Below are 57,671 nucleotides of genomic sequence, written 5' to 3'. Positions count from 1 at the left end.
TTGGCTCAAATCATTGGCTCCTATGTTTAACCTGGTCAACCCTGTCAATTGAACAACTTCTAAGGGCAATGTACTAAATTTGTTAGCGCTTAAGTTTAACCTGGTGAGCTTTTTCAATTGGACAAACGAGGAGGGCAACTGAGTCAATGAAGCACCCCTTACATCTAGCCATTGCAAGTTTTTGAGCTTACCTATAGCAGCAGGCAATTGATCCAGGTCAGTGTCTCTTAAGTGCAAGGCTTGTAGATTTACCAATTTTCCTATAGTAGGAGGCAATCGGTGAAGAGGATTACCACTTAGCTCAATGTCTTTAAATTAGTCAGCTTGCCCAAATTAGCAGTTTTTAACCAGGTTTCCGTCCAAATCAACGTAGTAGACTCGTAAGTTTACCCATTGAAGAAGGCAGTTTGTCTAATTGCGCCTGATTATCTTGTATCTCTAGTTTTTTCAAATTGATGAGCTTGCCAATAGAGGAGGGCAATTGCATCAAGTAATTATAGTTTAGATTTAAACTTTCCAGCTTTGTAAGTTTACCTATAGTCACAGGCAACCTAGTCAATTCATTGCTTTCTAAATCTAGTTTTTTCAAATGAGTAAACTTGCCTATAATCGCAGGCAGTTCAGTCAAATCATTGCCACGTAAGTTTAGACATTCCAAATTGGTGAGTTGAGCAATGGTTTGGGGCAATGCCTCTAAACCTGTAGAATGCAACAATAATACTTTTAATTGAGTTGCTTGCAAAACTTCTGCTGGCAAGCTAGTCAGTGATTGTTGGCTTAAATCCAGGGCTTGAGTGTCAGATTGAATGTCTTTTAACTGATAAGCTACCTTATAGGTTTTGCCAGTCTTGTCTAACAAAAACTTCACGCCATTTGAATCTTTTACCTGCATCCACCCAGTATATATGTCCATGCTTTTGGCATATTTCCAGCTACCTAATTTTTTGATTTGCTTGCCTTCCAAATCTACAAAATAGTATTTCCCAGTTGTCGATATTTTGGCAATTTGAGCCTGAGTAGTATACACGAGTATCAGTAGACATAAGGTAAGTAGATTTTTCATAGTCGTAAGTTATTAATAAGCACATTTTGATGAAGGAATGGTACCAAAATAAATTTACATTCTTAACCTCATCTTTTGAGGCTATACTTTGTTAAAAAATAGCCGAATAGCGATGCTATTAGCCGATTTTTTGCCTCGTCTAGCAACAAAATATTTTATTAAACTATAGAAATTTATTTTTACACCATTCCCAAGGTTATAATTGCAAACCAAGGCTGATTTCACGTTTAAAAACTACATCAACTCTTTGGCTTGTTTTTGCCAGTCGTTGGCTTGTTTGGGACTAATGTCTACTTTTTTGAGCAACGCCTGAAACTCCACTTTACTCATACTTGCCAATTGGGCAAAAGTAAAAACTCCTGCATCGTATAGCTTGGCTTCAGTGGCACGCCCTATGCCACCAATGGTAGTCAGGTTATCTCTATCGACATCCAACGAAACACTTTGCGTTTTTGCTTTAGCTTGTGTAATTCCTCTAAGCGGATGGTAGCCTCCTTTCAGTATCAACTTGGCAAACCAGTCAAAATCAGGCATCGTATAAAACAATGAATGGTGGTCTTGCCCCTGATTAATGATCACATCGGTATATATCACTGCATTGCGTTTATCTCCTGGTTTGCGCTTCATTTTGGCAATGGTTCTGTTCGATATTCGCGGTTTTTTTCTAAACCTGTGCATAAAAGCCTCTTTGCTTAAGGGGTACTGCCTTTGTGGAAAAGCCATTTTGACGGTAGTCACTGTCTTGGTTTTATGTTTCTTTTTGGTTTTGGAAATCGTAAAGTGCTTCAATTTAATTTTTTTCTTTACGCTGGTCGTCAACATTGTCACCTGGGCAACGCTTACCTGTAGCAAGGTGCCGTCAGCAAGTCGTGCCTTGAGGTCTATTTTTGGGGCTTGTCCCAACACAGTTTTTACCTTGGGGCTCTTGCCAAACAATGTCCCTGCTAAGGAAATCAGCAATGGAAACAACACGATCACCATAAGCACGACTCCTACAAGTATTCCATCGTGAAAAAGGGCAGGTATTATACCAAGTACTCTTGCCAACCCATAGACTAATAAAGCTAACGGAATCCACCTCAACATCAAACGATGAGGCATGATTAGATAGTTTTTTCGAGTTGTGTAACGAAATCTACGTTCACTGCTTTTGTGCAAATTTAGTTTTAAATGCAACTTTTCGCCTGGCTTGAGCTCTTCTTGAATTAATAACAATAAGGGCATCAAAAACTCAAAAGCGTCCAACTCTATACGTACTTTTCGCCTACGCTTATTTGGAATAAAAGTTAAAATTAACCATAGCACCCCAAACAAGCTAAATAGCCCTAGCGATACTAATAGCATCCACATAGGGTAAGGCTTCTTATACGTAAAGACCAACATCAACGAAGGAACCAATGTAAAGATCAAAAATGGCGTTAAGAGCATAAATGGGATAAACTCCCTGATCGCCCTTTTCTTTAATTCCTTTTTGCTTGGACGAAATTTGTCTATTTTTTTGGCATATTGATGTACTCCAGCCAGTTGTTCATACAAATCTATTGGGGTAGCAACTGCCTCAAATTTTTTAGCCCTTACCAATTGCTTATCATCGGTAGAAAGCGCTTCGAACAATGGTGTAATTTGTTTTAACATAGACTTAATCGGTGTTTAAGCGTACATAAGCTCGATCGTCAAACGATATATTGCCTTTCATTACTCCTTTGGTGTTTTGAAACTCTCTAAAACACAAAGGGTCTTTTTTAAGTGCTGCATACAGGTAGTTCTCGCTTTGCTCTAAAGTGCGGTACAACACCGGGTATCCATCGCTTGCCAATACTATAGACACGTCGTCACCATCTACTGGTATCACCGAAAGGTGCTTATCTACCACTGGAAAACCATCTATGGCACTATAGCCATAAGGATGATTGCTGTGAGAATTCTGAAAAGCCACCTGCCCCTTCAACAAAGGTAAAATGTACTCTCTGCCAACATCGCGGTGTTGCAACGATGCCAGCGAAGCCCCCCGCTGTAAGGCAATCTCCAGGTACAACGCCCTCATCCGGGCAATTACTTCCTCTGATCTTCGACGGTGGTTGTATACTTTTTTGTCTATCATACACCTACAGTCGCCAATGACCCAAACCTCGCGCTGATAATCTGAGTAAATAACTACCGAAGCAGTAGGACGTTCAAGGGGATGTGCTTTTAGATAGTCATACTCATTGTTTTGGTGGTAGTGTTTGGCTAATGCATAAGTAAGCAAATCTACTGCTTCGTCGAAAGTGGCTTGCACCGGAAACCTGGCAATGGCGTTTTTTAGTATTTCTGCCGCAAAACGCCCTGTAGTTTTTCCCTGATATGTTGTGGCTAGTTTACTAGTGGCACCATCTATCACAGCAGCGTGGTAATCAGTTGCTACAATTTGATCTTCACAGGTAAAGAAATTACCCGTTTTGCTTACCAATTTGTGTTCTACTACTTCAAAAGCCATATATTTTATCTAGTAAATAATGAATTAACCTTATGATCAGAACTCATTCTGAGGCATTTATCTTTAAGCAAACGTCAGCGTTTTTGTTTGTGAAGAAATAAGTAATTAGCTATAAGTCCTTAGATACCGATGTATATCGGCATCTAGTGCACTGGAAACTAAATTCCTACTACATTAGCTTCGCAGAGCTCGCCACAGCAGAGCTGCCCCGATGAAATGAATCGGGATTTAGAAATAGGCTCGGTTATTCGGAGTCTTTAGCCCGCTGACTTTACTTAAAAAAGTTTGCGTAGCTCCGGTTCCGATATACATCGGAATTGTAAACTAACTCTGCGCACTTTTTGAAGTGCGTCAGCAAACAAAATACCCTCGAATAAATAGCGCATTTATTTAATCCCCAGTGCACTAGGGACTTGCCCCTGTGGGTGCTATAGACTAAATGCTGCGGGCTATTGTAAAATAACATCACAAGTTATCAAAAATCGTGGGAAAGCCCTTCTTAGTAATACGTCAAAAATAAATTTACATTTTTAACGTCATCTTTCGCTGACAGAATTCGTTAAAAAAAACTTGCCGTAGCGCTGCTATACCGCCGTCCCGCAGGGCTGGCTCAACATCCACTGGATATTGCCTCTCCTGCCAACAAAATATTTTGTTAAACTATCAATACTCCGCAGTGATTTTAGTCAAAGTTGTTTGCTGTTTAACTTCGTTGAGCTCGCCAAAGGCTCGGTTATCAGTCATTTATGAATTTAAAAACTATTTAATAGGGTGTTTAGGCATAAAACCGAAACACTTTTAAAAATAAAGTGAGTACGCAATCTTAATATAAAATACTGGTTTACAGCATTTAACAAGGTGAACATTTACTCGAATCAGCTATGGACTATCGACTAAATACTATGGACTATTGACTATAGAACTTTATTTTTACACCATTCCTTAGTTTTTTTTATTCGGTTTTGAAACCGTACACTTTTTTATAGCAGATAAGCCTTGATTTTTTTGATAGTTTTACCGCATAAAAATAGCTACTAATCTGCTGAGTTGTAGAATAAAACCTGGTTTCGTTTCCCTCAGGCATCCGTTCATTTCCCCGAATCAAGTTCGGGATCATGGATTTTCTTTAGCTAAAAAAACGAACCAAAAAAAGCCACCGCTGTAGTTTGCTTGGCTAAAATTTGTTTCATTACGCCGAACCGCAGCCCGTAAGGGCAAGCTCTGCCTTTTCGGCTAAACAGCTCAAACGTTCCCTCGTTCCTCAGTCAGTGATCTGTTTAGCTTACGCAGAGCTCGGCGCAGCAAAGCTGCAGCCTCGGTTTTACGGCTTCATTGCTCAAACCTATAGCTACAGCTTCGCTGTGCTGAGCTCACCGAAGGTAATTTCTTAACGCCCACAAACTAAGGCGGAAATTAAAGACGCTGTTTTTCAAGCACTTTTGAGACTGATAAAATTAAACTCTACACAAGGATTAGTAGTGAAAAATTAGTGTACGGTTTTGAATTATTCGGTCAAAATAAGTACATAGATACAACAAAAGCCCAAATCATCTTTACAATGACTTGGGCTTCACGGGCAACGATTACTTAAACCATCCCTATTTGGTACTAGCCTCTATGATGTTGATTCTATAGCCTTTGATTTCTCTAGGGGTGAGGTTTTTGATGTACGCATGAAAACGATGTAGACGATTGTGATTGGGGTACCAGTCGGCTTGATGTGGGAACACCAACGTACGAGTAACCGAGTGAACAATTTCATCGTTGTGATTCAACCACTGAGCTTCTACCTTAAAACGTTGCAACGACTCAGCGCTCTTGTTAATAAAGTTTACTTCTACCTTATGAGATGTAGATTTGGCATAACCTCTTACTTGTTGTGCACGCTCCAATACATCTATTTTTATCCCTTCCGGGCGATCATAAGCCCACACAGTAGGTACAGGGCGGTGGGTAGGCTTTTTCCATGAGCCATACTTGACAGAATGCACCAACAAGCGTACTTCGCTTAAATCATTTGCAGCATAGCTTTTACTGTATTTCGACAGGTAAAACGGCACATAGTCACCTTTGATGGCATTGGGCTGGTATTTTTTTACTACCGACACATACTCAGCCAGTCCTACTTTACCCTCAGGGGTAACAAACTCTACTTTTAGTTTAAGTTCTTCTATAGGAAGGTTGCCAGTAATCAACAAAGCACCCGATAGCTTGTAAGAAAGCCTTTGGCGGGAAGGTCTTAATTTAGATTCTTCTATACGCGCAAGTTTAAAACCTTTGCTCCAGGATGATTGTACAAACTTTACTGGTACATTATTGCGATTTCTATTGGTAGGGGTCACATTCTCAGACCAAGACGCAGAGGTTTCTGCCTTTGGCAGGTGTTTTTCTGTCTTGTATACGTTATCTTCGTCTGAGGCTCGTTGAACTGAAAAAAAGACAAGGGCACCTGCTATAAACACACTAAGCACTATTGCCAGTAATATGATAGAAGCGCGTTTACTGCCAACATTGGCTGCGGGCGTTTGTGGGCGAGGCGAGGCGGTCACAGTTTTGGTCTGTGAGGGCTTTTGAAGCTCACTGATAATGCGAATAGAAGGCTCGTGCCCAGGCTCGTTTACTAACCTGATACGGGCATACTCGATGGCTTTTTCTTTGTATTTTTCATGGGGGTATTCGTGATGCATAGAATGATAGGCAATTGCCAGCCCATAAATAGCCGCCAGGTTGTTGGGGCTGAGATGAAGCGCTTGTTCAAACTGTTGGATGGCGTCTTTCCAGTTTTTGAAGCTTAAAAAACTCTGCCCATTTTTGAGGTATCCTTCTACTTTTTGCTCTACCAAATGCCATTCATCTTCTGAAAAGCCCAGGTCAAAGGCTATTTCTTTGAGTTCCTGCTGGCTCAACGATTTTTGTGCTTCTTTGTCTTTAATCTCTAGCAATTTCTGATAAAAAGCTCTTAGGTTTTCTTCATTGTTTTTACTCATAATATTTCAGTTTTTAGGTTTCCACATCTCTTCCCAGATTACCTGCCATTATACAATACTAAAACTCAAGCATCATACAGTCCTGATTAAAATCTCCATTGTGTATTGTTTTTTATACGTGAATTAAAAAGTTTTTTGCAAGGATATGTAATTATTTTTTTCAAAAGCTTGTAATTAAATAAAATTATATAGTACTTTGTGATACATATAACCATTCAATGTACACTACTATTAAATACATAATAATACAATTAAACCATATACCATAGAAAAACCATTTTTTGAAACCCAGAAAAGGTGCTGTAATTACATCACCACGGAGTTGTAGAAAGCAAGCTTAAACAAGCTATTTGAGGCAATTCCACTAATTTTTATACAAACCATATACCATAGAAAAACCATTAATTTTTAGATGTAGTGTAACGGGCATTGTTGACAAATCAAGTCAATAATGCCTTATTTATTTCCTCTTTTTTCATTTCGTTTCCCCTGGTTTTCTATTTCTGACACATTCTCTTATATTGTGGCTTTCTCAACTAATCAACCCACTCAATGAAAAAAACTACGAACTATTTGGTGGCAATAATTGCTGCAGTTACTTTGCTTGCTGCTTGTGGTGAGGGTACAAACAACACCAAAAACCAACAAGCCAAGGCGGATACCAACGCAAAAACCAACAGTGAAACATCTAACAAAAACACTGAAACTACTGGTAATACGAAACCTGCAAAAACAACCAGCGATGACAAGAAAGGGGAAGAGACTAAAGCCGAGGGCACTCAGGAGGCTTTTGTAGAAGGGATTTTTCAAGAAATAGAGCAAGGAGATTTGTTTCACTTTATCATCAAAGATGCTCAAGGCAAAACCCATGATTTTTGGGTATTTAAACCTGATGCTACCTACCAAACTATTGAGGCTGATCAGGCAAAATATAAGGGCAGAAAAATAAAAGTGTTTTACAAAAAAACTAAAAAATATATAGAAAACGCAGGGGGAGAGATCGCCTTTGAAGAGTATGTAAAAGCCGAGTTGTAGCAAACAGCATACAGAAAATATTCGTCCATACCCGATTAAAATTATTGGTGTGGGCGATGTCTATCTCCTAAGTGTAACACCACCTCCTCCCCCCAATTCATTATTTCAACGATCACTCATCCTACAGCTAAAGTTAGCCATTTGTGCAGTCAATTCTCTGGCTTGTTTTTATCTTGCTACTCAAATTGTAAACTACTTGACTATTATGACAAAGCTACTCAAAGACCGCTATTTTCAACCCGCTTTTTTTGATCAATTAAGTCAATCAATTCTGCAAGTATACCCTGAGTTCGACGCTCAAAGTTTTCACCAGTTATTGTATAACCACCAATGGGCAAACCTGGAGCTAAAAGCCCGCATGCGGCACGCATCGCAATGTTTACAACAAACTTTGCCTATAGATTATACACAAGCCATTGAAGTTTTGTCAAAGGTAGCTCCCCAATTCACTGACTTTGATGGCATGTTGTTTCCTGATTTTGTAGAAGTATACGGGCAAAATGACTGGCAAACGTCTATCACTGCCCTTGAGCTTTTTACCCAATACTCCAGTGCTGAGTTTGCCATTCGCCCTTTTATAGAAAAGTACTTTGACCAAACAATGACAAAAATGCGGGAATGGTCTACCCACCCCAACCACCACGTGCGCCGCCTTGCCAGCGAAGGTTGTCGCCCTCGTTTGCCTTGGGCAAGCCCTTTGCGCATGCTCAAAAAAGACCCTGCTCCAATTTTGCCTTTGTTAGAAAACCTAAACACTGACCCTACCGACTACGTACGCCGTAGTGTGGCAAATAACCTGAACGACATTGCTAAAGACCACCCTGAAATAGTGATAAAAACGGCTAAATCTTGGTTTGGCTCAAACAAAGAAACCAATTGGATTGTAAAACACGCTTGCCGAACTTTGCTCAAGCAGGGCAATGCTGACGTATTGGTTATTTTTGGTTTTGGCGATGCTACGGAGGTACAAATAGAACAGCTCAAGCTCAAAGAAACGTCGCTTGCTATTGGCGACAATCTTGAGTTTTCGTTTACGGTAAGGGCAAGTGCGGCCGCCAAACTCAGGGTAGAGTATGGCATAGACTACATGAAAGCCAATGGCAAAACTTCGCGCAAAATATTTCAGATTAACGAAAGTGAATATGCCCCAAACGAGGTAAAGACGTTTACACGCAAACAAAGCCTTAGAAATATGACTACCAGAAAACATCATGTGGGTAAACACCACCTGGCGATTATCGTAAATGGAGTAGAAAAGGCAAAGGTTGATTTTGACCTGGCATAACCATTATACTTGCAAGCTTCAATAGCAAACCCAACTGGTTGCTTACGGCTTGCCTCATGTTACTTGTAAAAAATGATCTACGATGAACACCCCACCTATTTTAGTATCTATATTAGACCTCAACCAACGAGTTGCCGACGAAATGGCGCAAAAAGGTTTGGGTATAGAGCTTTCGGGCTTTGCTTTTCCTGAGGTGCTTGCTGAAGGAGCACTGGAAAAAAATATCAAAGAAACTCAAGACATTCTCAAGGGGTTTCCCTATCCAGTGACTATGCATGGGGCTTTTTGGGATTTGCGCATTGCAGTACGCGAACCTATGATTAGGCAAGTAGCGGAGTTTAGAATGCGCCAAAGCTTAGAGATTGCCCACGAACTGGGCATAAACAAAGTAGTATTTCATCCCAATTATACTTCGCGTCGCAACGATGATGACATGAAACGCTATTGGGTAGGGCAGCAAATAGATTTTTGGAGGGCTTTGCAGCCCGATGCCCAAAAACATGGCATTACTATTTATCTTGAAAATACAGGCGAGCCTACAGCTGATTACATTCACCAAATACTCAATCAGCTCGATCCACAAGTGTTTGCTACCTGCCTCGACACGGGACATTTAAACGTATTTGGCGATAACAAAAATGTGTTGGATTGGGTAAATACTTATAGCCACCAATTGGGCTATGTGCATTTGCACGCCAATTTTGGCAAACGCGACGAGCACATTGCTTATACCGAAGGCAACATGGATTTTACGGGTTTCTTTGAAGCATTGACAAACATTGAGCAGGGTTCGGGCACTCGCCCTTGGATTATCATAGAGGTAAAAAGCCGTGAGGCTTACCTAAAATCTTATGAGGCGCTTAGGCGGCAATATGGGCAGTGATTAAACAAAAAAGATATAATGATGGCAAACCAACTAAAAAATAAAGCAGATAGATATACTTTGGATTGGTTACCTTTAAGGCAAGATAAGTTTTACAGAAGAATCCGGAAATACAACACCACATACTTTAGCTTACCCTACTAATAATCTTGGGCAGGCACAAGCCATGAAGGACTTATTGATGGTAGCAATGCATAAAGATCAAGCAATGGAAACACCCTCCTGATAAAAATTACTATAATACTATTTAAGCTACTGATATAAAACGGCTATAAAAAGACTTTCATCCGTCTACTAAGGCTTTTAACACCCCTTTAAAAGCTTCTGTTTATTGCTCGCCACATATCAATCTCTTACCGAAAAATATACAATAATTACTATTCAGAATATTATTTTGTTTTAATTGAGTAAAAAACTGTGCCCCTATTGTTTTTATAAAGCCAAGCTTTTACCTTGCCCCCATGGATTTACTTGATTTGCTGGACATCATAGGTACTTTTGTATTTGCCATTAGTGGGGCTTTGGCCGCCGCCGAAAAGCGCCTCGATTTTTTCGGAACAGCCTTTATTGCCTTTATCACGGCAGTGGGTGGCGGTACTGTTCGCGACCTCATCTTAGGGAGTTATCCGTTGGGTTGGGTCAAAAATATTGTCTATCTCAATGCTATAGGCATTGGTTTTTTGTGTGCCATATTGTTTCGTCGTTATATTATTTCCTGGAGACGCACTTTCTCTGTATTTGACACTATAGGCATTGGGGTATTTACCGTGTTGGGCTTGCAAAAAGCCCTCTTATTAAATGTACACCCCACCATTGCAGTGCTTATGGGAATGGTGTCAGCGGTGTTTGGTGGGGTCATTCGCGATACACTCTGCAACGAAGTTCCGTTGATTTTTCACAAAGAAATATATGCCATGGCTTGTTTGTCGGGCGGGGTACTATTTATGATCTTGCGTTTTTTCGACGTAAACGAACCTTATGTGACCATTAGTGCTGTTTCACTTATTATCATTATCCGGTTTGTTGCCATTCGCTACCAACTGCAAATGCGGGTATGGCGATATGAAGAGAAAAAATAGCTTGATGTATTTCTATGCAAATAGATAATATATCCACTTAGGGGTGAATAGGCAATGAACAGACATACTCTACTACTACAAAATTGCTGATGAGGCATAAGTTTAGCCCTTGGTGTACCTTCAAGATGTAAGAATCTCACCTTGCGCATAAGCAAAGCAAAAAGGTATGATTATGGCGGCTGTTTGAGCTTTATTTTTATATGTATTAACTTTCGGTATCAAGTACGCGTATTATGCTTGAACAATAAAAGTTGATAACCACTCCAAAAGCGTTTATATGAAAAAAATCATTACATCACTCCTGCTTGTTTTGTGTGTATCGGGGGTTGCCCTGGCGCAAAGAACCGAACAACAATTATTGCGTAACGTGATCCAGACCTTGCCCAACTCTTTAGAAATTTCTTACTTGATCAAAGATGTCGGCATTAAGTTTCGCAAAAACCTACTCAACCCCATCAGCCATGCCAGAAGCTACCACTCTGATGCCAAACAAGCCCTCAACCTGGGAGTGTATAGCACCGATTTGGGCTACATTAATATTTACCATGACACCCCTGAAGCCAAGTCTCAGGCATTTTTACACCTTACGGCGGTCAAACGCATGGCAGACAGTTTGCGCTGCACCGAACTGTTTAACTTTGAAGTGATTCAACGCCTGGTCACACACAGCGATGACCTGGACTCTCTTTTTAAAATTACCAATGATATTTTTGCTAAACTGGACAATCGTTTTAACGAACAAAAAAAGCCTGAACTCTCATTGTTAAGCCTTACCGGGGGCTGGATTGAGTCTATGTACCTGACAGTGAGTATGGACCTGGAAAAGCCCAACAAAATACTGACCCATGAGATTGTAGAACAAAAGCTTGTACTGGAGCAAATAGAAGCTTTACTTTCTTTTTATGAAAGTAAACCTTATGTACGCCAATTGATTAATTCATTGAAAAAACTACGCCAGGCGTTTGCCGAAATAAAGACAAGCCGTCAGGTAACCAAGAAAAGATCGGATGGGACTTTGATAGTAGAAGAAAAAAAAGCACAAATTCCAAAGAAAACACTACAACGTATTTTCAAAGAAATAACCATATTGAGAAATCAAATTATCCAGCCAGACAAATAACCTGGAAAATCATTGATATCTTTCAACCTTCTGTTAACATTTTTTGACTAACTTTCAGTACCTAATCACTCATTTGAGCCTGCTTAAATGGTGGTAGTGATCGGGAGGTTTTATGGCAAAAAGTATGCTGTAACTCTCTGAACACTAGTTTTTAACAAAGCTCTTATTACACATTTAATTATGCTAAAAAAAGAAGTAATTGCAAGAGTACTATGCCTGTTGTTGCTTAATACCAGTGCATGGGCACAAACTTTTACAGAAGTAACCAACCCGGTAAATGGTAGTACAAGTTTTTTGGGGGTGTACAACAGTGCCGTGGCTTGGGGAGATTATGACAACGACGGTGACCTCGACCTGGTAGTGTCTGGTTTCAATAGTGTAAACGCCAACAATGTAACCACTACGCAGATTATCACCAAGCTGTACCAAAACAACAATGGAGCATTTACCGACACTGGTACCGAACTAGTGGGTGTTCAAAAGGGGGCAGTGGCATGGGGAGACTATGATAGTGATGGTGATCTTGACCTAATAGTAACCGGAGAAGATGCCGAACGGGCTACTGTGGCACACCTTTACCGCAACGATGGTGGGGCATTTGTTGACAGTGGTGTTGCCCTTCAGGGAGTTTCGTCAAGTGCAGTGGCATGGGTAGATTACAACAACGATGGTTTTTTAGATCTAGCCATTACAGGTAGCAGTGACGGTTTGCCTACAGGCGCCTCTACCATTATTTATCGTAACAACGGACAAGGAGGTCTGGAGAACAGTGGTATTACCAATATTCCAGGGTTTTATAACGGCTCTATTGCTTTTGGCGATTATGACAATGACGGTGATGCTGATCTTGCGTTTATGGGGACTACTGATGGCTTTTCTACTGGGGTAACCACGCAGGTTTACCGCAATAAGGGCAACGGCTCGTTTGAAGATAGCAAATTAGCGGGTTTTAAGGCAGTGGCCTGGGGCTCTATTGCCTGGGGAGACTTTGACAATGACAGTGACCTTGACTTGTTGCTTACCGGCTGGGACAGCACACAAGCAGTGACCAAAATTTACCAAAACGACTTGGTAAACGATACAGTAGTATTCAATGATATTGGTGCCAACATTGCCCAGGCTGACCAAGGCAAGGCTTTATGGGGCGACTATAACAGTGATGGCAACCTGGATATACTGCTAACGGGGCGCAACGATTCCTTGAAAAAAGTGTATTCGCTGGTGTATCAGGGCAATGGTAGCGGTGGCTTTACAGTCTTGACGGCAGATACTACCGCCAAGACTGTAACAGATGCCCAAGTAAGCAGTGCTGGCTGGGCTGACTATGACAACGACGGTGACCTGGATATGGTCATTGCCGGATTGGACAGTGTAAACTTTGACGGCAGAACAATTCTTTACCGCAACCAAACCTCTACTTTTGCAAGCAATACGCCACCCGCTACCCCCACAAACCTCACAGTAGCAATCAATCCGGCACAATCCAATACTTTGGTACTCAACTGGAATGCTTCCTCTGACAGCTCTACCCCTGCCAGTGGTCTGAGCTATAACCTACGGATAGGGCTCAGACCAGGCGAGCTTCAAACCCAATCGCCTCATGCCAACCTGACTACCGGACTAAGACAGATAGCGCAGGCAGGTTATATTCAAGGCAATACTACCTGGACACTGCGCAACCTTAGCTGGGGCAAAACTTATTATATTAGCGTACAAGCCATCGACCAAAGTTTTAGTGCATCGGGTTGGTCAGAGGAGGTAGCCATTACCATAGACCCAGGGATCAATCGTAATGCTTTTTTGCCCAATACTTTTACTCCAAATAATGATGGAACCAACGATTTTTTTAGAATCGTAACCCACGAAGATGTAAGTGAAATTAACTTTAGGGTGTTCGACCGCCTGGGCAAGTTGATGTACCAAACCAGTGATGTAAACGAGGCGCTCAATTTTGGGTGGAACGGCAAACTCAACGGTAAAGACCAACCTGCTGGGGTATATATGTGGTATGTCAAAGGCAAGTTTACCGATGGCAAAACCCTTACATTCAATGGTAACAATAGCGGAAGTGTGGTTTTGGTACGTTAGTACCTGCTTCTTTCAAAACATAAAATATAGCATATAATGAGTTTTTTCAAAAAGACATTTGCTGGGTTTTGCTTACTCTTCAGCCTGATTGGTCATACAGCTTTTACCCAAAATATTCAGTACTCACAGTTTCATCATAGCCCACTGTTGCTCAATCCGGCAGCTGTGGCTGCCAAAAGCGAGTTATTGGCACTGCTTAACTATCGTACCCAACTTACCCAAACCGGGCAATCTTACGCTACCTCTATGTTGTCGGTGGTGGTTCCTTTTATCAAACAAAGGTCTAGGAACAATGCCGCCTTTGGTAAGATTGAGCATGTACACCGTTGGGGAGGCATTGGGGTTTCGGTATTGCAAGATGTAGAAAAAGGCAGCGACCAAACCAAGCTAAAAACTACCGGAGGGCACCTTACCTATGCCCATAACATTGACGTGGGGGGTACCAGTTATTTGAGTTTTGGCATGCAAATGGGGTATTTTCGTCGTAGTCTGGAAACCGACCTGGTCACCGAAAGTCAGTTTGTATATGGAGGGGCTGACCCATCTCTTCCGGCAAATGAAGACTTTGTAGGCAGTGCTGTTGGTTTTGCTACTTTTAGTGCTGGAATGATGCTTTATTCAGAGGATAAACATGGCCGGTTTAAAAACTACTTCAGCCTTTCGGCTTATAATTTTAACCAACCCAATGTTACTTTTTTTGAGCGTGCTGCTAACCAAAACACCGACTTGCTGCCTATGCGTATGGTGGCTGCTGCCGGGCTGAGGGTATACGACAACGATCGCTTTACGGTATTGCCCAAAATACGTTGGATACAGCAACGCAACAGCAGTCAGGTAAATGTGGGAGTGCTCACCAAGATTCACCCCAAACAAGAAGACCCTCACACCAGCATTGGAGTAGGTGCCTGGTATAGCATTGACAATGCCATGATATTTTCGTTTGAGTATTACACCCCTCATTTTATTTTGGGCTTAAGTTATGATCTCCGCTTTGGTTCTAACCTTGAACTGGGCGAGGGCAATGGTATACCAGAGGTAGCGCTTGCTTTTCGCAAATTGATTGGAGAACCTAAAAGGAAGAAAAGAAAGATTAAGAAATAGTGTGGGCAGGCTAAGTTTCAAGCTATGAGTAGCAAGTATACAACTTGGCACTTGTGGCTCGAAGCTTATCGCTCTTGAATAAATTCACCCAATCTCCTCCCCGTTTACACTTTATTTTTTAACTTCGTCCTCGTTTGAAATTCATATATTCCTATGCTCAAAAGGTTATTAATCATAGTTATGGCAAGCACACTATGGGCTTGCGACCGCTACGTGCGTGAAAACGACACGGTGTACGATGTACCAGATACTGACAACTATCTTTCGGGGGCAAGTTTCAGGGCGCTGAACGATGCCATTGAAAACTACCCCAAAAGTGCCGAGAATTATTATAAAAGGGCGTTGTTTCATTACCGTAAGGACAACTATGACAAAACTTTTGACGATGTGCAAAGTGCCATCAAAGCAGATAATCAACAAGCCAAGTATTACTTTTTACTGTCTCAGGTATACCGCCAAAACAAGGAGTTTAAAAAAGCGCTTTCGGCTATTTTGCACGCCCGCAAGTTAGCCCCCAAAAACCCTGAAACACTCATTCAATCGGGCGAACTTTTACTCATCAATCAAAAGTTTGATGCTTCGGGCAAAACACTGAACCTTGCCACGCAAATGCTGCCCAAAGACCCTCGCATCGACTTTATCAAGGGTAACCTTGCTCTAGAAAAACAAGATACCGCAAATGCCAAGCGTTTTTTGTTTCGTGCCATTCGCAAACGTCCCGATTATGCCAATGCTTATAACAGCCTGGCTACTTTGTTTAATCGGTATGACATGCCCAAAACAGCCATTAAGTATGCCAGCAAGGGATTGGAATATGAGCCAGAACACGATTATTTAAATTACAATAAAGCAGAGGCTTATCGCCAAAGACGCAAGGTGGATAGTGCCCGTGTTTTTTATAAAAAAACCTACCAGACAAATCCCGAAATATACCAGGCAAGTTATTACCTGGGGCGTTACACTTTCGACCTGGGCAAATACAAAGAGGCACAAGAGTATTTAGAAAACACCTTAAAGTATAACCGTAAGTTTGAACGTACCCACTACTACCTGGGGCTGTGCTACACTTATCAAAACCTTGACCAAAAGGCATTGAAAACCCTCAAAACAGCCATGGAGCAAGACCCTAATCATATTGCTTCGCGTGATGCTTATTGGGGTATTCGTAATAAAATAAAATTAGAAGAGCTCCGTCGCCGTGAAGATTCTATCAGGCAGGCATACTATGAGCAAGAACAAGAATATTTGCGTAAGCTGCGAGAAAAGGAGAAGAAGCGCCAGGAGGCTTACAAAAAAATGTTGCAGGAGCAACAGGAAAGAGTCAAAAAGCAACAAGAAGAATATCAGCGTAAGCTTAAGGAACAACAAGACCGAATAAAAAAACAGCAAGAGGAATATCGACGCAAACTGAAAGAACAACAAGAACAGATCAAAAAACGCCAACAAGAGTACTTACGAAAGCTAAAAGAGCAACAAGAAAAGAAGAAAAATGGGGGTGAGTAAGTATTTTTTATAGTTTGCAAAGTGAGCATCAGCAATTACTAATTGCTGGCTAAAATCACTATAACTTTAACCCAACCCACAAAATATCATCGCGCTGTTCGGTGTCTTGCATGTGTTGTTGCAATGCTTGGGCAAGATGCTGCTTTTGTACTGGAAGCGCCAAGTGGGAGTTTTGCAATAACACCTTTTTGAGCTGTGCACTGCTAAATTTACGGCGTTGCTCATTGTTTTGGTCAAGCAAACCATCAGACCCCAGATAAAGCAAGCTATGTGGAGGCAATTCAATACGATGTGTTTGGTAAGGTTTTTTGCCTTTAGGCTGAAAGCCCCCTACCGACCTTCGAGTGCCTGTAATTTCGTGTAAGGTATGTTGTGGCGGACTAATGTACCATAAGTTGCTTTTGGCTCCGGCAAATATGACCTCAGTAGCTTGTTTGGGCAATGAAGTAAACGTCACCACTGCGGCATCCATGCCTCCTTCGTAGCCCTTAGAGGCTTCTTGTTGCTGAAAAACCATTTGTACCTCACGATTAAGCGCATCGAGCACCTTGGTGGGTTGGGTAACGCCATTAATTTTAATGATTTTATCCAGTAAATTATTGCCTATAAAAGTCATAAAAGCCCCTGGTACTCCGTGCCCGGTACAATCGGCCACTACCAACACTTTGGTTTGCTGATAGGTATACAGCCAGTAAAAATCACCCGACACTACATCTTTAGGTCTATTAAACACAAAGTAATCGGCAAAAGCCACTGCCATACTTTCGCTGGGTGGTAACAAAGCTACCTGAATCATTTGTGCTGCTCTGAAGCTTTGCCCTATACGGGTACGATACAGAGACAATTCATCATTTTGCGCAGCAAGCAATTCGTTTCGATTTGCCACTACCTCTTGAGTCATTTTTAGGGCATCATTATTTGTTTGTACCTCTTCGTACGCCAACTGTAACTCTTTGGTTTTTTCTTCTACCTTTTGGGCAAGCAAGTCGTTTTGTTGTTCGACCAAACGCAGGTTTTCAGCCTGCACTACTTCTTTCTCTTTTTTGAGCAAATTCCATCGGTCGCCCAGTGCCAGGGCAAACAAGAGCGCCTCCAGGCTTACACCAATGTAAATGCTATGGTGAAACAGTTGATGAGAAGGCAAAACGCCCTCAAGCGCCAAGATATGGATAAATACACTAGAGATGGCAAAGAACCAACCCATTACATAAAAACGGGCATTTTTGAACCCCTGGTACCACATATATACACCTGCTCCCAACAAACTGCACATATATACCATAAGTATTAATTGATAAGGCATCACCGTATGCACAAAGTGTGGATAGCGGAATAAATTGAGTAATGGAAATATGCCCGAAAGGAGTATTGTAATTGCTTGTATCCAGCGAGACAAACGGGGGGCGATGATTGACAACTGAAGGTAGTGTATAACAAACAAACTGATAACAATAAATATAGGGTTGCTCCACACATAAAAATATTGCCACCAAAAGCTCCCATAAAACAACGCATAGCCATTGTTGAAGGGAACATTGACAAAAGAGTAAAGCAAATAAACTACATAGATGAGGTATATCTTGTCTTTAGTAGAGTAAAAAAGCATCAGGTTGTACAACGCAAGGGACAAAATAACGCCTAAAAAGCCTGCCAGGATATAGTCATACACTTTTATGTGTTTGTGCAATGCCTGAAGGGTACCTGCTTGAAATACGTGGTAATGGGTAAAATCACCTGCTTTGCGCAAATAGTAGGTTTGCACTGAGTCAGACTTAGACAAGGGCACATAATAAAAATTAGAGGCTACTAACTTATTTTCTTTTGGGCGCAACACCCCTAACTTGATGGGCGAGGCATACTTACCCTTAGCGTTGGGGCGATAAAAGTCGATATAATAAGCAAATGAGTCACCCGTTTCCAACCAAAGATCTTGTCCGGTTTTGTTTTGCAATATAAACTTAAACCAAAGCACCGACTGGCTGGGCTGTTGATTAAAAATATCTTTGTTGAGAGGTTTAAACTGTCGTTGTACCTTGGGTTGCCCGATGTCTTCTAAGCTGAGCTGTGCGGTGGTATCTTCATAATACAATACCTGCTTGCCAATCAACTGCATTTGTTGGGTTTGGGTAATTACAATGGTAGATTGCCCATAAGTGGTGTATAGCCCCAGCCATAACAATAACACCAGGGTTGAGCTAAAACAATAGTCCTTTGATTTATTTTTCAGAAACAACATCGTAAGTTGTATAATAATGATGGGTAAGCCTCACTTGAACAAACTCTTATTTGCTTTAAACGGGTAAGAAAGGTAAAGGTAACAGCTAGGACCAAATTATAATGTTTCAAAAACACCAATGTAGCACACAAGCTCAACACCTAAATGCTCACTTTAAACACTCAATATGTAAACGCTTATATAAACTTCAATAATGTATTTAATCAATGTTGAGCCATTTTATAAGCAAATCTTCGATCATTGTCTGGGCAATGGGCTTGCTCAAATAATCGTCCATTCCCGAAGCTAAACATCTTTCCTTTTCACCCGCCGAAGTATTGGCGGTAAGCGCAATAATTTTGGTTGGATGAGAAAAATCCTGCTCCAATCGCCTTATTTCTTTGCAAGCCTCATGCCCATTCATCACAGGCATTTGTATGTCCATAAAAATAAGGTCAGGCGCTTCAGTTTGGTACTGTGCTACTGCTTCGGCTCCGTTGAGGGCTTCTTTGATCGTAGCATTGGGCAGAATACGTTCCAAAATACTTTGTGTGAGGATAGCATTAATCTCATTATCTTCTACGATCAACACTTTGTAAGCCTTTTGGTTCGCATAATTTTCTACACGTCGAGTATGCGCCAGTTTATGCAAGGCACTGTATAACTGCTGCCAGTGGGTAGGTTTTACCAGGCTTTGCCCTACCCCATACTCGTCGCATTGTTGTTGAATAGCTTCACTATTGCCCACACTGCTTAACAGTATAATTTCTTGTTGCGCACGTAGTATTCTTAAGTCCTCTCTAATTTTTTTGATGCATTGCAAACCATCCATAAAAGGCATTTGGTAATCAATCAAAATAACATCATACCGTTGCCCTTGGGTAAGCTTTTGCAAAAGCTCTATGCCATTTTTGGCCAACGACACCTCCAGGCCTTGTCGATGGATCAATTCACGCATTACCTGACGGCTTTTTTCATTATCATCTACCACCATCACTTTCTTTATTGTGGTAAGGTCAGTCCATTTGCTATCCTGACTGTCTGGCTCATACTTAAAGCACACATCAAAATAAAAAATACTACCTTCGCCTGGTACACTTTTCAGCTTTAGCCTGCTTTCCATGAGCTTCAGTAGTTTGTTGGTAATAGTAAGTCCCAGTCCAGTGCCACCAAATTTACGCGTAGTTGAAGCATCTTCCTGAGAAAAAGCTTCTAACACTTTGCTTTGTTTTTCGGGAGCAATGCCCACCCCTGTATCTTTAACCGAAAACCGAAAAATAGCTTCATTGTCTGGCAGTTGCTTAAGTAGCTCTACCTTAAGTACTACCTCTCCTGCCTCTGTAAATTTTACTGCATTAGACATCAGGTTGGTCAATATCTGTTTAAACCGTACATCATCTGCGTATATAAATTGAGGCAAATCATCGGACAGGTCTAACAACAGCTCCAGTTTTTTTTGGTATACAGTATATTTTACTACTGATACTACTTGGTTAATCAGGTGCATCAGGTCGGTTTGGGTAATAGAAATTTCCATTTTGCCTGCCTCTATTTTAGAAAAGTCCAAAATATCGGTAATAATGTCAAGCAGGGTGTGGGCTGACTGGTGCACCGTTTTGAGGTACTCTTTTTGTGACTCATTCAGTGAGGTTTCGAGCAACAAGTCCACAAAACCAATCACTCCATTGAGCGGAGTCCTTATTTCGTGGCTCATATTGGCTAAAAACTCTGACTTGGCTTTACTGGCTTGTTTAGCTTTTGCTTCGGCTTCTTTTATATAAGTAAGGTCTATGCTCAACCCTGTACCAAAAAGAGGGTTTCCACTGTTGTCATACTCTATATAAGCACTGCTTTTCAAATACTTGGTTTTGCCTCCGGGAGTAATCACCCTAAACTCGTTTTCTTGAATAGTGATACCCAAATGAAAAAAGGTAGCTATTTCTTCTTTGAGCCTGTTTCGGTCGTCAGGGTGCACTAATTGCTCAATCCAACTTTGTTTTTCGGTTTTAAACGTCTGGCGGCTTACCCCAAAAATTTCATACATCTTGTCGTCCCAAATAGACTGCTCAGTTTTATAGTTGTGTTCCCATACACCAATAGAGGCCGCTTCATAAGCCAGTTGAAACTTATGGTTGAGCGATTTAAGTTCTTCTTCATTGCGTTTGCGCTCGTCAATATCAAGGCAAGTACCTACTGCCCTGAGCGGAGCTCCGTGTTTAGCCCTCACAAACACCTTTCCTGTATCCAACACCCACTTACCCGATTTAGTCATTAGGCGTTGCTCTTCTCTATAAATAGTAGTTTTACCTTCCAGGTGATCGCTCAGGGCTTGTTCTACTCTGGGCATATCTTCGGGGTGTACCCTTATCTTTTCCCAAGTACTTATGTTGGGAGCAATCTCTTCTGGTGTATAGCCTAAAATTTTAGCCCAACGTTCGTTAAAAATAATTTCTCCAGTTTGAAGGTTCCAATCCCAAGTGCCCAGCCCTGCACTACTCAACGCAAGCTCCAGACGATTTTCGCTTTCCTTTAAATCCTGAAGCATTTGTTTACTTTCCGTAATGTCAAGCTGGGTGCCTTTGATACGCACCAGGTTGCCCGCTGCGTTTGTAAAAGCAGCCCCTTGTAACGATACCCAACAATAAAAGTCATCCTTACGGCGAAGCCTGAAACTCCATTCTATCTTTTGTACTTCACCTGCCATTACCTCCGCTATTTTTGCATTCAAAAGAGGTTGATCATCGGGATGCACCCTACTTGTAAAATCTTCAAATGTATTGAAAACATCTTCTTCTGCATACCCCAACTGCTTTTTCCATTCAGGCGAGTATTCAACAGTGTTGGTGTGCAAGTCCCAATACCACAGCCCTACGTTGCCTGCCTGTACTGCTTCTTTCAAATCTCTGGTAGTGTCGGCAAGCGCCTTTTCCATCGCCTTTCTACCAGTAATGTCCTGAAGATTTGACAAATGTAAGCCCGCTTGAATATTGGGCACCGCATGAAACTCTGTAATACGCCTGGTTCCGTCTTTGCAAATTACCTCATACTCTCCGGTGAGGTATGCCTGGTTAATAAAAGTTTGCCATATCTTCTTACCTTCTGTCTGGTTGGTACCTGGAGTAATGTCCCATACACTCAAATTCAACAACTCTGCTTTGCTATAGCCTAGCAGTTTACAAGCAGCAGGGTTTACATCAACGTAGCGCCCTTCGTCATTTACCAGCAAGATAGCATCCAAGGCATTTTCAAATAAACTTTGATAAATCAAATGACTTTGCTGAAGCTCTTGTTGAATCTTGATATACTCAGTTCTGTCGCGCCCAATCAACATCAATACTTCTTCGCCAGGCAAATGAATAATTTTCCCCAACACTTCTACCAATATAGTCTTCCCTTCTTTGTTTACCCACACTGTATCCAACCTGGCTTCTTCTTTTTCAGCCAACTGTTTAGTCCAGTTTTGTAAGGTCTCATCTCGTACTTCAGCAGCAATAATATCATTTCTGTTAAGTTTTTGAAGCTCTTTTTTGCTATGACCCAACAGTTGCACAGTAGCTTGGTTGGCATCTATTATTTCCCGGCTTACGGGGTTTATCAACATAATGGCATCACTTGCCAGCTCAAACAATGCCTGGTATTTGCCTTGGTGTTCGGTCACCTGTTGTTGGTAATGGTGTAACCTTGTAACATTGTTGGTAATGATGATAATAGAATCAAGTTGGCCATTTTCGTCAAACACGGGCTGGTACACGTTGGTAAAAGTAAAGCCCTTGATTTTCACCTTGTGGCTAAACGACTGCTTACTCTCCAGCAAATGCATTTTGTCTAACAGTGCCTGATACACCATTTCTGGGGCAAAGTCTTTGAGGTGTTTTCCTTTAAATAATTGGGTGCCAAGCGTGTTCTGTTGGTAAGTTTGTCCTTGTGGGTATATCAAACACAGGTTTTTGTCTACAATGGTAATGGCTCCACCAGGGTAATTATTTATCAAGGCTTCGAGCTGGCGATGATAACGCAAAGAGTTGTGGGTAACAGCCAAAGGTTTGTTTACCTCGTGCCCAAAAAAAACTACCTGCTCTTGTTGAGGGGAAACCTCAAATTTCACCTGATGTTCCTGGGCTTGCTTATCAACAAAAACAAACGCTTGTTCAATGTTTGTTTTACCTGATAAAACCTGCTTCAGAGCAGATTGCTCCTGAGCTTGCCAAGCATATATATACGTACCCACCAATTCTTGTTGAGTGTACCCAAACCAAGCCGTCGTTCCTTGATTTACCCACATAATTTCTCCGGTAATACGGGTAACAATTACCGGTAAACGGGTACTATTCGCAATAAAATTGAGCAACTCAGTATTAACAGACGCTGGTATATGCCCCATAATTTAATAATAAGTGAATCGTATATTTTTGATGTAGGTCGACAGGTGTTTTTGTTATGAGCATTGGCACAAAAACGAATATTGATAAAATTAGCAAAAAAAAACTATTTCACAAGGTTTTCCTGAGGTTGGTATTTTCGCAAAAAGTATGTACTTTGACACTACATGCAACTTATCGACAAAGCCACATCTAAAGGAATTATATACCACGTATTTAGAGACGAGGAGGGTTTACTGTTTGTAAAATTTGACAATGGACACCTGTCTGCGGCTACTGGTCGCCCCATTCTCAAACAACTGGGCAAGGGGTCTATCAAGGATGATGGTACCTTTACAGGAATACTCACCATGAAAGACAAACACGGCCACTACCTTGACCCACACGTCAGGGGAAGCTATGTACTTCGTTTGTTGATTGATACTGAAATAAATTCCGGAAAAAACTTTGAGCGTTTCAAATCTACCTGGGTAGCAGGCAGTGGTATCTCCGACAACTTGAACACGTTCAACAAAGGATTAGCGCAAGAACTGAGTGAACCAGAGGCAGCACGCCAAACCTGGACTGGACAATGGCTCAAAAAAAACTATGATTTTGAGCAAGTGCACCATGTCAAAGGACAATATACCTTGGCTCCCAACATAAATGGTACTCCCTGTAGGCACTATACTGAGGTAACTGTAGTTTTTAGCCCTTAGTTTTTGTTTTGTTGTACAATGGCATCGTGGCTGTAATAATGCTTTCGGTAGACCAATGTAAATGCTCCCATCAACAATATAGTGGCAAGCTCCGCCACTGGCTTGGCAGCCCATATCCCATGAATACCCATCACACTAGGTAGGAACCATACAAACAAAAGTACCAAACCAATGCTTCGGGTAACATTCATTGCTATAGCCAACAGGGTTTTGCCTATAGTTTGCAAATACAACGACAACACATTGTTAACTCCCAAACCAACAAATAACCAAAAATAAATGCTAAATGCGGGGTTGGCAAGTTCGTAAAAGGCGGACGACGCATTGCCCGAAAATAAGTGTAACAATGGTTGACTGGTAAAGCTACCTAACAAGGTGATAAAACACCCTAAACCCAACGCAAACAACATGCAAAACTTAAGAATAGCCAGTACCCGATCGGGCTTACCAGCTCCCACATTAAAAGAGATAATGGGCTGCATGGCTATGAATACTGCTACCAGAAACCTGAAAAATATAAAACTGAGGTAATTGATTACCCCAAAAGCAGCTACGGCAAGTTTGCCATAACCAATCAAACTTTGGTTAACAATAATAAAGCCTACCGCAAAGGCAATTTCTGAAGCAAAAGAGGGAAGCCCCAACAAAAAAAACTGTTGCCATTCGCCCAACCTGAAACGCAAGCGAAACCCCTGAAAATGTAGGTTTTTTTTACCTTTTGCTATGTAAAAGCCAATATAAAGCAATGCTATCAATAGTGATATTCCGGTAGCAATAGACGCCCCGGCAACTCCCCAGTTAAATACCATCACAAACAACAAGTCGAGTCCAATATTGCACACCGAAGCCAGTAAAGTAGCATTGCGGCTTACCTTCGGTGCCTGATCGTTGTTGGTAAAGCCACCCCATAATACCCTCAATAAAAATATGGGTAACCATAACAACGCCCAAAAAGTATAGTCGAGCGTATAAGTAAACACTTTGCCTGATTCGTTGCCTGCCAACAACCTGGTCATCGGCTCAGCAAGCCAAGGGGCACTTAAGGCTACTATTCCTCCCAATACAAGACTAATAGTAGTGGCAAACTGAAAAACCTCCAAGGCTTTGTCTGGGCGACCCAACCCAATATTTTTTGCAAACAAAATGCCTCCCCCTATCATGAGCATCAATACTATAGCAATAAAAATAATAAGTACAGGTGCGTATAATCCAATGGCAGCCACTCCGTCTTTGCCCACTTTTTGTCCAAGTATAAGCCCATCAGCTATTTGGTGAACAGTCACCGAAAGCATAGAAACAACCGCAGGAAAGTAATACGAAAAAAACAACCGACTGACAGGGGTTTTGCTCAGGTCAATGGCTGGTTTTTCAGGGCTCGTATTTTTAAGTTTCAGTGTCATGGTAGCAAATAATGTAGTTTGATGCGTAAAGGGTTTTGATTAAAAAGCTTGCAAAGCAAACAAAGTAACGGTTGATTAACAAATCTGTTTGCTAATTCCAGCGTTTAACACTTAATTTGGTAAATTTGTAAAAGAATAAGCACACTTAAAGTGTCGTGCAGAACTGTTTAAATGATAAAAAATAGAACAAAATGAAAGTAATGAAAAGGGTGTATTTTATCATTGTCACCATGTTGGCAATGAGTGCCTGTGGCAATAGCGGAGAAATTAAAAGCGAAAAAGTATCCATTGAGGGAAACAAAAAAAAGATGGAAGCATTGGCTAAAGAGTTTCCCGCATTTAAGAACATATTGATGTTGGAACTCAAAAAAGCCCAACAAAAAATCAATCAAGCAAACGAGATGAGCAACGGCAAGGAAAAAGCCAGCTTGCTTGCCGAAGCCAACACAATACTTGAAGCGCCTTTTATAGAGAAGCTTTCGAGCATTAAGAAAGAGCTTGCCGCTGTAAAAGAAAAACAAAAAAAAGTGCAAGCAATGCGTTTTAGTGGCAAGCAAAAAGAAATGGCTGCCAAGGTAATGGAAGATGCCAACAATATTGTGGTAGAAGTAAATGGCATAATGAACAAAGGGGTAGCTGGAGTAAACGAAGCCAATGATATTTTGAGTGAGAAATCGGGCAGCTTACGCTCTATATCTGCCGCGCTTTCTCGCTTGATTGATAAAAAATAAGCTATTATCAACATAACATCAAATTTTGATGAACGTGTGATGACCCTTTCGGGCTGTTGCACGTTTTTTTGTGTCATAGGCAAAACAGGAGAGTAAAGTTTTGAAAATACAGGGCTAACCCAACCAGTTATACCTTAAGCTATTAGTAGCTTCATTAACTGTTTTGACAACAGGTATAAGTTCTGTTCAAAACTTTTGTTTAGCCAAACCTTGTATCCCTTTTTTTACGTTTACAGCTAATAATACAGCTTGTATTAATTCAAGAAAGATATCTTCACAAAAATAAACATCAAAATACGACTATGAAAGATTACAATGGAAGAAAGTTGAGTATAGGCGACCAGGTCATATTCCCTTACTTGCCTGTAGATGGTGGCTTTTTAGCGTTGAAACAAGGCACCATTACCAAAGAACACAAAGAAGGTTTTATGGAGGTCAGCTTTGCTCAGGCAACAATGAGCAATGCTGCCAAAAAAAACGATACCCGCGTGGTGTATGTAGCAGATGTAATCAAAGCAAGATAAAAACCTGAGGTAATAAATAGCATAAAAAGAAGGCTACCTATAGTTGCTTTAGGTGAGAATGACATACTCCTATTGGAAAGTCTTCTCTAAACTCCTCCCCCCTGCCTCAGTATAGGCTTGTTCTCAATCGAATAGGGTAAAGTAGGGAATCAATCTACCCTACTTCACCCCTTTTAACTCCGAAGGCAAAATTTAAACATACTCTTATTTTACTTTCTTTACATTTATTATATAACCGTAGGCATTTGAGGGGTTGACAGGGCAGTATTTATTTGGTACAGGCTAAAAGTACGACTACGTTTAGGGGTATAATGGAAGGAAATGTTACGACAGGTAGTAAAACCCACTATATATCGTAAAATATAATCAAGAAATTTTCAAGGGTTTTAAGTCTGAAAAAGAATTTACTTATGTCAAGCTTTTGATAAACAGGCACTTAAGATACGAAAACTAAATAAATAAGGTATTGGCATTTAGTTTGACTTATTAACTAATATTATTACGCAACTCCCCCGTTTTTTGAAGATTGTAGAAAAATCCTCAGCAGGTAAAGAAAAGTCGTTGGATGCTAAGAATCTTATCCCAGTAAACCCATCTTTGTTTTTAAATATTTGTTTGTTTAACAGAACAGGTATTTCCAACAACCAAGTATAAACGTAAATATAATTTGCGCAAAGTTTCAAATGCAATATTCTAACAATGGCGTAATTTGGAATCAAGATATCCTCCTTGTCAAAGCGTTTACTATTATTTTCACATTCCCAAATCAGATGGTATCCTTAAGTGAATTAATGCAGCCTTAAATCAGCAAGATCAAAGTCATCAAGGCAAAACTGCTACTCTAAGTATAATTTTCATTGATAGTCAAGGTATTAAGCTAGTACCTTTTATCAGCGAAGAGAAAGATCGTTTGCGTGGCTAAATTACTTTAGAAGACACTCTAAAGTATAAAAAACAGCAAATAGTGTCGAAGCCCAGATTTTATGGGCTAATTACCAAATTTTACTTCATCGTTTTGAAAAAGCATAAAATTTAATTTTTAAACATACCCTAAACCAATTCCTACACACCAAATAATATTCTAATTCAACCAGTAAACACCACACTTTACACAAATTAACCCGGCTATTACCCAATTAAACCATATATCTATCAAAATAATACTGATTTCAGGTAAAATTGTGATAGAAACAGAGTTTTAACCCTTCTACTTTTGCATTGTACTTTTTTACAAAGAACGACACCTACCTTCTAAATCCAGATTTTGAGAATAAAAATAGTTCCATAATAGAACAAACCAATTAATTAATGATAAACCAATTTACTACTGATTAGTTATTATGAAAAAGTATTTATTTACAATTATAGCCTTATGTATTGCCATTATGCATGCACAGGCTCAGTCTACTACAATTACTGGAAAAGTAACAGACCCTAAAGGTGAGGTAATTCCAGGAGCCACCGTACTGGAAAAAAACACCAACAACGGAACTGCTACCAATACTGACGGAAGTTTTAGTTTGACCTTGCAAAGTGCCAACCCTACGTTGGTGATTTCGGCTATTGGCTTTGCCAAGCAAGAAATTGTAGTAGGAGCACAAACTAAGTTCGATATAAAACTGGCTACAGACGCCGAAGAACTAGATGAGGTGGTAGTAACAGCCTTGGGAGTAAGCAAAGAAAAAGCTACCCTGAGTTATGCTGTACAGAGCATCAAACCATCTGACTTAACTGATGCCCGTGACAACAATGTAATCAACTCACTATCGGGACAAATTGCCGGAGCACAGGTAACAGGTTCATCAGGGGGAGTAGGTTCATCAGCACGAATTATTTTGCGTGGATATACCTCGCTTGCGGGCAACAACCAACCTTTGTTTGTAGTAGATGGAATACCTTATGACAACTCATCGAGCAACGTACAAGGATGGGGCAACGGGGTAGATTACGGTAACGCTGCCGCCGATATTAACCCTGACGATGTAGCCAGTGTATCGGTATTGAAAGGGCCTGCCGCTACTGCTTTGTATGGAGCTCGTGGAGGTAACGGGGTAATCTTGATTACCACCAAGACTGGTAAAGGTAAAAAAGGCATTGGCATTGACTATAACTTTAACCTAGCGCTTGAGCGTCCTTTTGTAACGCCTAAGTTTCAGAACCAATATGGACAAGGTTGGAACGGTCAGTTTGAATGGGTAGATGGTAGTGGTGGAGGAACCGCTGACTGGGCTGACCAAAGCTGGGGACCTAAGTTTGACGGTCAACCAAGAGACCAGTTTCACGGCAAGCAACAACCTTGGGTAGCTGCCCCTAACAACTTCCGTGACTTTTTTGAGACAGGAGTAGCCACTACCCACAATGTAGCCATTACTTCAGGAGGTTTGAAAAACCACATCAGGGTTGGATATACGAGATTTGACCACAAAGGAATGATGCCTAACACTGACTTGTCGCGCGATGTAGTAACTACTAAAGCAGGTTTCAAGTTAACTGACAGACTAAGTGGTTCTTTGACTGCTACATATACTGCTACCAATTCGGGCAACCGCCCAGTAGTGGGGTATGGTAGCTCCAACGGAGGTTACTCTAACCCTACCAACCAATTTATTTGGGGAGGACGCCAGATTGACTTTGCAAAACACCTGAAAGACAACTACGAAAACCCAGATGGTACACAAAAAAACTGGTTGACTTACTATTCTGACAATCCTTATTGGACACTGCATAAAAATACCAACTCATTGAGAAGAGACAGAATAAACGGGGCGGCAACACTTTCCTATGAATTGGCTAAAGGCATTAAACTACGTGGTAGAGTGATGAACGATTTTTACCGTGAAACCCGCAAGCAACGCGTAGCTAAAGGTACTTGGGTACCTCGTGATGAAGGACGAATTTTTCAACAAGGGTACTTTGTTAATGAGATCAATCAAGAGATTGCTCTTTTAGGAAACAAAAACTTATCGCAACGCCTCAATATAAACTTCTTATTGGGTGCCAACCGAATGAATAGTAAGACTGAGTCGAACACCAATAGTGCGCTTGCATTGATTACAGCCAATAACTACTCTTTTGACAACGCTCAAGGTGAAACTCCAATCACTACATTCAATTCTGAACTTGAGATTCAAAGTTTGTTTGCTGATGCAACATTTTTGTTTGATCGCGCCATTAGTGCAGGGTTTTCTTTGCGTAACGACTGGAACTCTACCTTGCCCCAATCCAATCAATCGTTCTTATATTACTCAGCCCGTGGTTCGGTAGTGTTTAGCGAACTATTGTCGGAGCAACTTCCAAAATGGTTTAGCTTTGGAAAAATATTGGTAAACTATGCCACAGCAGGTGCAGGTGGACAACCTTATCAACTGGATCCTATTTATGTGTCTGAAACGAACACCTTCAGAGATGTAAACTTGTTCAGAGTATCTAATGTAATTCCTAACCCTGACCTCAAAAATGAGCTGACTACTACTACTGAAATTGGAGCTGATCTTCAGTTTTTTAACCGACGTGTTGGAATAAATGTAACTTACTACCAGTCTAAAACCGAAAACCAAATCATTTACTTACCAGTTTCACGTGCTTCGGGTTATGGCAGTGCTTTGATCAATGCTGGTCGGCTAGACAACAAAGGGGTAGAAGTGCAACTCTCTGCCACCCCGTTCAAGGCTAAAAAGCCAGGCGATTTTCAGTGGGATATTCAGGTAAACTATGCCCGCAACCAAAACTCGGTAGTATCACTTGATCCTAACGGTCAAATTGAAAGTTTTCAGTTGGGTAGCTTCTTTGGTATCATCGTAGAAGCCCAGCCAGGACAGCCGTTTGGAAGTATCTTAGGACGTTCGCAAAGAAGAGATGACCAGGGACGAGTTATAGTAGACCAAGCCGGAATGCCTTTATTAACTGCTGATTTGGGCGTATTGGGCAACGCCACCCCTGAGTGGACTGGCGGTATTTCTAACACCTTTCGTTTCAAAGGTTTTGACTTTAACTTCTTGATTGACATTCGTCACGGTGGCGATTTATTCTCTGGAACCAACTACTATGGACACGCTGCCGGGCAGTTTGAAGCTACCGGAAACAACCGCGAAGACGGCTTTGTAGTACCTAACAGTGTGACAGAGAGTGGCGAGGTAAACACTACCAAAGTATTGCCACAAGACTACTATGGCAACCTATACGGTAGACACGATGAGTACGTGTATGATGCCAGCTTTATCAAATTACGTTCATTGACCTTAGGCTATACTTTCCCACAAAAATGGGTTAATAATTTGAGACTGCAAAAACTGCGTATTTCATTCTATGGACGTAATTTGTGGTTAATCAAGTCTAACATTCCAAATGTAGACCCCGAAACAGGGTTTAGTGCGAGTGGTGTAAACAATATTGGGTTTGAGTATATCTCTACACCTTCTGCCCGCACGTTAGGAGTTCGTGTAAACGCCAAGTTTTAAGCGATTTTCAAGCTACCAACGACAAGAGCCCTCGCAAGCACTGGCCGTTGGTAGCAAAAATCTTGTAACTAAAAAAGCTCAATTTTACTCAAAAGATTTAACGATAAGAATCAATGAAAATATTTAATAAAAGTGTTTGTCTGATGCTGGTAGTGGCTGCTATGCTATTTGGCTGCACCAACGACTTTGACGAGATCAATAGCAACCCTAACAACCTGACCAAAGCCCCTGCCGAAAACGTATTGGGTAACGTCATCAGACGTGTGGTGGGTACTACCCAGAACACCGCTGGTTTTGGTATTTCGGCACACTGGACACAGCACATTGCTAATTTTGTGTTCCCTGACTCTGATATTTACCGCCCTCGTGACTCCAACGTGGGCAGTGTATGGAGCGAGTTGTATTCGCGGGTATTAATCAATGCCCAGATTTTAATTGACGATGCCAAAAAAGATAGCCGTCCCAATATGCAAGCTATTGCTACAGTATTGAGGGTATATGCTTTTCAAACTGCCACTGATTTGTGGGGAGATGTTCCTTACTCTAAGGCTTTGCAAGGGTTTGATAGCGAAACTGGGCAGGTAGGTACGTTGAACCCAGCCTATGACAAGCAACAAGACATTTATACTGGACTTATTGCTGAACTCAAGGCAGCAAATGCTTTATTTGATGCGTCTACTGACCCTATTACTAAAGGTGATTTTTTGTATGGAGGCAACATAGCTCAGTGGAAAAAGTTTTGTAATTCATTGTTGCTGAGACTATACATCAGAATCTCTAAGGCTGACCCTGCCACTGCTCAAACAGGCATTGCCGAGGTATTGAGCAATCCTACTCAATTCCCAATTTTTGACAGCAACAGCGATGACGCTCAAATGGCTTATGTAGATGAATCTGGACAACGTAACCCTTTGATACAAGGCTACAACTCAAACATCAATGGAGGACCAAGTAAAACCCTCATTGACTATTTGGTAGCACGTAACGACCCTCGCTTGGCGATATATGCCAACCCCACTAAAGAAAGTAAGGATGCAGGTACCCCTGAATATGTGGGACAACCTAGTGGTGGTGACCTATTGGCACAATCAAAAGTTTCGCTATTGGGCGATGCTTTTGTAGGCAACTTAGCGAGTCCTTTGTACTTGCAAACCTATGCTGAGGTGTTGTTTATCATTGCCGAAGCTGCCAACAATGGCTGGAACACAGGAAGCTGGACTGCTAAGCAAGCTTACGAAGAGGCCATTACTCAGAGTGTTGCCAAACATTCGGGTACCTTGGGTACATACCTGACCGAAGCCAATGTTAATTTTGATAATGCTGCTACGACCGAAGCCAAGGCACAATTGATTGCCGAGCAAAAGTGGGTAGCCCTGTTTATGCAAGGTAATGAGGCGTACGCTGAACAACGAAGAACCGATTTTCCGGCTTTGACTGAAGTTCCCAAGTCAGCATTTCCGGGCAAAGGTCTTCCGGTAAGACTATTTTTCCCATCGAGCGAGGCGGCCGTTAATACGGCAAATGTAAACCAGGCAACCACTGGTGTGGTAGACGGTTTATTTGGCGTCAAACTATGGTGGGACGTGCAATGATTATGTGTAATTAATTTGAGAAAGGGACAGGCATTTTGCTTGTCCCTTTTTTTGGCTTTAGCCAATTGCTTGCTTAAATACAATAGTCCATAGTATTTAGTCGGTAGTCCATAGCTGATTCGAGTAAATGTTTACCTTGTTAAATACTGTAAATCGAACTTGTGAGCTCAACGAAATTAATCAGTATTTTACTATTAAGACTGTATACTCACTTTATTTTTAAAAGGGTTTCAGTTTTAGCCTACACCAACCAGTTAAATAGTTTTTAAATTCATCAATGACTGATTACCAGCAACCAACTTTCACCAAAAGGTAACTTCTCAATAGCCATAAGAAATTAATAATCAATACTTTATAACAAGTGGAACTCATTACGTAAACCTTTTTTAAATCAGTGTTTTTTTTATAACATTGATTACCAGATGTTTATAAAAAATGGATTTAACAAATTCTCTAAAAAGAGAATAAATACGCTGTTGTAAATACTTGATAGACAGTTAAATAACACGTATTGAGAAGTTACACCAAAAGTACTGCGGAGTATTGTTAAATATTGACGTGTCTGTGATCTGGAAAAAATAAGATGTGCCAATTCAAGAAAATATATTGTTCTCAGACGATTCAAAAAAAACGGTGCATAGCCAAAGCTATGAAGCTTTTTTTTTGAGAAGAATGAGGGCAATAGATACACTTTAATGGCTCAAATTATTTATAAAAGATCACCTAATAAAATGATTTAAGCTAATGAATGTGTATTCATTTCGATGACCGCCTCCTCAATGCATGCATAAGTACTCCAGCAATGGCATTGGCTATTTGATGATCAAACACTTCATCGAGCCAGCAAAATTCTCCAGCTGGGTTCACCTCCAAAAATACATACTGACCTTCAGGGGTTCTAATCAAATCTATTGCACCATAATTGAGCTTAAAAAAATCCATCAACTTCAATAAGCAAAGGCGTACACTGTCAGGCAAGTGATAGGGTGTGATTTTGCCCAGTAGTTGTCTATCTTTGCGCCAATCGGTGCGCCCACTGACAGACTGCTGCGAAGGTATTTTGCCGCAAAAAACCTGCTCACCTACAACTACCACTCTTAGCTCGTATGCTTTAGGAATATACTCTTGAAATGTCATAGGCGACCACTCCAAGCCTTCCATATTGCGCAGGTCTTGAGGTTGCCATTTGTGGCTATACACCTGATATTCCTCTCCATTGTTTTCACAAATACTAAAAGAGTGCTGCATCTTAGAAATGACTGATTCATAGTTTTGGGCAAAAGCCCTCACCTCACTTACCGAATTGGTTACCAAAGTAGCAGGCACACTCAACCCTACTTTTTGGGCAATCTTTAATTGTAGTTGCTTATTTTCGGCATACCTGATATGCGTAACCGGGTCTAGCACAAACCTTTGTTTGCCCCAACTACCCAAGATTTGTTGCAAAGCAGTCTCTGCTTCGGCTACCGCCAAAGCCCGGTGTACTGTAGTCATAGCTACAGGCAAGGTACGCCCTACCTGCATTCGTCTGTACCACACAGCATCAAAATTGGTAAGCTCTAGTTCATGCCCTTGGTAGATGAACTTAAGCCGTTCCTGATGGTTTACATAGGTACTCACAAGCTGAATATGAGCAGGGTAAAGGTCGCTGTCGAACCGCAACACCGTAGCTCCTTGCTGCTGTAAAGCACAAATTACATAGTGTATACCTTGCGTGTCTTGTTGATGAGTAATAATAAGAACTTTCATAACTGACTGATCACTGAAAAAAATAATTGTAGTTGTTTGAAGTATATCAGCAAAATTAAACAACTTATTTCAAAAAAATATTTCAAAATATAACCATATACTCCAAACAACTAATAATCAAATCATTAAACACTCAATATTGGTTAAATAATTTAAACCTATAAGGTTTAAGTTGTATAACACATACAATTTTATCACAAAAAAATGGGTTATGGTTATAGAAAAAATGTTAAAATACAACATACATTGACTTGCTTATCCAGTAGGTCAAAAATTAAGTGTCATTCTTAAAATTTATGAGCTATGCATAATTTATCTATCCCAAACTATGTCTTGCTTGGCAAGACAGGAGAAGGAGGCTTTGGGGTTATCTACAAAGCCAAGCACATCAACACAGGACAGTTGGTGGCGATCAAATTACAAAAAAAACGCCCCTTATTACACACTCAACACCACTTGACATACGAAACCCAACTTTGTGCCCAAATAGATCATCCACACATTGTAAAGTTGCTTGACCAAGGGTGTACCCCTGATAAAAAACCCTTTGCTGTATTTGAATATGTGGCAGGGGAAACCCTCAAAGAAAGAATCCTCAAAAACAACAGATTAACCATCACAGAGACTTATCACTTGATGGGGCAATTGCTCGATGCATTGGTATGTATACACAGCCTGCATATAGTGCACCGTGACCTTAAACCACAAAACATCATGGTTAGCCACACCGGGGCAGTACCTCACATCAAACTACTTGATTTTGGTGCTGCTACTTTTACCTTGCAACCCACTGGCATTGATACCAAAACGATGGCAGGCACCCCTGCCTATAGTGCTCCCGAACAACTTCAGGGAACACCGCCTACTGTAAAGCTCGACTTGTATGCCTGGGGACTTATTTTTTTAGAGTGCCTCAAGGGAGCCCCTATTGTAAAGGGTAATGCCACCGAAGCTATGCGCCAACAACTCAGCCCTCAGGCTGTGTCGTTGCCTAAGATATTGCACCACCACCCATTGGGCAACTTGCTACGCTGGACACTCAAAAAAAAAGCCGGTGCACGCATAGGCAAGACCATTCAATTGTACCGGGCATACACCCTCATTGATGTAAACACTTTGCCCGCTCAGGTCAGTTTTGAGCCTACCCACGGCCAACCACAAAACACACAAATAACCCAGCAAAACAGTTTATAAAAGCCGAGACGAATTCCTAATGCCTTAAACATTAAGTAAATGCGCTATTATTTGGGATGAGCTTTGTTTTCTGACTCACTTCAAAAATTGCGCATAGTTCGCTTTCTGAACTCTGATGCATATCGAAACCTTAGCTACCAAGATTTTATAATTCCTTTTTCAACCAATCTACATACAACACTATGGCAATTATTCAGCATATTTTGACTAAAAAAAAGGTGTACCTGCACCACCAACACACATTTGGCAGGAGCTCAGACAATACCACCAAAGTAAACTTACCCGATGTGTCGTACAAACACGCCGATATTTATTGGCACAACCACCACTGGTACCTCAAAGACCATAGCCGCAATGGTACTCTGGTAAATAAACAAAGGGTACACAACAGGGCAATTAAACTTGATAAACACAGCAACATTAAGTTTGGAAAAGAGTTGGCCGCAGAGTGGCATATTGTTGACCTTGAAGCGCCACAAAGCTACCTTAAATCATTTGACTCGTCTGAATATATTGTACTAAACCAGCGTTCCTATGCTTTGCCTAATGAAACGGCACCAGAGGTGTTTTTTTTGCTCGCTGATGGACGCTGGACCTGCAAGGCTGGTGGAAGTATTTTTCAGCCAAACGATTTATATACTTTTGAACTTAACAATCAAAGGTGGGTATTTTTGAGTAACCAACCTGCCTACGAAACAATTGACTATGGACATATCAGACAACAGGCTTGGGTAATCCTCAAGCCAAGCCTCAATCAGGAACGGGTGCATGCCAAAATATTGATCAAAGAAATAGAAATAGATTTGGGTGAGCGTGCTTATAACCAACTATTACTGATGCTGGCGCGCCAGAAATTAACCGATATAGCCACCGGGATTGCCCCTGAAGAGCAAGGTTGGATATGGGTAGAGCAACTAATCGAACAATTGTCTAAAGAAGAGCTACGAGATGTTGACCAATACAATCTCAACATACGCATTTATCGCCTCAAACAACAACTACTTAAGCTCCCCCCTTATGGCAGTCAGTTTATCAACCTAATCGAACGCCGCAAAGGTGAGATAAGACTCAATCATGGGCAAGTCAAAATTGTAGAGTAGCCAATAGTTTATTCAGGCAGAGTTTTATTAACTTTGCCTTTTTAAGAACATATTAGAGTTATTTTACACATATTCTAATAACTAAATATTGATCAAATGAAATTATATCGCCCGGTAGGGCTCAAAGAACTAGAGCTTATCTTGGCAGCCAATGCCAAAGCCTATCCACCACGCCTACAATGGCAACCTATTTTTTACCCTGTGCTCAACTTTGAGTATGCACGCCAAATTGCTACCCGTTGGAACCTGGACGATGAATTGTCGGGTTATGCAGGCTTTGTCACTGCTTTTGATATTAACGATGCATACATAGCACAGTTTGAAGTACAAAATGTGGGGGCGCACTTACACAATGAACTATGGATACCTGCTGAAAGCCTCGCCGAGTTTAACACACACATTCACGGGTACATTCAGGTATTGGCGGCTTATTATGGCGAAAAATATACAGGAAAAATACAGCAAACCTCTGTGATGGCTGGGTTCAATGCTTTTGAACAACTGAACTACATCGCTCAACTGCCCAAAAACGATCAGGCGATAGTTGATGTAATAAAAACAGATGCTGTAGCCATACAAGTAAACTTTGCCTATTGGCAACAAACCAAACAGCATCCCAAAACTCTGGCGTGTTTACAAAATGTATGGCAAGCAATGTTTCCCGAAAGGGCATTAGGAGTGCACCAGAAATAAATACGTACTTTTAAATTACATCCTCTTCGATCGGTTGGTGGGAACACGCAACTGAGACATACTTAATAAGGGGTCCTGGGTATATAAAAATCTAAATCTGAAGCAAGTTATTTTCACGAATGTAAGCCACTTGCTTGCCTAGTTTTACCTTATACCATATATCTTTTTTACTCAAAATTTCTACGCGATGCCCCTTCCCCATTTTTGCCTTAAGTTCAGAAGCAGCCGAGGGAGCACTCATCAAAAAAACTTTGTCATTTTTAATGATAGCTTTGGGTTTACTCTCTGTAAAATTGAATAAAATAAATACCGCAATAAGAGCAATAAAAAAAGTAACTCCGTGCCTACTGGAGATCTGGCGTTGTTTCTTGAGACGATAAATAAACGACCCGAAAATACTTCCAAAAATAAGTACTACTAACAAATTGAAATAAAAATAGTACTTATGAAAGATCGCTTTTACATAGTCGAAGTCAGAATATTCATAGCCTTGTAACTGTTGACTTTTGGCTATTTTTTCCATGCGCAACAAAGTCTCATTGCTGGGCGCGTACTCGTAATGTAAACTCAGGTAATACAGGGTTTGGGTATAATCACCTAAACCCTCGTTTATAAACGCCATTTTAAGCAACATGCTAGGCGAAGCTTTACCACTTTTGAGAAATATTTTTTCGTATATCTCAAGTGATTCGGTATACTTTTTTTTGGCAAAATACCGGTCGGCTTTTGTCATTTCTGCCTCATTATCAAAGCAGTAGCCCAAATTAACCGTTGCCAGAATGAAGCATATCAGAGTAAACAAGAAATTTTTCTTTGAGAAGTTTTGCATTTTAAAATCCATCACCTAACTTTGCACCGCAATTACGAAAAAAAGCACAGTAAAAGCAAAAAAAATGATTCTTTAGCTCAGTTGGTAGAGCATCTCCCTTTTAAGGAGAGGGTCCTGGGTTCGAGCCCCAGAGGAATCACCAATTTAACCAAATAATGCGACTCTTTGTAATAGTTGATTACAAAGATTTTTTTTTCTCTATTGATTTTCATTTTACAAAGTGTTGATTCTTTAGCTCAGTTGGTAGAGCATCTCCCTTTTAAGGAGAGGGTCCTGGGTTCGAGCCCCAGAGGAATCACCAAAATATACCCCACTTGCAAAAGAAGCAAGTGTTTTTTTCTTGACTAAAATGATTCTTTAGCTCAGTTGGTAGAGCATCTCCCTTTTAAGGAGAGGGTCCTGGGTTCGAGCCCCAGAGGAATCACCAAAATATACCCCACTTGCAAAAGAAGCAAGTGTTTTTTTCTTGACTAAAATGATTCTTTAGCTCAGTTGGTAGAGCATCTCCCTTTTAAGGAGAGGGTCCTGGGTTCGAGCCCCAGAGGAATCACCAAAATATACCCCACTTGCAAAAGAAGCAAGTGTTTTTTGCTTGACTAGAATGATTCTTTAGCTCAGTTGGTAGAGCATCTCCCTTTTAAGGAGAGGGTCCTGGGTTCGAGCCCCAGAGGAATCACCAAAATATAACCCACTTGTAAAAGAAGCAAGTGTTTTTTGCTTGACTAGAATGATTCTTTAGCTCAGTTGGTAGAGCATCTCCCTTTTAAGGAGAGGGTCCTGGGTTCGAGCCCCAGAGGAATCACCAAAATATAACCTACTTGCAAAAGAAGCAAGTGTTTTTTTCTTGACCAGAATGATTCTTTAGCTCAGTTGGTAGAGCATCTCCCTTTTAAGGAGAGGGTCCTGGGTTCGAGCCCCAGAGGAATCACCAAAATATAACCCACTTGTAAAAGAAGCAAGTGTTTTTTTCTTGACCATAATGATTCTTTAGCTCAGTTGGTAGAGCATCTCCCTTTTAAGGAGAGGGTCCTGGGTTCGAGCCCCAGAGGAATCACCACCTAAAAACCCCAATATCGCCTCAGGTATTGGGGTTTTGTTGTTTTGCTGGCTACTAACTTATCTTTCAAAAACTACCCTTTTTCCCATTTTTGGAAGTTTTTAAAATGTTGTTTTGCATAAAACCATACATCTATGCGTCGTTCTTCCTAAAAAAAACTATTTTCTGCCCAAAATATTCACGAACTTATATTTTGTATAATGAACTACACATTTTTTGATCCTCCTGCTGATTACAACAATCCACGTGCTGCTACAATTATCTCAGGCGATGAGTCTAAAACCTATACTCATACCACATATTTGCTTATAAAAGAGGCGCTTTATGAAATTAAGTTTAAACAACCTTGTGGTCCTTTCAAAAAAGCACTCTTGCAAGACAATATCTTAGCTGTAGGGCACCAATGCAACTTTTACTTGTTTGACATTGCCCGCCAACAACACATTTTAACCTTGCCACTCAATCAATACTTTGGCAACATTTACCAGAAAAACGGGCTGTTTTATATCACCGATAGCTCAGGAGTACATTGTGTAAGCCCACAGGGAGACGTGCATTGGCACAATGGGGAACTAGGTACAGACGGGGTAATGATTCATGAGTTTCAAGGCGAGAAAGTGTATGGTTCCGGAGAGTGGTCACCCCCTAGTGGTTGGGAAGATTTTGTGCTAGAGCTTGCTACTGGTAAACCTGTCAAATAAGCGTTTGTATGTCCAGTACTTGGTTGTTTAAAATATTGTGCTTCCTTTTTTTATTGGCTTGGTTGGTGATACTCAGTGGCGACTTTTACTTTAAAGAGAAGTTTCGTTCCTACACAAACAGTTCATCAACCAGGCCTCTGATCATTGCCCACCGTGGGGCATCGGGCGAAGCTCCTGAAAACACTTTGGCTGCCATAGAGTTGGCGCTCAAACAAAAAGCTGACATGATAGAAGTAGATGTGTTTTTATCTAAAGATGAGCATATAGTAGTCATACACGATGCCAGCGTAAACCGCACCACTAATGGCCAAGGCAAGGTAGCAGCACTCACCTTGGCTCAACTAAAAAAGCTTGATGCAGGCAGTTGGTTTGACGCTGCGTTTGTGGGCGAAAAAATACCCACCCTTACCGAGGTACTTACCGCAGTACAAGGCAAAGCGCAGCTTCTGATAGAGGTAAAACAAAGTGGCAGAGGCATTGCCCGTAAGATAAATACGCTGATAACCCAACACCAAGCCAATGACTGGTGCATTGTACAATCGTTCGATACACAGGTGATTGAAAACTTGCACAAGCTTAAATCTCCCTTGCGTAAACATCAACTAGTGGTGGGCAACCTGCCCTTATTTATACCTTATCACGTTAACAAAAGGCTGAGCAGTGGCAGTCTATATCAATACACAAATGTGCAGTCAGTGAACCCCATGTATTGGTTTACCACCCAGCAGGTAATTGAAAAACTACATGCGCAAAATCAACAAGTAATCGTATGGACAGTAAATCAACCCAAAGATATGCGTCGACTGATGAATATGGGGGTAGACGGTATTATTACCAATTATCCGGGTAAAGCAAGGCAGGTGTGTACTAAAAGGGGGCTGCATTATTTAATTGCAAGCACTCTACTGTGTTACGTTCAACGCCTAAGTGAGACAATAGAGTGCTTGATAAGAAAACATGGCAATGTTTTGGACAAAAGCTAAGAAGCTCGGATAGCAATTACAGGATTGAGGCGGGATGCCATTAACGCAGGAATGATCCCGGCAAAAGTACCTACAATAGATGATACACTCAAACCTAAAATGATGTTACCCGCAGTGAGTGTCATGTGGATACTACCCAAAGGAATAAAAGTGATCAGGTATACCAACAAAAGCCCCAATGCCCCACCAATCATACTTAGAAAAACGGCTTCGAACAAAAACTGGAAGAGTATAAAATAGGTTTTGGCGCCTAAAGATTTTTGAATCCCTATAATATTGGTGCGCTCTTTTACCGAAACAAACATAATATTGGCGATACCAAAGGCTCCTACCAAAATAGAGAACCCGCCAATGATCCACCCGGCAAAATGCAACACACTAAACAACGAAGATACTGCATCGGCAAATGCCTCGGTACGATTTAAGGCAAAGTTATCCTCCTGATAAGGTTTGAGTCCTCTCTTGGTGCGTAAGACGCCCCTTACGTTGCTTTCAAGCTTGAGCAAGCCTTCGTCATTGTCTTTTCCCTTGAGGGCAATGGTGGGCTCAATGCCTTTGCGTCCTACCAGGTACAATTTACCAAAAGAACCATAAGGTATAATGATTTGCTCGTCACGCGAGGTAGAGCCAAAAATGCTACTTCCCTCCTTTTTCATCACCCCTACTACTTGAAAGGGGCGTCCCTTTACTTTTATTTTTTTACCAATAGGATCTTCACTGGTAAATAACGTCTCGGCAATGGTGGCACCTATCAACGCCACATTATTGGCTCTGTTTACCTCTTGTCGAGAGAAATAGCGCCCATTGTCTACCGGAATCTCTGACACTTCAGAATAACGAAAAGACACCCCACGTACATTGACTGCCGTAAGGCTATTGCTGCGGTATTTGATGGTATTGCCTCCCCTGCCTGCAATGAGTGCAATGGCTTGGGCTTCCTGAAGGTTTTTTTCCAAATAGCGAAATTCATCTACAGTATTGGAAGGACGACGAAAATAACGCCACCAGGGATAGGCTCCACCGCCAAATTGCCAGGGAAATTTTTGAATATACATTACATTGTCGCCTATAAACGACATATCGTCTCTTATTTTTCGCTCTAAGGCATCTACTACCGTGAAAACAGTGATAATGGCAAAAATACCAATGCTTACTCCTAATAGAGAGAGCGTGGTACGGAGGAGATTAGATCGGAGGGCTTGTAAGGCAAAGCTGAAACTTTCCAGAATCAACCTGAAAAATAGCATCAATCTCATAATTTAATGGTCACATGGTTATATTTATAATTCCAAATATAAGTATCTTTTCAAACATTTGTGTATGTTTGCATATTTATTTAAATAAGATGTTCAGGAGTTAAAATATTTAAGCCTTTTTATGAAACTGTCAGAGTTTAAATTTGACTTTCCCACTGATTTACTGGCTTTGCATCCGACGGATAACCGCGATGAGTCACGTTTAATGGTCATACACCGTGATTCTGGTAAGATAGAACACAAGGTTTTCAAAGACATTGTGGACTACTTTGATGAGGGAGATGTATTTGTAGTGAATGATACCAAAGTTTTTCCGGCTCGCCTATTTGGTAGCAAAGAAAAAACCGGCGCACAGATTGAAGTATTTCTGTTGAGAGAACTCAACCAGGAAGCCCATTTGTGGGATGTATTGGTAGACCCCGCCCGTAAAATAAGGGTAGGCAATAAGCTGTTTTTTGGCAATGGCGAATTGGTGGCAGAAGTGATAGATAATACTACTTCACGCGGACGAACTATTCGTTTTTTGACTGATCGTTCTGACGAAGAGTTTTACCAACTGATTGACGAACTGGGCGAAACCCCACTTCCCAAACATATTTACCAACAACGCAAAACCGATGCCCACGACAGAGAGCGTTTTCAAACGATTTTTGCCGAGCATGTAGGGGCGGTAGCTGCACCCACTGCTGGTTTGCACTTTACCAAGCAATTGATTAAACGTTTGGAACTGAAAGGCATAGATATGACCCCAGTTACCTTACACATAGGCTTGGGTACCTTCAGAGATGTAGATGTAGAAGACCTCACCAAACACAAAGCCGATTCAGAAAACTTTAGTGTACCTGCCAACACTACCGACAAGGTGAATGATGCTTTGGCAAACAAAAAGCGAGTATGTGCTATAGGTACTACAGTGGTAAAAGCCCTGGAATCGTCGGTATCTGCCAATAGTTTGCTGAAAGAAAACGCAGGATGGTCTGATAAGTTTATTTTCCCGCCTTATGAGTTTAAAATTCCTAATGCATTGGTGACTAACTTCCACTTACCAGAATCTACTTTATTGATGACAGCCTGCGCCTTTGGCGGCTATGAGCTGATCATGGATGCTTATCAGGTAGCCGTAAAAGAAAAATATCGTTTCTTTAGCTATGGTGATGCCATGTTGATTTTGTAAGATTTTTCATGCGTGGGAGTGATAACTAATAATAATCAATTTGATTATTAAAAATTCGTTGTCTTTCCTAAAAATAAAAAAAGCAGTTTCAGTAATGAGGCTGCTTTTTTTAGCTTAAGTAGTACCTATAAAAAACACCTATCGGCAACTTTTTTAGCTATGAGCCGTTCGGTCATTATTAATACAGCCAGTTTAGACAAGCTTTTACCTTATTTTAACCGCGGCTTGCCCAAAATAAAAGCGTTTTTTAGTGAGTATTTAGGCACCTGTTCAACCTAGAGGTAAGAGGTCTTTAGCAAAGTTTGTAAGAAATATGACTTTGTGATAATGCTGGCTTATTGATATTTGGAATACTGCTTGGTACAGTATATTTTGTATTATAACTGACAAATGTTCACCAACTTTTCTATCTCATGGAAGTATTATATATCCCTGACGAAAGCCTCCTCCAAGCCCTGCAAGAACACACCTCCGATACAGTGATTCCCGAAAAGCTAGCTTATATTACCGAACTGGAATGGAACTATGACCGTCCCGATGCCCATCTTATTGGATGGGATAAAATAGTAGACTTATCAGGGCTTGAGCTTTGTCGCAACCTCAGGGTATTGATGTTGGACGGCAACGCAATCACAGACCTTGCCCCATTGATGGCTTTGAAAAACCTGGAAGAAATGTGGTTGATAGGCAATCCAATACATTCTTTGGAACCCTTACGTAATAAACCCCGGCTCAAACTGTTGGCATTAGCCCATTGTCAAACCATACAAGACCTGCATCCTTTAGCCAACCTGCCTGAACTTACCCACCTCAATATAGCATACACTGGTGTAACTGATATTACCCCTTTGACTCATCTACCACATTTGCTCGACCTCAACTTGTCGGGTTTGTCAATAGACCATACCCACCAAGCCTCACAACGTGCTGCATTGATTGAAATGTTGACGAATGGAGTCAACATAAAAATGGAAGGTATACAACCGCTCGAAAAAGAGGCAAGCCGACGTCTGGAAGACAGTGTAAACCTACCCCAAAATAATTTGATCGAGTTTTTGAGACGTAATAGAGGCTTTAAACTTGCCGACTTCATTACCGAGCATGGAATCGACGGAAGAATGGATACTGGCTTTGGACGCAACGCCGAAAATTTATCTATCTTGCATATAGCCCTGGAGCCCCCCTCAGGCGACTACCACGATGAGTTACAAAACCGACAAGAGGTGGTTAAGCGGCTCATTGACGAAGGTGCCCCCCTTGAATACCGCACCAATTATGGATCTACTCCCTTGGTATATTATTTAATGAACAACCCAGAAGCACGCCTACCTACCGTCAAGCTTTTGATAAATGCAGGGGCAGACATTCACACGCACAACGAAGGTCGGATATCGCCTCTGTCTGCTGCTGCCCAAATTCGCCGCGACGATATTGTCCATTACCTGATAGAAGCTGGTGCCAATATACACGATCCTTTTGTGTTAAAAGCTTTTGTGCAAAGAGGTTTCAACGAATTGGTGATTCGTGCTTTGCAAGAGGGCTACGGCAACAAACAATCTCACAAGTTGGGTAATTTGCTACTAGATGCTATTCTGAAAGATAATTTGCCTATTGCCCGCTTGTTGCTCGACAAGGGAGCCAACCCTAACGGCAACATCCACTACAGTGCTTTTTACAATGTACGCAGTGCCCAGGCAGTAGAGCTGTTGGTAGCTGCCGGGGCAGATATAACCAGGGTAGACGATCGTGGGCAAAACTCGCTGCATAAAATAGCCTGGGGACATCACATAGACGCTGCCAGGGCGTTGGTAAAACATGGCTGCCCAGTAATCGCTGACCACAATGGCAACTTGCCTATTCACCTCATTAGTTACCAAGGTTGTAATGCAGCCAAATGCAAGGCAACCGTTCGTTTTTTTGTAGAAGAGCTGGGCATAAATATCAACACACCTAACCAAGCTGGGCAAATCTTGTATGACTTGAATAATCATTATGATTTTGAGGTTTTTTTGACCAGTATGGGAGCCAAAGGTGCTCAAACATAATTTTTACTTTTCGGTTAAAATATCGCCTGCGTTTTTTTATTGAATTTACTTCACTACACGCTGCCTTACACCCTTTGGTTCTCCAAACGAGCCAATGTTGGTCTTTTGACTACAAAGCACAACAAAACCCCTGAAACCTAAGAGGATGTATGAAAAAAATCTACTTGCTTACACGCAATAGGTGGAAATACAGAGAGTACCAACGTTTTTTTGCTTACTACAACATTGAGGTAGTGATGCAAAACGACTTTGAATATTTTGAAGATACCGCCGGGCTTATGACTGCCTATGTGCATTTGTTGCAAAACGACCACAAGGTGTTGAATGTATTGTTTGACGAAACCCAGCTATTCCGCGAAAGCGACCAAAAACCCCTGGGCAATATTGATGCGCAAACCGATGGAATGTTGGTCTACGCGACTACTACTCTCTACTATTTTGGGAAGGATAAAAAAGTGGCTACCATCAGTGCTGCGCCTCACCGGGGAGTAATTGATTATTCGGCAAAAAGCCCGGATAAAAAACGCTATGGCTGGGACGATGTTTTTGTGCTCCGCCCATTGGGTTTGTCGTATCAGCAGCTCAAGCAACGTGGAATGAAAAACCATGGGCGACAAGAAGCATTGGCTAAGTTTGCCCTGCAGTTTTTGTACTATAGCCAAGGCATCGATTTAAACTTCAATGCACTGGAGCAAAAGCAAGCCATTGAGTTTTCGGAAGCTATTTTTAAATTGGTAGCCACCCACCCTTTGATCAACTCACCCACAGTAAAGGCAAATAAACTGACGCATTTGTTTGACTATGCACTTAACAATGGTGGTTTTTTTCGATCGGCAAGAAACCGTCGCCAAAAAAACTACTGGGCGCCTGGCTTAAACGCGGGCATTCCACTGGTGCCTAAAAAAGACGAAGTTCATGAGATTACTTTTTTTGTTCACGACTTGTGCCATTTTGTATTGCCCGATCTGGTATATAGCGGCGAAGATGCCCCGTTGTACGACAAGGTGTATGTCATCTACCGGATGCTCTCTGAGGCATTGACTTTGGTAATAGCCGATATGTGTTTTGTACACGCGCTGGTGCAAGATGGAGTGCCATACGATTTTTCCAAAAGAAAAATTTACCCTTTGTACCAGGCAATTTTGAAAAAACACCCTGATATTTCGCTGAATGAACTATGGGCAGCCAATGTGCAGTATTGTTTGCTGGGCGACGATTCGCACTATAAGTACTTGATTACTAAGGAAGACCGACCAGTGTTGAAAGCTTTTAAAGCAAAGTATGAGACTTTTTTTGTGGGAGATTTTCGTTGGACAAAGCACAACCTGCAATACATGAAAAACAACGCAGGGGTTTTTGCTCATTGGCATACCAGTAATCGTGAAGTATTTGCCCAGCAGGGCTTATGGAGTATTCAGGATTTTACCCACCAAAAACTAGGATTGAACCTTGACACACCACTAAGCAATACCGCGCTGGTACACCAGGTACGCGATGTGGTAGTGCAACATTATTGTCAGGTGATGGAAGGTAATTTTGTATGGACACAAGCCGAAAAATTATCTAACTCTTTTAAGAAATATATGCTGGGGCAAATGCTTATTTTTTATAAAATGGATTTTTTGCCTTATAGCCAGTTTTTGCAAAAAAAATTCAATGATGCTTTGTTGCACCAAAGTTTTGATTTACCCTTCATCAGGCGTTATAGACAAATGTATGCCGATTATTTGGATATGCTGGAAACCGATTATCACCTGATTCATAAAGACGATGTAGAAACTTATAAGGAGGTATACCCTATCTTTGATAGTTTTTATGTGTTTTATGACCGTGCACCAGAGGCAAAGGCATCGCTCAAAAAGATGCTCGATTTTTAGATCACTTGCGAAGGTGGAGATATTCATTTTTTTGACTATATTAAAAGTACAAAATTAGTTTTGTTGCTTTTAATAGTAAGTGTTATCCATTAATGAAGTTTTTTACAGGCATATTGCTTTTTCTGAAATGTATCGTCATTGTACCACCGTTGTTTGCACAAAATACAGCCGTTGATAGCCTTGCACAGTTGCTGGAAGCTTCTCCCAAAGTACCCAAAACACACATCAATCTACTGCTGAAGATAGCCGAAAATAAACTGCACATCAACCATCAAGAGGCGCTTGTATACAGCAAACAAGCACTGGAGCTGAGCCAAAAATATAGCTTGCCACTCAAAACAGCCCAATCTTACAAAATGCTGGGCTTGCTCTACCGACAGAAAAATGACTTTGCTTTGTGCAAGAAAAACTATGAACTTGCCATAGAAGCATTTAAAAAACTGGACAGAATACTAGAAGTAGCCAATATCTATGTATCTATGGGCATCATTCATCGTCGGCAGGCAAATTACACCGAGTCTTTGCGGTTGTTGTTTAAAGGAATGGACGTTTTTGAAGCCACCAACAATGAAACAGGTAAAGCAAGGGTGTATAACTCTATTGCCATTACTTATGGCGAACTAGGGGTATATAGCAAGTCAATGGATTATAACTTTAAGTCCTTGCACATTTATAAAAACAACCATAACCAAGATAAATATGCCTTGGTATTGGGGGATATTGCTTATGGGTATTATAAAAAAAATGATTTTAAACCAGCCCTTAGGCTAAGTCGTGAGTCGGAATTGTTGAGTCGCAAGATAAACAAGCCCATTGCCGAACTTTGGGCAATTGGGATACGGGGGTTGGTATACGAAAAACAGCGCAAATATAAAGAGGCCATCGCCATATTGGAAAAAGTAACGCAGGGCTTTGGGAAAATTAAAGCCCGTTACCTAGAAACTTTATTTAAAACTCACCTGGGCTATGCATTGGCATCGGCCAAACAATACAGCCGCGCCGAAGAAATACTGGCTTTTACTTTGGCTGATGCAAAAAAACGCAAAACGGGCGAGTTATGGGTGTTGTCGCTATTGGGCTTGTACCATATTCATAAAAACCAACAAGAAGCCAACAAAGCGCTTTATTATCAGGGGCGCTATATAGAGGTGCGCGATAGTTTGTATAACCAACACAAAAACCAAGAGTTTTCGAGCATGCAATTGTCGTTTCAAATGGACAAAGAACGAGTGCTGAGTCAACAAATGCTTGCCCAAAAACAATTGGAAATTGATAATAAAAATCTTGCCCTTAAACAGCAAAATACTTTGCTCTATACTTCGGCCATTATAGCTTTGTTATTGATTGTTATCATTGTATATATTTTCCGAAGCAGACAAAGACAAATCAAGTTTAACCAAACTCTGGCAAAACACAACCAGGAGATAAATGAGAGAAAAAAAGAAATTGTACAACAGACAGAAGAACTGCGCGCTACCAATGAGCGTCTACTCAGGCTGGATGAGTTTAAACAACGCATGACGGGTATGATTGTACACGACCTCAAAAACCCTTTGAATGCCATTATTGGGTTGTCGGGCAAGAAATATTCGCCTCAGTTTCAAAAAACCATCCACCAATCGGGCATACGCATGCTACATTTGGTAATGAATATTTTGGATGTGCAACGCTTCGAAGAAGCACAAATACAGTTGAACCTTCAACCACAATTGCTTAAACAGGTTGTGCAACAAGCCCACGAACAGGTAAGTTTGTCGCTGGCCGAAAAAGGCGTTTTGTTTAGACAAGATGTACCCGAAAACTTAACCATAAAAGCAGATGAAGCACTCATTGTGAGGGTGTTTGTCAACTTGTTTAACAACGCCATTAAGTACACACCAGCACAAGGTAAAATTACCGTCACTCTGGAAGATATGCCAGGAAGTAACTTTCAGAAAATATTGGTAAACGATACAGGCAAAGGCATTGCAGCTCATTTTATTGCCCAGGTATTTAATAAATTTAGTCGGCAAACTTCGCCCGCTCAAAGGGTGCACTCTTCGGGGTTGGGGCTTACCTTTTGCAAACAAGTAATAGAAGCCCATACGGGCGAAATAGGGGTACAATCGGAAGAAGGTAAAGGGAGCACATTTTGGTTTACGTTGCCCAAAACTGTCATACCAAACGACTCTTTAATTTATCGGCAAGGATTGGCGGCAGCAACACCCGAGGGTTCCCGGAGAAAAAACGGCGGCTTTAATTTACAGGAAAAAGCGATTTTAATACCTTATGTCCATCAGTTGCAAAAAATGGAAATCTATGAACTTACCGCCATTAAAAATATTTTAGGACAATTGCCCAAAGACAATGAGGCAATACAACAATGGAAAAAAGAGTTGGAGAATACGCTCTACTCTTGGAATGAAGTGCGGTTTAAAGAATTGTTGGCCTTTGTTTAATCAATCGCTGGAGAGCAATTAAACAAACTCAAGTTTACTCACAAAATAAGCATATGTTTTTCAAAGATGAAGCAACGCTTTCTGAACTTGTTTTGGGGGATTTCGCAACCCGCTAAAGCTCGGTGTAACGCATCTAATTCAAAAAATCATCCTAAAACCTCCTGTAAACGACCACTTTAACCGCAGGAGGTTTGCCTCCAAGCTCTGTGAAATAAACAAAACACTTAACCTACTCACTGCCAACGAATTAAATAAAAGATATGCATAAATTTCACCTGATCATCATTTACTGTTTGTGGAGTCTGCTGAACTTTTCACAGGTGGCTTATGCTCAACCCAAAAATGCAAAAGCAGATAGCTTGAACCACTTGCTCAATACCAAACTCAGCGATAAACAACGGGTAGACGTATTGCTCAAATTGATCAATACCTATATTATCAAATATCCCGAAAAGGCATACCAACACTGTAAAAAAGCGCTGGATATTTCGCTGCGAATTGGTTATGACAAAGGAGTTGCCCGCAGTTATGATCGTTTAGGGTTATATTACAAACACGCCAATGACTTCGAGAAGGGGTTGAGCTACCACCTGAAAGGGCTCAAAATATATGAGAAAATGAACGACCAAAGGGGCATTGCCTCCTCGTTGGGTAATATTGGAGTAGTACACAAGAACCTAAAAAATTATGACAAAGCTTTTGAGTACCAACTGAGGGCACTTAAACTCATGAAGGCACTCAAACAAGAAGGCATGGTGGCCAATACGCTCAACAATATAGGGCTGCTTTACCTAAAAACTGATCGATACAAAAAAGCACTGGAGTATTTTAAAGAAACCCTAAAACTAGATCAAAAAACCAATTATGCTTTAGGAATTGGTGGCGACTATAGCAACATTTCGTTGGTGTGGTATTATCTCAAAGACTATGACAAGGCAATTGCGAATGAAAAAAAGGCCCTAAAAATCAGAGAGAAAATTAAACACGCCCAAGGGATGGTGATTTCTTACCATAACATTGGCGATATTTATCTGGAAACCCAACAATATGACCTGGCGCTTGAACATTTCAAAAAATCGTTGGCAAAAGCCAAAAAAATAAAAGCCAAGTTCCACATTGCCAAGGCTTACAATGGGCTATCGAAGGCTTATGAAGCCAGACGCAACTATAAAAAAGCGCTGGAGTTTCATCAAAAGTTCAAAGCGCACAATGACTCAGTGTTTAACCTGGATAAAAACAAACAAGTGGCTAGAATGCAAACCTTGTATGAAACCGAAAAAAAAGAACAGGAAAACAAGATTTTGCGTCAGGAAAGCCAAATGCAGGAAGATGAAATCGCCAAGCAACGGCTCCTCAACCTGCTTGTAAGCATTGCCCTGCTGATTACCCTGGGATTTATTTATATGGTATACAGGCTTTATCGTCAAAAAAAGAAGAGCTTTCAACAGCTACAGCAGCTCAACGAGGAGGTAAATACCCAAAACGAAGTATTGCAACAAAAGCAAGAAGAAATATTACAACAACAAGAAACACTGTCGATGCAAAATGCTGCCATTACTGAGCAAAAAGAAGAAATTGAGCTACAGACAGAGACTCTACAGGCAACCAATAAACAATTGATTGCCCTGGATAAGTTTAAGCAAAGCATGACAGGTATGATTGTGCATGACCTGAAGAACCCCCTCAATACTATTATAGGTTTATCTGAAGGAGAATATTCGCCCCATTTTCAGCAAAACATCAACCAGTCGGGCAAGCAAATGCTCAACCTGGTAATGAATATACTGGACGTACAACGTTTTGAAGAAACCGAGGTACAACTCAACGCTCAACCTCACCTCCTAAAAAAACTCGTACAAACCGCTCACCAAAGGGTAAACTTATTGCTTGCCGACAAAGGAGTGGTGTTTGAGTCTGATATTCCCCAAGAGCTGACCCTCCAGGCAGACGAAGAATTAATCATCAGGGTGTTTGTCAACTTGTTTAACAATGCCATTAAGTATACCCCAAATGGAGGCAAAATTAGTGTAACACGAGAAAGTTTGTCGGAGGGTGCTTTTCATAAAATATTAATCCACGATACCGGGGCAGGCATAGCACCTGAATTTATTGATACTATTTTTGATCGCTTTACCCAACGAAACCCCAAAAACCGCTCTACTGGCTTGGGGCTTACCTTTTGTAAACTGGTGGTAGAGAGTCATCAAGGGCAAATAGGAGTGCAATCAGAAGAGAACAAAGGCAGTACTTTTTGGCTTACTCTACCCAAAGCTGATGACCAACAAAGGTTGCACACCACCATTGACCAAACTGATCAGGTAGAGTCTGATACTGTAAATATAAAAGCCTGGGAACTCAACACTCAGGAAGAAGCAGTGCTTCGGGAGATAACCAATGAGCTTAAGCAGTACGAAATATACGAAGTATCGGCAATAAAAAAGGTGCTAAAAAAACTGCCTGCCTCTGAGGGGCGGATTGCCCACTGGAAACAAGCACTGGAAGATACTTTATATTCCTGGAATGAAACCAGGTATAAAGAACTGCTCGAAGTACCCGATTAAATATACAGCTGCCTGATTTTTGACATTTTTTGTTGTAGCCTGAGGAGAGGCTTAAACTAACTCACTACTTATAATCAATCATTGATCACTTTTGAAATGCAATTTTGCAACGAAATTTGTATACTTGTAGTACCTGTTTTCACTACTCGAACTAAGAACTATGATAGGGCAAAAAAAACAAAAAATAATAGCCGTGGGGCTTGCACTCACTTTAGGCACCTTGGGTTTTCACCGTTTTTATTTAGGTCAAAAAAGCATGGGGGTTAGTTACTTACTCGCCAGTTGTACCATCATTGGTTTGCCCATTGTTTTGGGCATAGCAGTTGTCGATTGCATTGGCTTAATGGCCCTGCCATACCACGAGTTTGAGCGACGTTACAACCCCCAACTAATGATGGGCAAAGCATACCCTTACCACAAAGAAAGCTTGTAATTTCAGTATTACCCTGATGTTTTAATATCATTCAAGGTAGTATTTTCCAGCAACTCTTTTCCTTCCTTTTTTCCTTGCCCGGTAAGCTGCCCCAGCAAATAACAGGCTTTAGCTCTGCTAAACTGCCCCATCATATAAATGAGGCGACGCAAATTACCATCTGCCTGTGGGGTAACAATCGCTTGTTTTGCTCTAAATACCAAGCCACAATCCATACACTGAAGTGGATTGATATTCTGTGCTTCGTATCCAAACCCGTGCAACGATATTTTACCTGAGTTGCAGTCGGGACAATTTACTTGATGGCTCATTGATTATGTTTTTTTGATTTAATTAGATGTTATTCGTGCAACCTTTACTCTATAGTATTGGTATGCTTCCTGGCTGGTGCCTTGCGGAAAACTTTGTTTGATAACGTATTCTTTGGTAGCCCCTGCTGACAAAGGTAAATCGCCTGACTTAAGCACGTAAAAGTTGTTTTGCACAATGGCACTCCCATTTTTGTGGTACCAGGTCACCGCTATCTTTAGCTCAGTAATGGCATTTTGTCCGGTATTTTTAAAGCTACACGTGGCGTGATGCGAGGTGCGATTGCCAAACAATGTTTTAAAGGTACTCTTCACCTCTGCTACTTGTAAATAACCCTTGGCAGATGGCACTACCACCAACCCATCAGGAAGCCCTTTTGTAGCAGTTTGGTCAATGTTTTTAGATACCGTCATCGGCTTGGGCACTTGCGTTGCAGGGGTCATTTCTTCGTTTTGAAAAAGTATCCAGGCACATACCCCAAAAGCAATCAGTCCAAAAATTAATAGTAACTTTTGGGTCTTTAACCGTCTTTTTCGAGGAGGCAATGATTGCTCGTTGGCAAGCTTGCTCACAATCATATGCGATTGGGCATTTTCGGGTGATACTTGTAAGCATTTTCGGGCGTAAGCCAACGCATTTTCACGGTCTTGTGGTTGTTGCTTGGCCTGCCAGCGCTGTTTGAAAGCATAGGCGATGCCTGCAAGTGGTTGCGGATGATGGGGGCGAATGCGCAAGGTTTGCTCATACTCTTTAATGGCCTCTGTCCAGTTTTGATAGGTCAAAAAGCCTTCTGCCCTGGCATTATGAGCATCAGCCACCTCTTGGGCTGCCTGCCAGTCTGCTTCGGTCATTCCAGCACCCAAAGCCACTTCTTTTAGCTCTTGCTCGGTCAGTGGTTGGTTTTCGCGCGCTTGTTGCACCTCAAACAACTTGCTGATGTATGCCTCAATCATTTTATCAGAATTATCCATCATATTATCAAGAAATAATTGTGGGTTTAGAAATGAGTAAAAAATAAATTTCCCTGATAAGCCAGGGCTGTAAACAGCTTTAGGTCAGTAATTTGCAAACCATTTCTAAAGTGTCACTGAGTCTACCACTATGCGGTAGCGCCCAGGATTTTTTACTTTAGCATCAGACAATAGCACACTGCTGCTATAAAGACGCATAGTGCCCGGCAATATGTGGGGACTGAGAATGGTGACAACATAGCATTTTTTAGTAAAGATTACCTCATTTTGATCATTGAACCACTCAAACCTCAAGGTCAAGCCCTTGAACAATAATTTACCAGTGTTTTTTATTTCAAGCAAAAATTTATAAGACCGATACCCCTTTCTATAAGATTTAGATACGCTGTTTTGCCTGCCTCTTATTTCAATCGCTGCATTGGCAGGTTGGCTGGTTCCCCAGGTAAACTCAACCTTTTCTGAAGGTTCAAACTTTTCTGGAGCGGCTACTTTGCTTATGGTTTGTACACTTAGTTTTGCCTTGGCAATGGCTGCTAAAGGTTGGTCTTTTACATATTTGAGAATTTTAATCGGTATATCGTCGCCACTGCGATAAGAGGGAAATAAAAAGCTGATGGCATTGTAGTTTTTGGTAAAAAGCAATTTGTCTGCTTTGTCAAATAACTCCAACTTAAGTTGAAGTTTCGACACAATCATTTTATTTACTTTAAAGCTTCCCACCAGTTCATAAGCATAAGAGTGACGATACACGTCTACACCTGATGTATAGGGTTTAAAAACTAACCCTTCAGATTTTTTATTGACCACAACCTTCAATGGCACATCCCATTCTCTAGTTTCGAAGGTATATTTTTTAGTATTGATGGTTTTGGTTACTGGCTTATACGCTACTTTTTTACTGTTGCGCGTCCACAAAAACGCACTGACTGCCTGCCACTGGTTGCCGTTCCAGCTAAAACGCTTCACCTCTATTACACCCTGGCTTTTTTTCTTAAAAACTTCTTTACCTTTTACCTTTTGTCCATCGGGCAAAAACTTGTCGTACTCAATAGTAAAACCTTTTTTGGTGACTTCGGAGAGCACCCCTTCGGTAGTTTGTCCATCGTCGCTAAAAGTAAACTGTTTTATTTTACCCAAAAAAGGGTTCAGGGCTAAGGTACCTTTAGTACCAGGACGTAAGTCGTTGGTACCTAAATAATAATACCTGGTAAAATTGATAATTCTTTTATCGAGCGCCAGTGTAAATACTACTTCGCCTGTGTTGGTAGTTTTGCTCGATTGCTGCATTTTATCTTTGATGATCCACTTGTTGCTCGCCAAAAACTGTAAATGGCTCATGGGGTCTACTTCGGTTTGTGCAATAGCAGTTTGACAAACCAAGGCAACATACAATGCAAAAAACCAATGCATTTTTTTCTGAATCTTCCAGGTAGTATTCATAATTTAAAAAATTAGTTGGGTTGGTAAAACTTGCTTACCCGAATGGTATTACTTGCGGCTTATTTTAGATCAAAGTACTCCATCGTGAAAACGACAATAAAAAATAAATTTGTTTCTAACAAATTGCACAACATTGGTAGCTTATGCATAAGTACTCAATTATACTAAAAAAGTTGGCGGCAAAGTCAAACACTCACCAACACTTCACCATATAAATCTTCACACACACTTACAAAATAAAAGCTTCGCTGCTTTGTAGCTGCAAAAAACAAAAAAAATAATTATCTTAGCATTTAGAAATGGACAAAAAATAACTTTCCCCGATAAGTCAGGATTGTGAGCTTTTTAGCCTCTGGCAGAACTCGCAAAAGGAACCTCATATCAGAGCAAAACCTTTCCCTCAAAACCGGGAACTTATTTTATAACCATTCTTTAGTTACAAATGCTTATAAAACAAATACAGATTGCCCATAAAAGGGAAGTTTATGAGTTTTTTTGTAAGTATTTATTTATACAATAAGCTTATATATATAAACAATCAATGCTAGAAATTAATGGAGTACTTCGTCAGGTATTGCCTCTAGAAAGCGGGCAAGGACGCAACGGAGAATGGAAAAAACAAAGTTTTGTTATCGAAACTATGGACCAGTATCCTAAATCGGTTTGTATTACTATGTGGGGCGACAAAATTGACCGCCTACAGCAGTTTAATCTTGGCGATGAAATCAAAGCTTCTATCAATATAGAATCACGGGAATATAATGGTAAATGGTATACTGATGTAAAGGCATGGAGAATCGATGCGCTTAATCAAGCAAGTACTCCTGCTGCTGGTAACAACCCAAATACACCTATGCCTGAGCCTCCTCCCTTTGAAGAAACTTTCAACCTCAAGTCTGACGATACCGAGCAAGACGACTTGCCGTTCTAAATATTTGGCCTCTGGCTAACAGTCACTAAGGGTGATCAATGGTTTGCTCGAAAACCTCATTTGATCACCCTATTTTTTTATCATTATGAAAACAACCTCTCCCCTACTCACCCTCACCTTTTGCTTGGTTATGTCTACTATTTTTGCCCAAAAAACACCTTTCTTTCACATTAAACACGCTCCTTATTCCAAGAAGAGATCGCAACAAATGAAAAAGAAATTGAAAAAATATGAGGCAAAGTTAAGCGAAAACGAACAATTAAAAATTGTAAGAGGCATACTAACTAACAAGCTTCTAAAATCTCCTATATACTACAACCCGGCTACTTTTGGCAAACCCAATAAAGACGAGCACATGGCAGAGCGCCTGTATTGGGTGCTCGACTTTGACCAGGATAAAACTGTAGACCTGGTGCTTATTTTTAATACTTACTTTGGTCCTACCCCTGGCTACTATTTTTACTTCAACCACAAAGGTAAGTTTGAGTATGTGTACGACAATGCTGGCCAATTTGTACTCATCAGACACAAACGTAAACAGACTTTTTTACAACACGCTATATTCATTATAGATGAACAAGAAACCCAAATTTCCCAGACATTTGTGTACAACCACACCGCACAATCGTATGTGGCAAGCCCTAAACTATACTATGCTTCGCAAAGTAAGTTGCCTAAAAAAATTGCCCTTAAACCCTCTCTGGTTACCCTCACCAAAGTAAGCCAGGCAAGATACAGCCCACAAGTAGACGATACCCCTGCCAAAAAGATAAAAGAAGGGGAATACAACCAATATAAAGCCACCAAAACACTTTGGGGCAATGTGGTAGCAAAATATGCTAAAGGAGCTAAAGGTTATGTGCTGGCTACACAAAGTGGATGGGCATTTGTGGCATTTTTGCCTGATAGCAAGCTGATAAAGACAAGTTTAAGGCACGGAATGGACGAAGGATACGATCAAAAAAACAATCAAACAACTCCACCAAAGATAAGTCCTTATATCTGTGGATGGATTCCTCAAAACAGTTTTAGGTAAACCTATACCTCGGTATGAATTTTTGATAAAAATGCATTGATATAAACAATCATATCCGGAAAAAACACATTAAAATCATTTTCAAACTCACGATAGCCTGTTTCCAGGTTTTTGATTGCCAACTCAATCTTTGAGTCATATTGTGTGCGCATGCTAATACGTTCACTTACCCTGGTGAGCGCTCTGCCTATGTTTTCGAGGTTTGCGTACCCTGCCAACCAGTTTTGCTTGATCATATGAGGTAGCAACTCTTGTACTTTTGGGGGCAAAATATCCAT

41 protein-coding genes and 8 tRNA genes (1 of these 49 running past the window's edge) are annotated in these 57,671 nt (G+C 40.9%); 34 read left to right on the top strand and 15 right to left on the bottom strand.

Annotation, left to right across the window (positions count from 1 at the left end):
• The 5 genes from M23134_RS40575 to M23134_RS22515 form a co-directional block, all read right to left on the bottom strand.
• Positions 1 to 255, bottom strand: partial view of a leucine-rich repeat domain-containing protein gene (locus M23134_RS40575; protein ID WP_449406413.1) — the beginning only. Its footprint begins 330 nt before the window's first position; 255 of the gene's 585 nt are visible here — the first part of the coding sequence; its start codon is at positions 253 to 255; the stop codon falls past the left edge of the window.
• A 109-nt stretch (positions 256 to 364) separates the two neighbouring features.
• Positions 365 to 1,063: a leucine-rich repeat domain-containing protein gene (locus M23134_RS40570; protein WP_004156391.1), complete on the bottom strand. Its 699-nt coding sequence runs from the start codon at positions 1,061 to 1,063 to the stop codon at positions 365 to 367.
• A 234-nt stretch (positions 1,064 to 1,297) separates the two neighbouring features.
• On the bottom strand, positions 1,298 to 2,698 hold the full coding sequence (locus M23134_RS22525; protein ID WP_004156389.1) for a helix-hairpin-helix domain-containing protein: 1,401 nt from the start codon (positions 2,696 to 2,698) through the stop codon (positions 1,298 to 1,300).
• A 4-nt stretch (positions 2,699 to 2,702) separates the two neighbouring features.
• A complete protein-coding gene (locus tag M23134_RS22520; RefSeq protein ID WP_004156387.1) occupies positions 2,703 to 3,539 on the bottom strand; it encodes a hypothetical protein in 837 nt (278 codons plus the stop codon).
• A 1,598-nt stretch (positions 3,540 to 5,137) separates the two neighbouring features.
• Positions 5,138 to 6,526, bottom strand: coding sequence for a tetratricopeptide repeat protein (locus M23134_RS22515; protein WP_004156384.1), 1,389 nt, complete (start codon positions 6,524 to 6,526; stop codon positions 5,138 to 5,140).
• A gap of 552 nt (positions 6,527 to 7,078) precedes the next feature.
• Here M23134_RS22515 and M23134_RS22510 point away from each other — a divergent pair.
• The 8 genes from M23134_RS22510 (at position 7,079) to M23134_RS22475 (ending at position 16,620) form a co-directional block, all read left to right on the top strand.
• Complete coding sequence (locus M23134_RS22510) at positions 7,079 to 7,561, top strand: hypothetical protein (RefSeq protein WP_004156382.1); 483 nt, start codon at positions 7,079 to 7,081, stop codon at positions 7,559 to 7,561.
• Positions 7,562 to 7,766: 205 nt separating this feature from the next.
• Positions 7,767 to 8,846 carry a DNA alkylation repair protein gene (locus M23134_RS22505; RefSeq protein ID WP_004156379.1) on the top strand — a complete coding sequence of 360 codons (1,080 nt, stop codon included), beginning with the start codon at positions 7,767 to 7,769 and terminating at the stop codon, positions 8,844 to 8,846.
• An 82-nt stretch (positions 8,847 to 8,928) separates the two neighbouring features.
• On the top strand, positions 8,929 to 9,729 hold the full coding sequence (locus M23134_RS22500) for a sugar phosphate isomerase/epimerase family protein (RefSeq protein ID WP_004156378.1): 801 nt from the start codon (positions 8,929 to 8,931) through the stop codon (positions 9,727 to 9,729).
• A 461-nt stretch (positions 9,730 to 10,190) separates the two neighbouring features.
• Positions 10,191 to 10,808, top strand: coding sequence for a trimeric intracellular cation channel family protein (locus tag M23134_RS22495; RefSeq protein ID WP_004156375.1), 618 nt, complete (start codon positions 10,191 to 10,193; stop codon positions 10,806 to 10,808).
• Between the two features lie 277 nt (positions 10,809 to 11,085).
• On the top strand, positions 11,086 to 11,928 hold the full coding sequence (locus tag M23134_RS22490; protein WP_004156373.1) for a hypothetical protein: 843 nt from the start codon (positions 11,086 to 11,088) through the stop codon (positions 11,926 to 11,928).
• Between the two features lie 180 nt (positions 11,929 to 12,108).
• Entirely contained in the window at positions 12,109 to 14,016 is a 1,908-nt protein-coding gene (locus M23134_RS22485) for an FG-GAP-like repeat-containing protein (RefSeq protein WP_004156371.1), read from the top strand.
• 36 nt (positions 14,017 to 14,052) lie between these two features.
• Positions 14,053 to 15,117, top strand: coding sequence for a PorP/SprF family type IX secretion system membrane protein (locus tag M23134_RS22480; RefSeq protein ID WP_004156368.1), 1,065 nt, complete (start codon positions 14,053 to 14,055; stop codon positions 15,115 to 15,117).
• A 180-nt stretch (positions 15,118 to 15,297) separates the two neighbouring features.
• Entirely contained in the window at positions 15,298 to 16,620 is a 1,323-nt protein-coding gene (locus tag M23134_RS22475; protein ID WP_045114120.1) for a tetratricopeptide repeat protein, read from the top strand.
• A 58-nt stretch (positions 16,621 to 16,678) separates the two neighbouring features.
• On the opposite strand, the gene M23134_RS22470 is transcribed toward M23134_RS22475, so the two are convergent.
• Entirely contained in the window at positions 16,679 to 18,856 is a 2,178-nt protein-coding gene (locus M23134_RS22470; protein ID WP_004156364.1) for a 7TM diverse intracellular signaling domain-containing protein, read from the bottom strand.
• Between the two features lie 199 nt (positions 18,857 to 19,055).
• Positions 19,056 to 23,216 carry a PAS domain S-box protein gene (locus M23134_RS22465; protein ID WP_004156363.1) on the bottom strand — a complete coding sequence of 1,387 codons (4,161 nt, stop codon included), beginning with the start codon at positions 23,214 to 23,216 and terminating at the stop codon, positions 19,056 to 19,058.
• 165 nt (positions 23,217 to 23,381) lie between these two features.
• Between M23134_RS22465 and M23134_RS22460 the strand changes: the two genes are divergently transcribed.
• Complete coding sequence (locus M23134_RS22460; RefSeq protein WP_004156361.1) at positions 23,382 to 23,912, top strand: hypothetical protein; 531 nt, start codon at positions 23,382 to 23,384, stop codon at positions 23,910 to 23,912.
• Here M23134_RS22460 and M23134_RS22455 read toward each other — a convergent pair.
• Complete coding sequence (locus M23134_RS22455) at positions 23,909 to 25,312, bottom strand: MATE family efflux transporter (RefSeq protein ID WP_004156360.1); 1,404 nt, start codon at positions 25,310 to 25,312, stop codon at positions 23,909 to 23,911. The two genes, M23134_RS22460 and M23134_RS22455, sit on opposite strands and share 4 nt — an antisense overlap.
• A 191-nt stretch (positions 25,313 to 25,503) precedes the next feature.
• Between M23134_RS22455 and M23134_RS22450 the strand changes: the two genes are divergently transcribed.
• From M23134_RS22450 to M23134_RS22435, 4 genes are all read left to right on the top strand, one after another.
• Positions 25,504 to 26,043: a hypothetical protein gene (locus tag M23134_RS22450; protein WP_004156359.1), complete on the top strand. Its 540-nt coding sequence runs from the start codon at positions 25,504 to 25,506 to the stop codon at positions 26,041 to 26,043.
• Positions 26,044 to 26,345: 302 nt separating this feature from the next.
• Positions 26,346 to 26,567, top strand: coding sequence for a hypothetical protein (locus M23134_RS22445; RefSeq protein WP_004156358.1), 222 nt, complete (start codon positions 26,346 to 26,348; stop codon positions 26,565 to 26,567).
• Between the two features lie 1,340 nt (positions 26,568 to 27,907).
• Positions 27,908 to 31,024 carry a SusC/RagA family TonB-linked outer membrane protein gene (locus M23134_RS22440; protein ID WP_004156356.1) on the top strand — a complete coding sequence of 1,039 codons (3,117 nt, stop codon included), beginning with the start codon at positions 27,908 to 27,910 and terminating at the stop codon, positions 31,022 to 31,024.
• A 113-nt stretch (positions 31,025 to 31,137) separates the two neighbouring features.
• The gene (locus tag M23134_RS22435; protein ID WP_004156354.1) at positions 31,138 to 32,616 is read left to right on the top strand and encodes a SusD/RagB family nutrient-binding outer membrane lipoprotein; all 1,479 of its coding nucleotides are present in this window, start codon (positions 31,138 to 31,140) and stop codon (positions 32,614 to 32,616) included.
• 756 nt (positions 32,617 to 33,372) lie between these two features.
• Here M23134_RS22435 and M23134_RS22430 read toward each other — a convergent pair.
• Positions 33,373 to 34,365, bottom strand: a complete 993-nt coding sequence (locus tag M23134_RS22430; protein WP_004156352.1) for an MvdC/MvdD family ATP grasp protein — start codon at positions 34,363 to 34,365, stop codon at positions 33,373 to 33,375.
• Positions 34,366 to 34,668: 303 nt separating this feature from the next.
• Between M23134_RS22430 and M23134_RS22425 the strand changes: the two genes are divergently transcribed.
• From M23134_RS22425 to M23134_RS41855, 3 genes are all read left to right on the top strand, one after another.
• Positions 34,669 to 35,559 carry a protein kinase domain-containing protein gene (locus tag M23134_RS22425; RefSeq protein WP_004156348.1) on the top strand — a complete coding sequence of 297 codons (891 nt, stop codon included), beginning with the start codon at positions 34,669 to 34,671 and terminating at the stop codon, positions 35,557 to 35,559.
• Between the two features lie 182 nt (positions 35,560 to 35,741).
• The gene (locus tag M23134_RS22420) at positions 35,742 to 36,659 is read left to right on the top strand and encodes an FHA domain-containing protein (protein WP_004156347.1); all 918 of its coding nucleotides are present in this window, start codon (positions 35,742 to 35,744) and stop codon (positions 36,657 to 36,659) included.
• Positions 36,660 to 36,755: 96 nt separating this feature from the next.
• Positions 36,756 to 37,352 carry a hypothetical protein gene (locus M23134_RS41855; RefSeq protein WP_004156346.1) on the top strand — a complete coding sequence of 199 codons (597 nt, stop codon included), beginning with the start codon at positions 36,756 to 36,758 and terminating at the stop codon, positions 37,350 to 37,352.
• A gap of 91 nt (positions 37,353 to 37,443) precedes the next feature.
• Here M23134_RS41855 and M23134_RS22410 read toward each other — a convergent pair whose 3' ends face one another.
• A complete protein-coding gene (locus M23134_RS22410; RefSeq protein ID WP_157558596.1) occupies positions 37,444 to 38,085 on the bottom strand; it encodes an SH3 domain-containing protein in 642 nt (213 codons plus the stop codon).
• A 162-nt stretch (positions 38,086 to 38,247) separates the two neighbouring features.
• Between M23134_RS22410 and M23134_RS22405 the strand changes: the two genes are divergently transcribed.
• The 10 genes from M23134_RS22405 (at position 38,248) to M23134_RS22360 (ending at position 40,922) form a co-directional block, all read left to right on the top strand.
• Positions 38,248 to 38,323: transfer RNA gene (locus tag M23134_RS22405), tRNA-Lys, on the top strand.
• Between the two features lie 83 nt (positions 38,324 to 38,406).
• Positions 38,407 to 38,482, top strand: a tRNA-Lys gene (locus M23134_RS22400).
• Between the two features lie 50 nt (positions 38,483 to 38,532).
• Positions 38,533 to 38,608, top strand: a tRNA-Lys gene (locus M23134_RS22395).
• Positions 38,609 to 38,658: 50 nt separating this feature from the next.
• Positions 38,659 to 38,734: transfer RNA gene (locus M23134_RS22390), tRNA-Lys, on the top strand.
• Between the two features lie 50 nt (positions 38,735 to 38,784).
• Positions 38,785 to 38,860, top strand: a tRNA-Lys gene (locus M23134_RS22385).
• A gap of 50 nt (positions 38,861 to 38,910) precedes the next feature.
• Positions 38,911 to 38,986 (top strand) — tRNA-Lys (locus tag M23134_RS22380).
• Positions 38,987 to 39,036: 50 nt separating this feature from the next.
• Positions 39,037 to 39,112 (top strand) — tRNA-Lys (locus tag M23134_RS22375).
• Between the two features lie 50 nt (positions 39,113 to 39,162).
• Positions 39,163 to 39,238: transfer RNA gene (locus M23134_RS22370), tRNA-Lys, on the top strand.
• 200 nt (positions 39,239 to 39,438) lie between these two features.
• Positions 39,439 to 39,939, top strand: a complete 501-nt coding sequence (locus M23134_RS22365) for a hypothetical protein (protein ID WP_004156343.1) — start codon at positions 39,439 to 39,441, stop codon at positions 39,937 to 39,939.
• An 8-nt stretch (positions 39,940 to 39,947) separates the two neighbouring features.
• Positions 39,948 to 40,922, top strand: coding sequence for a glycerophosphodiester phosphodiesterase (locus M23134_RS22360; protein WP_004156341.1), 975 nt, complete (start codon positions 39,948 to 39,950; stop codon positions 40,920 to 40,922).
• Here the strand turns inward: M23134_RS22360 and M23134_RS22355 are convergent.
• On the bottom strand, positions 40,919 to 42,169 hold the full coding sequence (locus tag M23134_RS22355) for an ABC transporter permease (RefSeq protein WP_004156339.1): 1,251 nt from the start codon (positions 42,167 to 42,169) through the stop codon (positions 40,919 to 40,921). The genes M23134_RS22360 and M23134_RS22355 overlap by 4 nt on opposite strands.
• A 130-nt stretch (positions 42,170 to 42,299) precedes the next feature.
• Between M23134_RS22355 and queA the strand changes: the two genes are divergently transcribed.
• The 6 genes from queA (at position 42,300) to M23134_RS22325 (ending at position 52,706) form a co-directional block, all read left to right on the top strand.
• Positions 42,300 to 43,352: a tRNA preQ1(34) S-adenosylmethionine ribosyltransferase-isomerase QueA gene (queA, locus tag M23134_RS22350; RefSeq protein ID WP_004156338.1), complete on the top strand. Its 1,053-nt coding sequence runs from the start codon at positions 42,300 to 42,302 to the stop codon at positions 43,350 to 43,352.
• A 413-nt stretch (positions 43,353 to 43,765) separates the two neighbouring features.
• Complete coding sequence (locus M23134_RS41850) at positions 43,766 to 45,397, top strand: ankyrin repeat domain-containing protein (RefSeq protein WP_004156332.1); 1,632 nt, start codon at positions 43,766 to 43,768, stop codon at positions 45,395 to 45,397.
• A gap of 149 nt (positions 45,398 to 45,546) precedes the next feature.
• Positions 45,547 to 47,274: a hypothetical protein gene (locus M23134_RS22340; RefSeq protein WP_004156331.1), complete on the top strand. Its 1,728-nt coding sequence runs from the start codon at positions 45,547 to 45,549 to the stop codon at positions 47,272 to 47,274.
• Between the two features lie 92 nt (positions 47,275 to 47,366).
• Positions 47,367 to 49,712 (top strand): ATP-binding protein, encoded by a 2,346-nt coding sequence (locus M23134_RS22335; protein ID WP_004156330.1) that lies wholly within the window; start codon positions 47,367 to 47,369, stop codon positions 49,710 to 49,712.
• Positions 49,713 to 49,972: 260 nt separating this feature from the next.
• Positions 49,973 to 52,273: a tetratricopeptide repeat-containing sensor histidine kinase gene (locus M23134_RS22330; RefSeq protein WP_004156329.1), complete on the top strand. Its 2,301-nt coding sequence runs from the start codon at positions 49,973 to 49,975 to the stop codon at positions 52,271 to 52,273.
• A 160-nt stretch (positions 52,274 to 52,433) separates the two neighbouring features.
• Positions 52,434 to 52,706, top strand: coding sequence for a TM2 domain-containing protein (locus M23134_RS22325; protein ID WP_004156328.1), 273 nt, complete (start codon positions 52,434 to 52,436; stop codon positions 52,704 to 52,706).
• A gap of 8 nt (positions 52,707 to 52,714) precedes the next feature.
• Here the strand turns inward: M23134_RS22325 and M23134_RS22320 are convergent, their stop codons facing one another.
• The 3 genes from M23134_RS22320 to M23134_RS22310 form a co-directional block, all read right to left on the bottom strand.
• Positions 52,715 to 53,017 carry a hypothetical protein gene (locus tag M23134_RS22320; protein ID WP_045114118.1) on the bottom strand — a complete coding sequence of 101 codons (303 nt, stop codon included), beginning with the start codon at positions 53,015 to 53,017 and terminating at the stop codon, positions 52,715 to 52,717.
• 18 nt (positions 53,018 to 53,035) lie between these two features.
• Positions 53,036 to 53,989, bottom strand: coding sequence for a hypothetical protein (locus tag M23134_RS22315; RefSeq protein WP_004156325.1), 954 nt, complete (start codon positions 53,987 to 53,989; stop codon positions 53,036 to 53,038).
• A gap of 102 nt (positions 53,990 to 54,091) precedes the next feature.
• Entirely contained in the window at positions 54,092 to 55,426 is a 1,335-nt protein-coding gene (locus M23134_RS22310; protein ID WP_004156323.1) for a hypothetical protein, read from the bottom strand.
• Positions 55,427 to 55,967: 541 nt separating this feature from the next.
• Between M23134_RS22310 and M23134_RS22305 the strand changes: the two genes are divergently transcribed.
• Positions 55,968 to 56,357, top strand: coding sequence for a DUF3127 domain-containing protein (locus tag M23134_RS22305; RefSeq protein WP_004156321.1), 390 nt, complete (start codon positions 55,968 to 55,970; stop codon positions 56,355 to 56,357).
• A gap of 85 nt (positions 56,358 to 56,442) precedes the next feature.
• Positions 56,443 to 57,393 carry a hypothetical protein gene (locus M23134_RS22300; RefSeq protein ID WP_045114116.1) on the top strand — a complete coding sequence of 317 codons (951 nt, stop codon included), beginning with the start codon at positions 56,443 to 56,445 and terminating at the stop codon, positions 57,391 to 57,393.
• A gap of 2 nt (positions 57,394 to 57,395) precedes the next feature.
• Here the strand turns inward: M23134_RS22300 and M23134_RS22295 are convergent.
• A partial coding sequence (locus M23134_RS22295) for an acyl carrier protein phosphodiesterase (protein WP_045114115.1) occupies positions 57,396 to 57,671 on the bottom strand: 276 nt, incomplete at its 5' end.

It is taken from the genome of Microscilla marina ATCC 23134 (assembly GCF_000169175.1).
Lineage (GTDB): Bacteria > Bacteroidota > Bacteroidia > Cytophagales > Microscillaceae > Microscilla > Microscilla marina.
This window is presented reverse-complemented; position numbering and strand designations above follow the sequence as displayed.

What these genes read in the sequence shown, in the direction of transcription:
- M23134_RS40570 (WP_004156391.1), bottom strand. Translation starts at nt 1,063, where the DNA reads ATGAAAAATCTACTTACCTTATGTCTACTGATACTCGTGTATACTACT.
- M23134_RS22525 (WP_004156389.1), bottom strand. Translation starts at nt 2,698, where the DNA reads ATGTTAAAACAAATTACACCATTGTTCGAAGCGCTTTCTACCGATGAT.
- M23134_RS22520 (WP_004156387.1), bottom strand. Translation starts at nt 3,539, where the DNA reads ATGGCTTTTGAAGTAGTAGAACACAAATTGGTAAGCAAAACGGGTAAT.
- M23134_RS22515 (WP_004156384.1), bottom strand. Translation starts at nt 6,526, where the DNA reads ATGAGTAAAAACAATGAAGAAAACCTAAGAGCTTTTTATCAGAAATTG.
- M23134_RS22510 (WP_004156382.1), top strand. Translation starts at nt 7,079, where the DNA reads ATGAAAAAAACTACGAACTATTTGGTGGCAATAATTGCTGCAGTTACT.
- M23134_RS22505 (WP_004156379.1), top strand. Translation starts at nt 7,767, where the DNA reads ATGACAAAGCTACTCAAAGACCGCTATTTTCAACCCGCTTTTTTTGAT.
- M23134_RS22500 (WP_004156378.1), top strand. Translation starts at nt 8,929, where the DNA reads ATGAACACCCCACCTATTTTAGTATCTATATTAGACCTCAACCAACGA.
- M23134_RS22495 (WP_004156375.1), top strand. Translation starts at nt 10,191, where the DNA reads ATGGATTTACTTGATTTGCTGGACATCATAGGTACTTTTGTATTTGCC.
- M23134_RS22490 (WP_004156373.1), top strand. Translation starts at nt 11,086, where the DNA reads ATGAAAAAAATCATTACATCACTCCTGCTTGTTTTGTGTGTATCGGGG.
- M23134_RS22485 (WP_004156371.1), top strand. Translation starts at nt 12,109, where the DNA reads ATGCTAAAAAAAGAAGTAATTGCAAGAGTACTATGCCTGTTGTTGCTT.
- M23134_RS22480 (WP_004156368.1), top strand. Translation starts at nt 14,053, where the DNA reads ATGAGTTTTTTCAAAAAGACATTTGCTGGGTTTTGCTTACTCTTCAGC.
- M23134_RS22475 (WP_045114120.1), top strand. Translation starts at nt 15,298, where the DNA reads ATGGCAAGCACACTATGGGCTTGCGACCGCTACGTGCGTGAAAACGAC.
- M23134_RS22470 (WP_004156364.1), bottom strand. Translation starts at nt 18,856, where the DNA reads ATGTTGTTTCTGAAAAATAAATCAAAGGACTATTGTTTTAGCTCAACC.
- M23134_RS22465 (WP_004156363.1), bottom strand. Translation starts at nt 23,216, where the DNA reads ATGGGGCATATACCAGCGTCTGTTAATACTGAGTTGCTCAATTTTATT.
- M23134_RS22460 (WP_004156361.1), top strand. Translation starts at nt 23,382, where the DNA reads ATGCAACTTATCGACAAAGCCACATCTAAAGGAATTATATACCACGTA.
- M23134_RS22455 (WP_004156360.1), bottom strand. Translation starts at nt 25,312, where the DNA reads ATGACACTGAAACTTAAAAATACGAGCCCTGAAAAACCAGCCATTGAC.
- M23134_RS22450 (WP_004156359.1), top strand. Translation starts at nt 25,504, where the DNA reads ATGAAAGTAATGAAAAGGGTGTATTTTATCATTGTCACCATGTTGGCA.
- M23134_RS22445 (WP_004156358.1), top strand. Translation starts at nt 26,346, where the DNA reads ATGAAAGATTACAATGGAAGAAAGTTGAGTATAGGCGACCAGGTCATA.
- M23134_RS22440 (WP_004156356.1), top strand. Translation starts at nt 27,908, where the DNA reads ATGAAAAAGTATTTATTTACAATTATAGCCTTATGTATTGCCATTATG.
- M23134_RS22435 (WP_004156354.1), top strand. Translation starts at nt 31,138, where the DNA reads ATGAAAATATTTAATAAAAGTGTTTGTCTGATGCTGGTAGTGGCTGCT.
- M23134_RS22430 (WP_004156352.1), bottom strand. Translation starts at nt 34,365, where the DNA reads ATGAAAGTTCTTATTATTACTCATCAACAAGACACGCAAGGTATACAC.
- M23134_RS22425 (WP_004156348.1), top strand. Translation starts at nt 34,669, where the DNA reads ATGCATAATTTATCTATCCCAAACTATGTCTTGCTTGGCAAGACAGGA.
- M23134_RS22420 (WP_004156347.1), top strand. Translation starts at nt 35,742, where the DNA reads ATGGCAATTATTCAGCATATTTTGACTAAAAAAAAGGTGTACCTGCAC.
- M23134_RS41855 (WP_004156346.1), top strand. Translation starts at nt 36,756, where the DNA reads ATGAAATTATATCGCCCGGTAGGGCTCAAAGAACTAGAGCTTATCTTG.
- M23134_RS22410 (WP_157558596.1), bottom strand. Translation starts at nt 38,085, where the DNA reads ATGACAAAAGCCGACCGGTATTTTGCCAAAAAAAAGTATACCGAATCA.
- M23134_RS22365 (WP_004156343.1), top strand. Translation starts at nt 39,439, where the DNA reads ATGAACTACACATTTTTTGATCCTCCTGCTGATTACAACAATCCACGT.
- M23134_RS22360 (WP_004156341.1), top strand. Translation starts at nt 39,948, where the DNA reads ATGTCCAGTACTTGGTTGTTTAAAATATTGTGCTTCCTTTTTTTATTG.
- M23134_RS22355 (WP_004156339.1), bottom strand. Translation starts at nt 42,169, where the DNA reads ATGCTATTTTTCAGGTTGATTCTGGAAAGTTTCAGCTTTGCCTTACAA.
- queA (WP_004156338.1), top strand. Translation starts at nt 42,300, where the DNA reads ATGAAACTGTCAGAGTTTAAATTTGACTTTCCCACTGATTTACTGGCT.
- M23134_RS41850 (WP_004156332.1), top strand. Translation starts at nt 43,766, where the DNA reads ATGGAAGTATTATATATCCCTGACGAAAGCCTCCTCCAAGCCCTGCAA.
- M23134_RS22340 (WP_004156331.1), top strand. Translation starts at nt 45,547, where the DNA reads ATGAAAAAAATCTACTTGCTTACACGCAATAGGTGGAAATACAGAGAG.
- M23134_RS22335 (WP_004156330.1), top strand. Translation starts at nt 47,367, where the DNA reads ATGAAGTTTTTTACAGGCATATTGCTTTTTCTGAAATGTATCGTCATT.
- M23134_RS22330 (WP_004156329.1), top strand. Translation starts at nt 49,973, where the DNA reads ATGCATAAATTTCACCTGATCATCATTTACTGTTTGTGGAGTCTGCTG.
- M23134_RS22325 (WP_004156328.1), top strand. Translation starts at nt 52,434, where the DNA reads ATGATAGGGCAAAAAAAACAAAAAATAATAGCCGTGGGGCTTGCACTC.
- M23134_RS22320 (WP_045114118.1), bottom strand. Translation starts at nt 53,017, where the DNA reads ATGAGCCATCAAGTAAATTGTCCCGACTGCAACTCAGGTAAAATATCG.
- M23134_RS22315 (WP_004156325.1), bottom strand. Translation starts at nt 53,989, where the DNA reads ATGATGGATAATTCTGATAAAATGATTGAGGCATACATCAGCAAGTTG.
- M23134_RS22310 (WP_004156323.1), bottom strand. Translation starts at nt 55,426, where the DNA reads ATGAATACTACCTGGAAGATTCAGAAAAAAATGCATTGGTTTTTTGCA.
- M23134_RS22305 (WP_004156321.1), top strand. Translation starts at nt 55,968, where the DNA reads ATGCTAGAAATTAATGGAGTACTTCGTCAGGTATTGCCTCTAGAAAGC.
- M23134_RS22300 (WP_045114116.1), top strand. Translation starts at nt 56,443, where the DNA reads ATGAAAACAACCTCTCCCCTACTCACCCTCACCTTTTGCTTGGTTATG.